Raw genomic sequence first — 57,025 nt, 5'->3', positions numbered from 1 at the left:
GACATGCGCTGGTCCTGGTTCCAGTTGGCTGAATTGTTCGGTAAGGTCCCATTTGGCTGTTAATTCCAAGGTATTGTATTCATTGATAAAATAGGAATTGAAAAACGCCAGCTGCTCACCACCCAGCTTTCCGGCAGTGTAGTCGAAATGCACGGCAACTTGCTTGTTGACCGACCGGCCCAGACTGATACCGGCCATTCCCTGCATATCCTGGTCATTCAATTCTCCAAAAAACTGAGTGAGGCCGCCCCGGATATCCACTGAAAAAGGAAGGGGCTGCTTTCGGTTGTAACTTTTTTTCCTGCTGATACCATTGGAAAAAGGTTTGTACCGAAAAGACGACTGACCAAATGATACTCCGATTATGAGGCTGAATGCAGCTGAAAGTAAAAGTTTACGCATGTGAAACCGCGGGTTAGTTCTAAATGTTGTGGTAATAACTATTTAGACGCAAGTTTCTGGTTTTGGTCATCGTACGCAGCCAATTAGATTTGGACGCTCCATGAGATAACCGTAAATATCTGTTAGTTTTGTTTATAGAAGCATTTAGAAAAAGGAAAAATGAATGTAGTACCCTACAAGGATAAGGAAGGAAGCAAAAGAGAGCAGGTAGCGGAAATGTTTGACAATATTTCTCCAAAATACGATCTGCTCAACCACCTTTTGAGCGGTGGCGTTGATATCTATTGGAGAAAACGCGCCATCAAATTATTGAAACAGCAGCAACCGAAGGTCATTCTCGACATTGCCACAGGTACCGGTGATTTCGCCATTGAAGCGCTGACACTTAAACCCGAAAAAATCATAGGGGTTGACATTTCAGAGGGAATGTTGGCCGTAGGACGTCAAAAGATTGCCAAACTGGGCAAGCAGGATATTATCACCCTGCAAAGCGGTGACTCTGAAAGTTTGTCTTTTGCAAACAATTATTTTGATGCGATCATCGTTTCGTTTGGAGTACGTAATTTTCAGAATTTGCTGGTCGGCCTGACTGAGATGAACCGCGTGATGAAGCCGGGCGGAAATTGTGTGGTAGTAGAGTTTTCCAAGCCCCGCAGCTTTCCGTTTAAGCAGTTTTATAATTTTTATTTCAAATACATATTACCATTAATAGGAAACACCGTCTCAAAGGATAGTGCAGCTTATACTTATCTGCCAGAGTCGGTTCAGGCATTTCCGGACGGAGAGGCTTTCCTGGAAATTTTTAAAAAAGCAGGTTTCATAAATACCAAATGCATACCACTTACCTTCGGGATTTGTTCTATTTACATCGGTCAAAAATAATATTTGGCATTCTTGCGCTGTTCATGACGGTTCAGGAAGTGAAGTCGCAAGGCGTTGGATACAGGCGGCGGCATCTCGAATATTATGACGACAAGCCCATTCACTATGGGATCCTGTTTGCCGTTCCGTTTACAAGGTTCAATATCAAGCATAGTAACGAGTTTATCCCCAAAGATTCTGCATTTGTCATCCAATCGCCGACGAATGCTGCATTCCGGTTTGGATTTGTTGTGAATGCATTCCTGACCGAGCATTTTGACATTCGTACGACACCTTCTGTTTCGTTGTACAACCGGAATGTCAAGTTCAGCTATCCGAGCGGCACAGAAAAAACGGAGAGGCGCGAGTCGACGTGGATTGAAGTGCCGATCCTGTTAAAATACAAATCATTAAGACGCGTCAATTCCAGAATGTACATGGTTGCGGGGATGACTTTGGGGATTGAAACCAATGTCAAGCGCAGCCGTGGTAACGGTGCAGGAAGGCTGGATACCAAGTCCAATGACTTGTCCATTGACTACGGTGTTGGTTACGAGCAGTTCTTCGAGTACTTCAAATTTGCACCTGAATTACGCTTTTCTCATGGTATAGCGAACGTATTTCAGCCAACTAAAAATTCTTTGGGAACGGGGATCAGCCGAATGTCGACACATACGGTAACGCTTTATCTAAATTTCGAATAAGTAAATACTGATTATCAGGGAATTGTAAATTTTTTGCAATTTTTTTCTAAAAATATTTGCAGACGTAAATTTAGTCCTACATATTTGCACTCCCAAACGACGGGGAAAAGGGAGTTTAGCTCAGTTGGTTCAGAGCATCTGCCTTACAAGCAGAGGGTCGGGGGTTCGAATCCCTCAACTCCCACGAAAGAAAAAGCACTGAGCAATCGGTGCTTTTTTTGTTTTAAACCTTGATATGACGCATCTGCCCTACAAGCATAGGGTCGGGGACGGTCCGCCGCGCGGTTCGAATCCCTCAAGGATCAAATCAAAAACTTGTGGAGTGCATAGGATTTATCTAGGTTTGTGTTTTAATCAAACCGGTTTGTTTTGGAGAGTTTCTTGCCTATTGTTCAGTTTTTATTACCCGAATTCATTTTAGAAAATTTCAATCTTACTTCCGTAGACAAAGACGGAGATACCTTTCACGTTCGCATTGAAGAAAAGAACGCTGCTGATAACGATCCAGACAGGAAAAATTTACTCTCCAAAGGCTTCTTTCCTACCATTACGGTACAAGACTTTCCGATCCGTGGCCATAAGGTCTTTCTTCACATCAAGCGCCGTCGGTGGCTAAATACAAAGACTGGAAAAGTGGTGTACAGGGACTGGACAGAAGTTGCAGAAGGAACGCGGATGACTAGTGAGTTTTCCGCTTTTTTAAAAGAAATCGGTCGATACCAACCCGAGTAGTGCTTGGACAATTGGACGCTTCTATGGAGTGAGTGGTAAGGATTTACTGCGTCAATTCGGATCGCCGAAGCGACCGTGATTTTCAGAGTGGATTTAAAGATTGGACTCAAAGAGGCCATGCGAAAAAATGGCTTTTATTCCCTCAGAATTTAGGTTCACAACTCTCAATTGATGAAACCAGCTTATCGCGTGGTGAATTATATACTATTCTAACGAACAAAGCTGCCAAAGGTGGAAAAGTCGGACCGCCGATGCGGCAGTATAGTTGCTATTGTAGCCGGCACCAAAGCTGAAACAGTGATGGAGATTCTTCGCAAAATTCCAAGATCTCAGCGTAAGAAAGTTACGGAAATCACACTGGATATGGCTGGGAGCATGGGAATGATAGCCAAACAATGTTTTCCAAGAGCGGTACAAGTGACAGACCGCTTTCATGTTCAGCGGTTAGCTATGGACGCTTTGCAAGAAATCCGAATAAAATATCGCTGGGATGCTCTGGATGAAGAAAACAGTGCTATTGAGCAAGCCAAAGCGACCAGCGCAGTATACGAGCCCGAAATTTTATCCAACGGAGATAGTGTCAAGCAATTACTTGCCCGAAGCAGGTATGCACTCTACAAAAAGCCAAATACCTGGACTGAAAGTCAAAAAGAAAGGGCTGAACTTGCCTTTGAACGCTTCCCTGATTTAAAGAAAGCATACGATTTAACGCTAGAATTGAGCAATATCTTCACAAACACAACCGAAAAGATTTACGGATTAACAAGATTAGCAAAATGGCACGAGAAGGTCAGACAATCAGGCTTCAAGTCATTCAATTCCGTTGCCAGGTCTATCGAGATCCACTACCAAACCATCGTGAATTATTTTGACAACAGAAGTACCAACGCTTCCGCCGAATCTTTCAACGCGAAAATCAAAGCTTTTAGAAGCCAGTTCGGAGGAGTTCGGAATGTAGAATTCTTCTTGTATCGTCTGACTCAGTTATATGCTTAATCCAAGTTGCTCCACAACATTTGGTCTTGATCCTCCGCCGCGCGGTTCGAATCCCTCAACTCCCACAAAAGAAAAAGCACTGAGCAATCGGTGCTTTTTTTGTTTTAAACCTTGATATGACGCATCTGCCCTACAAGCCTCACTCAAACTCATACTTCATCTCTAAATCAACCTTTCCCTCAATCTTCGGTACGACAGACGTGAATGCGAACCATTCGCCACCTTTGCTACTGTCCGATTTTTTACCCGCTACCGTTACCTTTAGCACATACTGACCATCGCTCATCGGAACCAGGCGCTGTTTCATTTTTTTGATATTAACTGGCGTATTGGATTCTGCAAGGGCCGCCTTCATTCCAACTATCAAGGAAAAGTAAGTAAAATTGATGATAGGCAGATCTACGCCAGGCTTGCAGGAGAAAAATGACTTGTAAGTAGTCGCATCATTGATGACCCTTAAAACAATGGGCTCATTCCTGTAAGTCCCACTATACCATTGATCCAGTAAACATTGTATCTGATCAGTTTCAAATGTGGTATTGACCTGATTAAAATAAGGCATTGGCGCGTTTTCCGGGATAGGTGGGTCGGAGCTTTTGCTACAACCTGCCAAACTAGCCAGAATAAATGCTAAAAGGATGAAAGAAATGCTTCTCATGGAGAGGTTTAGTTTGAGTTGCAGGTACCTATTTCTAAACGATTAATGTAATGATTCATTTTTTTGTTGTAAATTTTTTTATTGAAACCACAATTAAGGAGCATTTTTATAGATTGTAAATAGTAGTACTTCTACACATTCGTTACGTCGGACGCATTACTGGTCATTTTTGCAGGGACAGGCTATCAATATTTGAATTGGGCTGAGAGCATCACCATTCTATTATGTATATTGGATGGTTTTTGAGCGTGAGAAAACTCAGTTGATCCGTAAGAACTGATCAATACCGTTCCCCAGAATATGATGAAAAAAATATGGATCCGGAAATTTCCTTATGTGTAACCAGCGCGGATAGTATCCGCATGTGCGGAAGCGGGGCAGCTTTGAATCAATACCAAAAAGCAGATCTATCAGAACAGATTACCGGATTTTTTGAAGGGATATTTAGTACAAAAAACTGGCCTGCAAGATGGTATTGTGGCGAATGGACCGACTTTCACGGATGGCTCTACATCCTGTCTGACGTGATGATATGGAGCGCCTATTTCCTGATACCGGTGTTTCTAATCAGAGTGGTGACTCAGCGACGCGATATTCCTTTTCCGCATACGATATGGTTGTTCGTCGCATTTATCCTGTTATGCGGAACCACACATTTTATTGATGCACTGATATTCTGGATCCCGGTGTATCGCCTGAGTGCCCTCGTTCGGTTTTTGACCGGGGTGGTTTCCATTACGACGGTCTATTACCTGTATAAAATATTTCCGAGCATATTGCTGGTCAGGTCGGTCAATGATTTGCAGAAGGAGATCGATGAACGAAACATTGTTGAGGAAAAATTAGCAGCCAGCGAATACCTCCTGACCGCTGCGGGTGAAGTAGGCCAGCTGGCAGGATGGGAATACGACCTTTCGACCAAGGAATTTAACTGGACGAAAACGGCGTCGGAAATTTTCGAAGCGGATAGCGAACAGATCATCGATCAGCAGGACTTGTTTGAGTTTTTTAATGAGCAGGATCAAATGATCATTAGACTGGCGTTGCTCAATACGCCTGAGACGAAAGTTTCATGGGATCATGAGTTTCAGATGACCACTTATGATAATGTAAAATGGGTCAGGTTCTTTGGAAATCCAGTATTTGACAAAGAAAATGAGGTATTTAAAATCCGGGGTATCATCATGGATATCAGCAGGTACAAAACATCCGAACTGAATCTGATCCGGTCCATTAACCAGATGGTGCAACAGAATAGCCAGTTGAAAAATTTTACCCACATTCTCTCCCACAATCTTCGTAACCATTCCAGTAACATTTCACTGCTGACCAGCTTCGTCGATGAAACTGCGCTGGATGATGGTAATCTCGATGTATTCAGAAAGGTCAAAAAGGTTTCCGGCCACCTCAACAGCACCCTGGACGATCTTTCTCAAATCATTAAAATACGGGAAAACAGATTGGAAAGCGAGGAGTTGGATATGGAAACGGTCACGCAAAAAGTGCTTGCTGTGATGGACGAAAGCCTCAGGGAGAGCAATACCACTGTCGAAATAAAATATGATCTGAAGACAGTCATGTTCCCGCAAGTATATCTCGAAAGTATTCTGATGAACCTGATTTCGAATGGTATTAAGTATCGAAAAGAGGGGCAGCCGGCTCACATTACATTGAAATTTTATCTCAATGGCTCAGGGGTGAAGGAGCTGAAATATGTAGATAAAGGCAGGGGAATTGATCTCGATTTACACGGTGATAAGGTATTTGGCTTGTATAAAACTTTTCATAAGCACAAGGATGCGCACGGCGTTGGCCTCTTTTTAATTAAAAATCAAATCGAAACGCAAGGAGGCAAAATTCAGGTTTTTAGTAAAGTAGACCATGGGACGACTTTTAAAATAACATTCGATGAATACGCTTGAACGACTTTGTGTAATAGACGACGATCTGGTTTTTACGTTTCTTCTCAAAAAGATGATCGAAAAGGCCCAGGTAATTCAGGAGGCTCTATTTTTTGAAAATGGTCAGGACGCCATTGACCACCTAATAGGATGTAATAACCAGCCAGAAAAGCTTCCGCAACTTATACTGCTGGATATTAACATGCCTATTCTGGATGGTTGGCAGTTTATCGATGAATACGCCAAACTCCAACCCTCATTGTCCAAATGTATCTCGATATTCATGGTAAGCTCCTCAACGGATACCGAGGATTATGATCGCGCCATGTCCACCGGCTACATTACAGATTACATCCAGAAACCCATCTACGCTTCGGAATTACAGGAAATAGTGAACAAGGTATTGACCTCGAATTGATCAGAGGCTTACCTGTTGTTTCGTTTCGGCAGCAAGAAGGCCTGCTTCCAGTACCTGAATGATTTTCAGGCCGTCGGCGAAATCCGGTTTAATGGCGGTATTCTCTTCAATCGCCTTAACAAAATCCACAACGGCGTGAACGAATGCGTGTTCGTAACCGATAATGTGCCCCGCAGGCCACCAGTGGCTCGCGTATGGATGGACCGCTTCCGTAGCCAGAATAGTACGAAATCCCTGTTCCCCGTCATGATCCTCCCGCGAGAAGTATTGTAGCTCGTTCATTCTTTCAAGGTCAAAAACCAGGCTGCCCTTGCTACCGTAGATCTCAAAGGTCAGACGGTTTTTTCTGCCGCTGGCAAACCGTGTAGCCTCGAATGAGCCTATGGCGCCATTTTTAAAATTAACGAGCATCAAAGCAGCGTCTTCCACAGTCACTTCGCCCATTTCGCTGCCCAGCGATACAGCCGAAAGACTTCCCGACGCGGCTTCGTCCGCTATCGGCCGTTCCTTGACAAAGTTGGTGGTGAGCGCAGATACAGTCGCAATGTCACCGATCAGGAAATGCGCCAGATCCACGGCATGTGAATTAAGGTCCCATTGAGGGCCAGCCTGGGCTGTTTCCTTTTTCAATTGCCATGTTAATGGAAAGGTAGGGTCTACGATCCAGTCCTGCTGGTAGGCGCATCGCCAGTGGAAAATGCGACCGATTTTCCCGTCTTCGATCATCTTTTTGGCAAAAGCTACCGCCGGGGTTCGTCGATAATTATGGTTCAGGTAATGTTTGATATTGTTTTCTTCACACACTTTCAGCATTTCTTCGGCTTGCTTACTGTTCATAGCCAGCGGTTTTTCGCAGAAAATGTGCTTCCCAGCTCTGGCAGCAGCTATTGCTACCTCATAATGCAGGTGCTGAGGCAGTGCAATGTCGATAATGTCAATGTCGGGACGTGCGATGAGTTTCTTCCAGTCCGTTTCAGTTTCTTCCCAGCCCCAATTTTGAGCAAATTCAGTAAGCGATTGCTGATGTCTTCCGCAAGCGACTTTCAAAACCGGAATGGCGGGGGTATCAAAAAATAACGGTGCTTTTTTCCAGGCATTGCTGTGCGCCCGACCCATAAACTTGTAACCAACGATACCTACATTAAGCTGTTTTTCCATTCTTATCTGATGGGTTTTTGCCTTTATTCCAAAAAAATAATAAACGTCAAAAATATTAAAACTTTGTGATTGCAGATAATCTTGTAAATTTCTGCCCAGGAAGATTTTTACTCACAACACACTATATTTTAATGAAACAACTTGCGCAAAATCTGCGGACGGGTAAAACCGTGTTGCTCGAAGTACCCTCACCTCTTGTGAAACAGGGCTATTTGTTGATCAAAACACATAAAAGCCTCGTCTCTACCGGTACCGAAAAAATGCTGGTCCAGTTCGGAAAAGCAGGCTTACTTAAAAAAGCCCGGCTCCACTCTGACAAAATTGAGCCTTTATTAAATAAAATGCGATCCGATGGCTTTACAGCTACCGCCCGTTCCTTGATGCAGCGACTCGATCAGCTGCTTCCGCTGGGGTATTGCAATGCTGGCGAAGTTATTGCGGTGGGGAAAGGAGTGAATCACTTCAAAAAGGGAGACCGGGTTGTCAGTAACGGGCCGCATGCGGAGGTGGTCTGTGTACCTGTGAATCTTGTGGCCAAAATCCCGGAGTGTGTCACGTTTGAGGAGGCCGCATTCACCGTAATTGCGTCTGTGGGTTTGCAAGGTATCCGTTTGTTATCGCCGGGGATAGGCGAAACGGTTGTGGTAATTGGTCTGGGTTTGACGGGCTTGCTCACGGCGGAAATGCTGAAATTGAACGGCTGTCGAGTCATTGGGATCGAACCTGACGAAGGGAAGCGTCTAATAGCAGCTGAGAAGGGTATTATTACATTGCATCCGCAACATTCGGATCCCGAAAAACTTGTTGCAAACCTCACTGATGGGTTAGGTGCTGATGGAGTTATGATTACTGCATCGTCCAACTCCGATAACCTGCTATCACTCGCTGCGAAGCTGGCAAGGAAGAGAGGTAAAGTTATTTTGATCGGCTCGATCGGGATGAACCTGCGTCGCGACGATTTTTACAAAAAGGAACTGACATTCCAGGTTTCCTGCTCGTATGGGCCCGGCCGTTACGACAATGCTTATGAAGAAAAGGGAATGGATTACCCGATTGCTTTTGTACGATGGACGGAAAATAGAAATTTTGAAACGGTACTAAGCATGCTGGCGACGGGATCGCTGAATGTAAAACCATTGATCACAGAAACCATTCCGCTGGCTGATTTCGGAAAAGTGTACGATCAGATCATGAAGTCGAACACCATTGCCTGTCTTTTCGATTATCCGGACACGACTTGTTATAAGAACACAATCCTTTTTCAGGAAGTACCGTTAAGAAAAGCAAATACAGTCGCGGGGATCGTTGGAGCGGGCAACTTCGTTCGTGTAACGATGTTGCCTTTGCTGAGGGGGTTTTCTATCAAATACATAGCCAGCGAAAACGGCTTTTCCGCCGCGGGGCTCGGTGCTAAATATCGGATACCGTTTATTACAACCAATTTTGTCGACATTTTGAATGACGATGAGGTAAACCTCGTCATGATCGCAACGAGACATGACAAACATGCCTCAATGGTAATCAGTGCATTGAATGCAGAAAAGCATGTTTTTGTCGAGAAACCGCTTGCTATATCTCCGGAGGAATTGGAGGAAGTCATCCGGATTTGGGAAATCAGGAAGCATTGTGCATCGCTGAATGTGGGCTTCAATCGCCGCTTCTCTTCACACGCATTGAAAATGAATGAGCTACTGGGCAATGAATTAATGAATGTGGTCGTGACAGTCAATGCAGGCTACATTCCACCCGATTCATGGGTTCATGATCCTGCTGTCGGAGGCGGGAGGATCGTAGGAGAAGGTTGTCATTTTGTAGATCTCATCACCTTTCTTACAGGTAGCAAAGTGACGGCGGTGTGTATGAACGTCATGGACCTTGGGGATAGCCGCATGCGAGACAATGCTAATATTTTACTGCGCTACCAAAATGGCTCAACGGGCGTGATCAATTATTTTTCCAATGGTCACGCCTCTTATTCCAAAGAGCGGGTGGAGATTTATTCACTCGGCCGGACGCTGGTTTTGGACAATTTTATCACATTAACCGGCTACGGATTTAAAGGTTTTACGAGATACAGATCCGGTCAGGATAAGGGGCATGACACGCAATTTCGCCGGTTGAAGGAAATGGTCAGCAACGGCGGATCATCCCTTATTCCGTTTGGTGAAATTATCAATACTACCCGGGCCACATTCGCAGCGATAGCAAGTTTGAAGAACAATTGCTGGATCTCGGTCGAATGAAAAATCTACATGATTACTACCAGCTATTTTTTCATTTGTTCCAATATATGGGACCGCGCTATGTGGTTTTCCGTTTGTGGTACGAAATGCAGCGCAGTACCGGTTTGCTGCGGCTCAGATTTCCAATGAAAAGCAGAGCCAGACATTTTGCCACATTGGCAGACTGGCAGCGCTTACCTGTAAAATTCTTCTTTGACCCTCGAAATTTAAACATTGAAAAGAATAGCTCCCTTTACGATTTGAAAGAGCGCGCTGAGAAAATCGGACAAAATCAGTTTCTCTTTTTCAGTTCGGAGTGGTACGCGGTAAAAGACTGGCATACTAACCCGAAAAGCGGTTTTACTTACGAAATAAACCAGCATTGGGCGAAGATTCCCGACTTTTCGAAAGAGGCAGGTGACATTAAATATGTTTGGGAGAAGTCCAGGTTTACATTCCTTTATGACCTGATCCGTTATGATTTTCATTTCGAGAAAGATCAGTCACAACCGGTTTTTTCATTGATATGCGATTGGATTGACAAGAATCCGGTGAACTGCGGGCCAGACTGGAAATGTGGTCAGGAAATCTCGCTGAGGGTCTTGAACTGGGTTTTTGCGTTACATTACTACCGCAAATCAGTTACCCTGACACAGGAAATCCTCAATCAGATCTTGGGTAGTATCTATGATCAAATGAATCATGTGGAGAAAAATATCAGTTTTTCGCTGATAGCAGTGCGCAACAATCACGCATTGACGGAAACATTGACGCTATATCTGGTAGGACTGCTCTTCCCCTGTTATCCTGACAGCAAACGTTGGAAGGAAAAAGGTAAAAAATGGTTTGAAACAGAAATCGCCTACCAGATTAATGAAGAGGGGACTTTCCTGCAATTTTCTATGAACTACCACCGCATTGTGGTTCAGTTGTTATCCTGGGCGCTAAAACTTGCGGAACTGAATGGTGAAGGGTGGTCGCATACCTTACACGAGCGTGCGAGGAAATCCGTAGCATTTTTACATGCCTGTCAGGATGGTATCAGCGGCTGGCTACCTAACTATGGTCATAATGATGGCGCTTTATTTTTTTCGCTTACCGAATGTCATTTTCGCGACTTCCGACCGCAGTTAACAGTGTTAAGCAGGCTTTTAAACATGGATCTGGGCTTTGGAAATGGACCGTGGAATGAAGAATCTGCCTGGCTGGGAGTGGAGGAGAGGCCTAACATGATATTGGTTCGGAAGGCAAGTTCAACCTACCCAAAAAGTGGCTACTACATATTACACGATGAATGCTCCACTACATTCCTACGTTGTGGAGCATATCAAAACCGGCCATTTCAGGCTGATAATTTGCATTTGGACATCTGGGTTAATGGCGTGAACATCCTTCGAGACGCAGGTAGCCATTCCTATTACACCGACGAGCCATGTGCCGGATATTTCACGAGTACTATCGCCCACAATACAGTTGTGCCAGGGGATTATGGGCAAATGTCAAAGCAATCGCGATTTATATGGTTTCATTGGGTAAAAAAAGCCAGCGGAGTTATTCGCGATGAAGAAGGATTTCAGATTTTGGAGGCGGAATTCGAAGGTTTCAAACATCTTGGACGAGGAATAATTCACAGACGAGAAGTAAAGAAGGCAAAAAACAAATTTCATTGGGAAATTGAAGATAGGCTGGTAAATGTGCCTGCCCATTTACCTATGAACCAAATCTGGCATCCCGGTGAAAACTTTTCAGAACATTATCAAATGCAGTCCTGGGATGAAAATGGCTCTGAAATGCTCAAAGAAGTTGTTTCTGGTTGGTATTCTGAACTTTATGGTCAAAAAGTCAGCAGTCCGCAATGGGTTTTTTCTACTTCCGGCAGATACCTCAGAACCGTATTGACTGAAATTAAATAACCAGCTCTATGCACATACTATTGATTCACCAGTATTTTCTGGAAGATAATGGCGGCGGAGGGTCGCGATGGAATGAGATAAGCAGAATGTGGCTCGCCGAGGAGCACCAGGTCACGGTTCTAGCGGGGACGGGTCATTACATGAGGCAAGAAAATAACAAGAACGACAGGTTTTTTGATCGGAATGTCAATTCTAACAGTGTTAAGGTCATCCGCTGTTATGTTTCCCGACGCTATCACGCTGGTTTTGCGGGAAGGTTGTGGGCTTACTTTTCCTTTACATTTTCAGCGACATTAGGCGGGATCTTCTACGCCAGGGATCCATACGATCTGGTGGTGGTAACGTCTCCTCCTTTACTTGCAGGCATTTCGGGACTAGTAATTTCGTGGTGCAAAAGGATACCGTTGGTTCTGGAAATCAGGGACTTGTGGCCTGAATCCGCCATTGATACGGGAGTTCTGCAAAACACGTTTTTAATCCGAATGTCTTATTGGCTTGAAAATCAATTATATAGAAAAGCGAATTTTATCAATGTCCTGACACCGGCATTCAGAGAGGTTTTGATTAATCAAAAGAAAATACAACATTCAAAAATCATCGTGGTGCCGAATGCTGCTGATTTTAGTCTATCGGAGCATTTGCTTCAACATTTTGATCGGGAGGCTTTCAGGCGTAAGCTGAATTTAGAAAATAAGTTTGTCGTCATTTATGTAGGAGCTCATGGGGTGGCTAATCATCTGATCCAAATTCTTGAAACGGCTGATTTATTGAGAGATACCCATGTTGTTTTTCTGCTGGTAGGAGACGGCAGGCAGAAGAAACAACTGATGGAGGAGGCGGACAAACGGCAACTTAACAATGTTAGATTTCAAGATCCGGTAAGCAAGAGCGAAGTTTTTAAATACATTCTGGCGGCAGATATAGGAGCATCCGTTTTGAAAAAGGCGGACACATTCAAAACCATTTATAGCAACAAGACCTTTGACTATTTCTCGTGTAAAAAACCAGTGTTAATGGCCATTGATGGAATTTCAAGGCAGCTTATTGAAGATGCGGCTGCCGGCGTTTTTGTTGAACCTGAGAATCCGGCAGACTTTGCATGCAAGATCCGGGAATATATGAATGATCCCGTGCGGTGCAGTAACGAAGGGGAAAATGGTTATCATTTCGCCAGAACACATTTTGACCGCGAGGTTTTGGCAAAAAAATACCTGGAACACCTCCTCGCTCTTTGCAAAGAATAGTTCTTTTTATGCACTTTACTTTATCTTTGCCGTAGGGTAGATTTGGAATTATATAGATCGGATTTGTCAACCTATTTTAAAAATATATCGGAAGGGATCAGTACCACTATTACAGGTATGCGTCTTACGTTACGTCATTTGTGGAGTGCGCGTAACCGACGCAAGCCGGGTGATATCCGCTCCGGAAATTTCTACGACCAGCAGGAAGGGATCGTCACGATTCAGTATCCGCTGGAAACGATTCCCATCCCAGATAACGGTCGTTACCGTCTTCACAATGAAATGGATGACTGCATTGTTTGTGACAAATGCGTTAAAGTCTGTCCCGTCGACTGCATTGAAATAGAACCCATCCGTGCCATTGAAGAAGTAGGAAAAGCGTCTGACGGTTCTCCGATCAGGCTTTACGCTGCGAAGTTTGACATTGACATGGCAAAATGCTGCTACTGCGGCCTTTGCACAACGGTATGCCCGACGGAATGCCTGACCATGACCAAGACATTCGATTATAGCGAGCTGGATGTGCGTGATATGGTGTACAGCTATGCTAACCTGTCGCCGGAAGAGGCGGATGAAAAACGACGGTTATTAGACCAATTCCAAAAAGAAAAAGAAGCACTAAAAGCTGTTAATAAACCTGTTACGGCTTCTGAACCTACGCCATCGGCACCAGCCCGGCCAGTGTTTAAGCCTACTATCAAGCCCAAAGTTGTGGCTGACGAAAATGTCACCAAGCTGGAAGTAGAAGCACCTTCTGAAGACATTCCTTCGCAACCAGCGGCAAAGCCAGCATTTCGCCCCACTTTGAAACCAAAAGTGGTATCGGAAGACGCTACTGAAAAACCAATTTCAGAAGCATTCGCTGAGGAAACGCCAAAACCTGTTGCTGCAAAGCCACCGTTTCGTCCTACGATGAAGCCAAAAGTGGTGTCCGAGGATCATGTTGAAAAACCAGTTGCAGAAACACCAATTGAGAATGAACCGAAACCAGTTGCAACGAAACCGGCGTTTCGTCCAACGATGAAGCCAAAAGTTGTTTCGGAGGATCATGCTGAAAAACCAGTTGCAGAAACACCAATTGAGGATGAACCGAAACCAGTTGTAACGAAACCGGCGTTTCGTCCAACGATGAAGCCAAAAGTGGTGTCGGAGGATCATGTTGAAAAATCAGTTTCGGAAACACCTGTTGAGGAGGAACCAAAACCTGTTGCACCTAAACCAGCATTTCGTCCGACCATGAAACCGAAAACGGAAGTCAAAGCCGAGGTGAAGTCTGAGGAAAGTGCCGAGCCGGAGCAACCTGAGCAGAAGGAAGAAGTGAAGCCCAAACCAGCGTTTCGTCCTACTATGAAACCCAAACCTCCCAAAGAGTAGGGACTACCTGAAAAAATAAAGTAGCAGTATTAATCATTGTTTTATGGAAGCAGCGGCATTTTATGGATTTTCGATACTGGCGATCTTGTCTGCGCTTTTCATTTTATTTACAAAAAACCTCATTTACGCCGCGTTTGCATTGTTTTTAGCATTTCTTGGCGTCGCTGCATTATATGTTTTAGCTGGCGCCGACTTTCTTGGCGTAGCCCAGGTGATGATCTACGTAGGGGGAGTTCTGGTGCTATTAATTTTCGGTATCATGCTCACTCAAAAGGGCGACAAGAGTCCTGACCCTTCAAAACCAAATAGCATTGAAGTGCTCATTAAGCGGGAGATCTGGGGATTTTTGCTGGGGATTGGCTTTTTTTTGTTTCTGTTAAAAGTTATTTTTATCTCTGATTTCAGAATGACGGGCGACTCGATTAGCAGCAAGTCAACCATTAAAACCATAGGCGTGGAACTGATGACCAGTCATTTGTTACCATTCGAAATTGCTGCTATTTTGCTGCTGGTTGCATTAATTGGCGCAGCCTACCTCGCTACGAACCGTAATCCCACGTCATGACAGCCATTCCGGTACAACATTATTTGATAGTAGCGGCGGCCCTGTTCAGTATCGGGCTTGCTATCTCGGTTACTAAGCGACATTTTATTGGAATTTTACTCGGTATCGAACTGATGCTGAATGCTGTAAATATTAACCTTGTAGCTTTCAGCCGTCATGATCCGGAAAGGCTTGGGGGGCAACTTTTTGCTCTTTTCGTAATTGTGGTTGCAGCCGCGGAAGTGACCGTCGCGCTGGCGATTATTTTGCGCGTTTATGGCCGTTTCAAAACGGTAGATCCCGATAAGGTGAGTGAATTGAAGAAATAAAACCATCCTACAAATTACATGAACTGGCTTTTCTTATTTTTGGCATTTCTGATCGGGATTAGTAATGCAGTTCAGTCCGGCGTGAATACCCAGCTTCGCGAGTCCATTAATAACCCCATTCTGGCGGCAATGACCTCGTTCTTTGTAGGATTGGTGGTTTTATCCATAGCCTTTGCTTGTTTCAATCAAAACCCTATTCCTGCGCTCAGTGATTTTCGGCAGGTTTCCTGGACACGCTTCATGGGTGGGGTACTTGGTGCATTTTATGTGATCACGGTGATTTTTATTGTTCGGGACATTGGCCCTGCCAACATGATCTGCCTGGTAGTGGCTGGCCAGATGATCGCGACCATGACCATTGATCACTATGGTTTGCAAGGATTTGCGGTACATCAGATCACGTTACCGAGAATCGCCGGAACGGTTCTGCTGGTAGCAGGAGTGTATCTGATCCTGAAAAATTAAGATAAAAAAGCAGCAACTCTTGATCAGAACTGCTGCCCGTATTTCACTCAAATCCATTCGCCTAAGGAATGCGATTGAAAACAAAGAGGTCAATAAAAACCCATTTGTTGTCTTCCAGTTTACCTCTCTGGATCACCAGCTGGTTCTGCGAACGTCTTTCGTAAATGATCCTTACAGAAATATCATCCTTTTCGAATAATGCCTGGTTTTTCTTGGCTTCAATAAAATTGTAGCGATCCGACACTGCTTTTTCTTCCAGCGCAATGAGGCCCGGTTTGAAGTGTTTTACCAATGCAACAGGCCCTTTTTCAGTTTGTTCAAATGCAAAAACCTCATAAAGTGCAGGTTTGTCATCTTTGATCATTCGGATATATCCCATGATATTATTCCCGGCAGGAGCCGTCCACCCCGCTTCAATCGGCCCTCCGTTGTAAGTGCCCAGCCAATGTCCTTCCAAAAAGCTAATGTCAGCCAGCGTTCCTGTGGTTGTGGTTTGAGCCTGCGAAGACATAGCAAGCAGCCCGAAAGCGAAAAGAAGTGAATAGATTTCTACCAATTGCTTTTTGTTGAATTGCGTCATTTGGATTTAGGTTTATTTAAAAAGGCAAGTTAAGGAAATGACCGTATTCCTGAGAATGAATTTCTTTTGGTCAGGAAATAAAATCCAAATAATTAGAATGGTTGACAATTTGAAAAGTTGCCTCGGGATAGGCGTTTGAAAAAGTGCAGTGTATTGACTGAATTTAGCTAAATACAGTCAATACAATGACGGTATTTTTAATTATGTCAAAAAAATGACCGTCTCAGATGGAGACGGTCATCTATATCTAAAATTATTTTTTGATCAATACGCTCTCTCTAGTTTCCCTTCGTGCGAGTTGGAGAATGCTTTGTTAACTACTTTGTTACCGCCGGGAGTCGGATAATTTCCAGTGAAATACCAGTCTCCCAGATGCTGCGGACAGGCTTTATGTAAATTATCGACAGTTTGGAAAACAACAGAAAGCTCTGCATTGAGATCCTTAGGACGAATAATTTCAGCTATTTTGTCAGAAATTTCCTGATCTGTAAATGGGTCATACAAAGCCTTTACGTAATTGGTAGGATACGGATTTTTAGTCGCGATCGATGTAACGCTTTGTGTGTAAACATCTTCCAGTAAATATTCGAGATCGCGTTCTTCCAGTAATTTCAGAACTGCCCGGAAAGCAACAAAATCCTTCATTCTTGACATATCAATACCGTAGCAATCGGGGAAGCGAATCTGAGGTGCAGACGACGCCACTACTATTTTCTTCGGTTTCAACCGGTCCAGCATCGTAAGAATGCTTTTTTCCAGAGTCGTTCCTCTTACAATGGAGTCATCGATGATCACGACCGTATCTATGTTTTTACGAACTACTTCAAAAGTGGTATCGTACACACTTGAAACCATGTCGTCACGCAATGCATCCGCAGTAATGAAAGTCCGGGACTTCACGTCTTTCGTTACCAATTTTTCGATTCTTGGACGGAAAGACAATACCTTTTCAAGGTCAGCCTCAAAAAGAATCCCTTCCATAATCGCCTGCTTCCGCTTCTTGGCAAGATATTCTTCCAAACCTTCAATCATACCCAGAAACGCCGTTTCGGCCGTATTTGGAATGTAAGAGAAGATTGTATTTTCAAGGTCGTAATTAACCTCTTTCAATATTTGCGGGATCAATAATTTCCCAAGCTGCTTGCGTTCGTTATAAATATCCGGATCAGTTCCGCGTGAGAAATAGATCCTTTCAAAGCTGCAAGAACGTTTTTCGAGACGTGGCAGGATAGGGAATTCGTTGTATTCACCATTTTTATCCACGATCAAAGCAGAGCCCGGCGTAATTTCCTGAATCTGATTGTAATCTACATTGAATGCTGCTTTGATAGCCTGCTTCTCAGATGCTACCACAACCACCTCATCATCAGCATAATAAAATGCAGGGCGAATACCGGCAGGATCGCGAATTACAAATGACGCTCCATAACCAGTAAGACCACACATGGCATATCCGCCGTCGAAGTCACGACAAGAGCGATATAGCAGGCGTTGCAAATCAATGTTCTCTTCGATTACGTCAGAAAGCGTTGGATTTTCGTAAATTCCTTTGAAGCGTTCAAAGACTCTTTGATTTTCTTCATCCAGGAAATGTCCAATTTTTTCCATTACCGTTACGGTATCCACTTTTTCCTTTGGATGCTGTCCAAGAGAAACCAACTTACCGAAAAGCTCATCCACATTGGTCATGTTGAAGTTGCCCGCCATCACCAGGTTACGGCTTCTCCAGTTGCTCTGGCGAAGCATAGGATGGCAGTTTTCGACCTCGTTGGTACCGTGTGTTCCATAGCGAAGGTGACCCAGCCATACCTCACCTGTAAATGCCAGATTCTCCTGTAGCCATTTGCCATCAGTAGCTCGGTCCCTGTTGTTCTTGAGACCTTTCCGGAATTTCTTATGGATTTTTGAAAAAATGTCCGTAAGTGGCTGAGGTTCTACGGATCTGTATCTGCTGATGTATCTTTTCCCGGGCGGGACATCTATCTTAATGTTGGCTACTCCGGCTCCATCCTGTCCCCGGTTTACCTGTTTTTCCATCATTACCGAAAGCTTGTGCACGGCGTATAGCGGTGTGTCGTACTTGTCGATGTAGTATTGATAAGGCTTTCTAAGACGGATAAGTGCTATGCCGCACTCATGCTTAATGGCGTCGCTCATAAGAAGAGTAATGCGTTAGAGATATTTTAGTTTGCTGGTATGCAAAGCGTATTCCCTGAATAATAGCTTAACGAATTTGTAATCTTAATTAGTTCGTTACTTGGTGCAAAGGTACGAATCCTTTAGCTTAAAAAACTTCAAATCTCTCCGATTTTTCGGGAGTCGATTTGCTGGCCGGATCAATGTCCGGAGTTTTTTGCTGCCGATCTGATTTTATAAAAAATTAAACTTCAAATCTTTATAGTTGCGGCCTGGCCTAGCTAACAGAAAGATAATTAAATTTGATCAAAAGGCTTAAATAATTTATATGCTTCATAAGACGCGTGGTATAGGGCTGAGTTATCTCCGCTACCGGGAATCTTCCATTATTACCAAAATTTACACCGAAGCCTTTGGTATTCAGACTTATATAGTGAATGGTGTCAGGAGCAGCAAGTCGAAAAACAACCGTATTGCTTTATTTCAGCCGCTTACTTTGCTGGATATGGTGGTTTATCACAAAAATAAGGAAGATACCGTCCACCGGATTTCGGAGCTGAAATGCTACGCACCCTTTCATTCTATTCCATTTGATGTCATCAAATCGAGCCTGGCGCTTTTTATTACTGAAATTTTAGGGAAAACATTGCGAGAGGAGGAAAGTAATGAGCTGCTTTTCCGGTTCATTGAAGAATCGATACTGTACCTTGACGATGCGGAAGCGAATTTTGAAAATTTTCATATTCAGTTTTTGATGCAGCTGGCTTCGTACCTCGGTTTTGGAATTGAGACCGTCGATGACCTGGAACGCGAGTTAAAAAGCAACCATTACCCCCAGCTCCCGGATTTTGTTGAACATCAGAACATTGAGCAATTATTATTTAGCGACTACGGATTAAGCATTCCGCTCGATCGGACCCGGCGAATCCGCATTCTGGAAAAACTGATTTTCTTTTATAAAATCCACATGGAGACACTGGGAGAAATCAGGTCCATGGAAGTGTTGATAGAAGTTTTACGCTGAGTACGTCTAATGTTGCTTATTTGGCACAATTTTGATAACGTATATTGGAACTCTAAAAAACAGATTAGCAATGAAGCACATACTTACAACCACCCTCTTATTTTTCTCGCTGTATGCTTTTGGTCAGGAACGACTGCCGCAGGTTCCAAAAGGTGCATGGAAATCGCAGGAACCAACCGGAAGCGCATCTACATTGATTGTTGCGGATAATTACCTTGTCATTGCGTCCTATAGTGTAGGTAACAAATATTTCGAGCGCAGTGAAGGCGGGCCTTTCACGATGAGCGGCGACCAAATGACCTATACCCCGGAATTTAACTCGGCCGATACTGCTAAAATTGGTACCCCGATCGTTTTCACGGTGATTGTGAAGGACGATATACTGACGCTCCGATACGAGGAGGCGATGGTTTGGATGCGGGTAGATGACGCCACTTCGGTACCCATGGCCGGTGCATGGCACATCACGGAACGGGCTGCGGCAGGACAAGGTGAATTAGTACAGGTACATCAGGAGGGTACCAGAAAAACATTGAAGCTTTTATCGAAAACCAGATTTCAGTGGGTTGCGATCGATCCTGCCGTTAAGGGCTTTTATGCAACCGGAGGCGGTACTTACACTGCTCAAAATGGGAAGTATACGGAAAAAATTCAGTTTTTTTCCAAAGACAACAACCGGGTAGGATCGTCATTGAAATTTGACTATAAACTGGAAAACGGCAGATGGGACCATAGCGGAAAAAGCAGCGATGGGAAACCGCTGCACGAAATCTGGGAAAAAATAAAGTGACCTGAAATGTATATGCGATTTGAATAGTCAATGATCGACCAATTATTTAGATCTATTCAAAATAATTTTAGGCGATAGCTTGAATGATTCTAAATAGCTGTTATCTTTGGCTTATTAATAACAGTAACCTGGATGAGCGCTTTTACATTGAATGAACCGGATACATGTTCCGACCAGAGTATTTCCTGGATGAAATCCTGTAACGAGAATATGGAATGTGTATTTAAGAAGTGTTGTGAAAAGTACAAGAAGAAAGGAAAGCACTGCAAAAAGTGCCCCAAAAAATAATAGGCTCTGTTAACTTACATATATAGTAATACAGTTCATGGTGAATAATTGTAAGAGAGGGAGTGCCTGCGAGCAGTCCCTTTTCTATGTTGGAGTGCTTTTGAATTAATTACACCTTTCTTTTGAGTTCAAAATTCTGGCCCAGGTACACACGTCTCACCACTTCATCTTCTGCCAATTCTTCCGCAGTACCTTGCTTCAAAATTTTCCCTTCAAATAGCAGATAAGCACGATCGGTAATGGACAACGTTTCATTCACATTGTGATCGGTGATGAGGATACCAATGTTCTTGTGCTTTAATTTCGCAACAATGCTCTGAATATCCTCCACTGCGATGGGATCGACGCCGGCGAAAGGCTCATCCAGCAAAATAAACTTGGGATCAACTGCCAGTGATCGTGCGATTTCGGTCCTGCGGCGTTCTCCTCCTGATAACACCATACCCTTGCTTTTGCGGACGTGGGTCAAATGGAATTCTTCCAGGAGTTCTTCTACTTTCTGTTTTTGGTCGGCTCTCGACATATCGGTCATTTCGAGTACGGCCCTAATGTTTTCTTCCACCGTCAATGACCGGAAAACCGAAGCTTCCTGCGCCAGGTAGCCCAGGCCCAGCCGGGCGCGCTTGTACATAGGAAGGCTGGTAATGTCTTTGTCGTCGAGGTACACCTTTCCACTGTTGGGCTTTACCAGCCCCACTGCCATGTAAAAGGAAGTCGTTTTTCCGGCTCCGTTAGGACCAAGTAATCCTACGATTTCGCCCTGTTCAACCTGATAACTAACATTATTATTAACAAGACGAACCCCGTATTTCTTTACAAGGTTTTCGGTTCTAAGTATCATTGTTCGTTTAGTAATTCAACTTCCCTGGCCAGGCTCAGTGAAGTTTGATGTCTTTCAAAGACAGTTGTAACGTTTTTTTATCACGAAAGTTATTTTCTTCCAATGCATAGCATATTGAAAACGGGCGTCCGTTGGCGAGATCAGGATAATAATGTCCCAAACCAAAGCCAACGGCGGTATAAACGGCCGAGTTATTTTGTTTCACATCAAACTTAATGTGCTTCTCTTTCAGTAACGAAGGTCTGCCGGAAAGGGTAACATTCCTGGATTCAAAAACGGGCGTCATGTTGCCTGGGCCGAATGGGCCCATTTGCCGGAGAATGTTGTAGAATTTCGGAGTGATGATATCCAGTTCAAGCAACATATCTATATTAATCATCGGGACGAGCTGATCCGGCAAAATCCGGCTGCTTACAATATCATTGAAACGGGTTTTAAATGCTTCAATATTATCTAATGGCAAAGTCAGTCCCGCCGCGAAAGTGTGACCGCCATATTGTTCCAGCAGATCGGCACATTCTTCAATCGCTTCGTATACATCAAAACCAGGAACTGAGCGAGCGGAACCCGCTGCTTTGCCGTGCGACTGGGTCAGGATAATGGTAGGCCGGTGATATTTTTCAATGCATCGGCTGGCTACAATACCGATCACCCCCTTGTGCCAGTCTTCCTTATATAGTACAGTACTTTTCGCACCTGCAAACCATTCATCGTTCTCGATCATGAAAAGCGCCTGCTCGGTAATGCTGGTATCAAAAGTTCGGCGTTCGCTATTATGCTTGTTAATTTCCTGAGCAAACTCGAAAGCCTCATCTTCCACCTCTGAAAGCAGTAATCGCACTGCCTCCTTTGCATGTTTGATCCTGCCAGCCGCATTAATCCGCGGGCTCAGGCCGAATACTACATTGGTGATGTCGAGCGAGCCGGTGATCCCGGCTATTTGTATCAATGCCTTTATTCCGGTTCTGGGTGCAGCATTAATTCGTTTTAAACCATAGAAAGCCAATATTCTGTTTTCTCCGGTAATCGGAACAATGTCCGCCGCAATGCTGACGACCAGCAAGTCCAGATTGTCGAATAGGGCTTGCTGGTCCATTTTTTGGTTGATACAAAATGCCTGCAGCAATTTGAAACCTACTCCGCAACCGGTCAGCTCTTTATAAGGATAAGGACAATCGTCGCGTTTCGGATCGAGTACTGCTATGGCCGGTGGAAGTTCGTCGCCGGGCCGGTGGTGGTCGCAAATGATGAAATCAATGCCTCTTTCCAAAGCAGCGGTAACTTTATCTACGGATTTTACGCCACAGTCCAGCGTGACAATTAATGTAAAGCCATTTTCATGGGCCCAATCGATGCTCTGCCAGGAAACGCCGTAGCCTTCCTCATAGCGGTCGGGAATATAGTAGTCGAGGTTAGGATATATTTTCTTGAGAAATCCGTAGAATAATGTGACCGAAGTGGTACCGTCTACATCATAATCGCCGTAAACTAGGATCTTTTCACCTGATGCTATTGCTTTGACCAGCCGGTCCACCGCAAGATCCATATCCTTCATTAAAAATGGATCATGCAACAAGGTAAGATCAGGGCGAAAGAACTGTTTAGATTGCTCAAAATCCAGGATACCGCGCTGTACCAAAAGTGCTGCTAACGAAGGGCTCACATTCAGGGAATCTGTGAGTTCGCTGACAACTTGTTGTTGATCAGGATTAAATTCAGGGTAGTGTATCCAGCGCTTTTCAATCATGAAGCAAAGATAATCGGATTATGTCATGCGCCCATCAAAATCTATTATCAGCCCACGCAATCAGGAAAAGCTAATTGAAAGGTCTTATCTTTGCAAATTATTAACATACTTTAAGATAAATGCCACGTCTTCTGGCGATTGATTACGGAGCCAAACGCACTGGAATTGCAGTTACTGATCCATTGCAGATCATTGCCACGGCGCTGGAAACGGTACGGAGCCACGACTTGCTGGATTTCCTGAAAAAGTACGCTGTTCGTGAGGAAATTGAAGCATTTATAGTCGGTATGCCCAAGAAACTGGACAATACAGAAAGTGAGAATGCAGCAAGGGTCACGGCATTTATCAAGCAACTGAAAAAAGGATTCCCGGACATTCCCGTCCATACCCATGACGAAAGATTTACATCGTCGATGGCGCTGCAATCCATGATCGCGGCTGGCTCAAAAAAGAGCGACCGGAGAGAAAAAGGCAATATCGATAAGATCAGCGCTACCATTATTCTGCAGTCTTATATGGAAAGTAAAAGGTAGCCTGACTGGAAGTTAATTATCAAAACGAATCAATAAAGTTTTATTACAATGATTTATCCCATAGTAGCATACGGCGACCCCATTCTTAGAAAAACGACCAGATTTATCGAAAAAGGTGAACTGGATCTTAAAAAGCTTTCTGAGGATATGTTCGAAACCATGCATTCGGCAAACGGCGTTGGTCTGGCTGCCCCGCAGATTGGAATGAACATAAGGGTTTTTGTAGTGGATGGTACACCTTTCAGCGAAAAAGACGAGGATGACGACGACGATGAGCCGGACCTTTCCCTTGTGGATTTTAAAAAGACATTTATTAACCCGGAGATCCTGGAAGAAAGCGGAGAAGAGTGGGCGTTTGAAGAAGGTTGCCTGAGCATTCCCGGAATCAGAGGGGATGTGTACCGTCCAGAGAAGCTGAAAATCCGCTACCGCGATATAGAATGGAATGAGTATGTAGAAGAATACTCCGGAATGGCAGCCAGGATCATTCAGCACGAATATGACCATTTGCTGGGCAAGCTGTTTGTTGACTATTTACCAACATTGAAAAAACAGTTTATCAAGAAAAAACTGACTGATATATCGAAGGGGAATGTGGATGCTGACTACCGTATGCGTTTTCCAAACCGCAGATAGGTACATTATATAGAGACAACAATTTATCCATTCTTCAAGATGCCGGAAGAGCAATTAGAAACATTGTCGGTTGCATTGATCCAGACTGATCTTTATTGGGAAGATACCACGGCCAATTTATCTTCCCTCGAAGAAAAAATAGCTGCATTGCCGGAGAATGCTGACGTCATCGTGTTGCCGGAAATGTTTCCCACAGGGTTCACCATGAATACCAAAATGGCTGAGCCGATGAACCTCACTACTACCAAATGGATGAAGCAAATGGCGGCTCAAACGTCATCCTTATTCATTGGTAGTTTTGCGGTGAAGGAGGGCGGCAGGTTTTACAACCGGCTGCTTTGCGTCAAACCGGATGGTACGTATTCCTTTTATGATAAAAGGCATCTTTTCACAATGGGGCAGGAGCACCTGTCCTACACAGGTGGCGAATCCAAGTTAATATGCTCCTGGAAAGGCTGGAAAATTTCACCATTGGTATGTTATGATCTTCGCTTTCCGGTATGGAGCCGGAATGCCGTTTCCGATCCTTACGATCTTCTTATCTATGTTGCGAACTGGCCTGCCCGGCGTGCTCACGCGTGGAAGACATTGCTGATGGCCCGGGCCATTGAAAACCAGAGTTTTGTAGTAGGGGTTAACAGGGTAGGGGCAGATGGTAATGGATTGGCCTACCAGGGAGATTCCGTAGCATTGGATTACCTGGGTGAGCCGGTGGCGATGTTAGCTGCCGTTGAAACTGAGAAAATCGTCAGGTTTTCGAAGGATGAATTGAACAAATACCGCCAAAGCTTCCCCGCGCTATCCGATTCCGACTCTTTTGAAATCAATTGATGACCGACTGGACAATGTGTCCTAAACTTACTCAATCACTTTAGGTACCATAATATAGGAGTCATTTTTCGAAGGTGCATTGTGCAATGCATCTTTTCTGTCGAGGCTATTGACCGCCACGTCCTCACGCCAGTTATTCACTTCATCCATAATGTGGGTGAGCGGTTCGACGCCTTCCGTATCAATTTCATTGAGCTGGTCCATCCAGGTCAGTACCGAATCCATGCTCTTCAACAAGGCCGTCTCCTCCTCCGGTTTGATTTCCAGACGGGCCAGGTGGGCGATTTTTTTGAGAGAGTCATGATCGATTTTCATGGTATTATGAATTTGTTAAGTTAGCTCCTGGGTGTAAATGAAATTCAAAATTACCTGATTTTTGCGATTCTGTTTTCAGGCGCCTTGTAAATTGTAGGTATGTTACCAAATTTCTCCGCGGGCCGACAAAGTTTCAGGAAGCGATTTTGTCAAATTATGGTTGGCAATGTAAATTTTGCGTACCCGAAATTTAAAATTGTTGTTTAGACACATAGTAGGAGAAAAATAATATTTGCTTTTCTAAGGTAATCTTGAAATATTTTGAAATACAATGGGGAGGTTTAAAAAACATGTTAACAGGGATTCGCATAAAGAGTACAATTATATATAACCTTGTTGAAGATGCATATTCGCTTACTAATGAGCATTAAACTTGGATTTTGCACAAAAACAGGTAGTACGGCTTTCTTTAAAATATGCAATTTGTAATTGTTCAGGCAAAAAATCGGAGAAAAAAACTGAGGAAATGCTTGCTTTTTTTTAAAAGGAAAACTCATACTTTTGTAGAAGTCGATAAATCAAAAAGCAATCGAAATTTTATTTTACCAAAACCAGTTTTAACCAAAAGTTTTATTTAATTCACAACCAAAATCTCAATTTAACCTTTAAAAGTAAGTCTGATGGAAAAGAAAGCTACAAGTCCGGCACCAGCTCCAAAGCCTGCTGCGGCAGCAACAAAAGGCAAAGGCGGTTTGAACCCGGCATTGGTAATCCCTCTACTATTCGCGATTGCATTAGTTGTTTACATTTTCGTTCTGGGAGCTCCCGAACACTTTAAGGATGGCGATCACGCAAAAGGCCCTATCGATGGTGATTACTACGGTATCGTTTACAAAGGAGGCCCTATCGTACCAATTTTGATGACCTGTTTCCTGATTGTGTTAACTTTCACAATCGAGCGTTTGATCACTTTGAACAAAGCAAGCGGCTCAGGAAGCATCGATTCTTTCGTACGTAAATTGAGAAGCCTTCTTGACAAAAACCAAATCGATGAAGCTATCAAAGAATGCGATAGACAAAAAGGATCTGTTGGTAATGTAGTAAAGGCAGGCCTTTTGAAATATAAGCAGTTAACTACTGAAACTGCGCTTGACAAAGAACAAAAACTGGCGGCTCTTCAGAAAGAAATCGAAGAAGCTACTACGCTTGAACTTCCGATGCTTCAGAAAAACCTTACCATTATCGCTACATTGGCGGGTGCATCTACTCTTCTTGCACTTCTTGGAACGGTAATCGGTATGATCAAAGCGTTTGCGGCACTTGGTACATCAGGTTCTCCTGACTCAGCTGCTCTTGCGACTGGTATCTCTGAGGCCCTTATCAATACCGCTCTTGGTATCGGTACTTCGGCTATCGCGACTATCTCATACGCTTACCTGAACAGCCGTGTTGACGATCTTACTTACAGCATTGACGAAATTGGCATGAGCCTTCAGTCTAACTTTGCTGCTCATTATTAATAGTTCTTTGAACTAATTAATATGAAAGTTTCGTTAATATAAAAAAAACTTATATATTTGCTATGGGAAAGGTAAGACCTAAGAAGCACGCGCCGCATACGGATATGACAGCGATGACTGACGTAGCGTTCTTACTACTGACGTTCTTTATCATGACGGCCACGTTCAAGTCGAATGAAGCGGAGATTACAACGCCCTCTTCTATTTCGCAGATCAAGGTTCCTGATGATGATATTATGATCATTAGTATAGACAAAGCGGGCAAGGTATTCTTTGGAGTGGATGCAAAACCAGTTAGAGCAGCGATGCTTGAAAACATTGGACAGGCGAAAGGGATTACTTTTACTGACACTGAAAAAGCAAAATTTGCGTTGCAAAGCAGTTTTGGATTTCCTTTGAATCAGTTGAAGCCCTGGTTGAATATGTCCAAAGAACAAATGCCACAGGTTAAGCAGCCTGGTATCCCGGTGGATTCGACCGGAGCCAGCGAATTAGCTGACTGGGTTTATGCAGCACGTAAGGCCAACAACCAGTTACGGATCGCTTTAAAAGGAGATAACCTTTCTAAGTTTCCCGTCTTCAAGGATGTCCTGGCTAATTTGCAGTCGCAGAACATTAACAAGTTCAACCTGATCACAGGAAGTGAGCAAGCCCCTGCCGGCTATACAAATGATTAGTAACATTAGTAAGATATCATTTAATTAAAGAGAAAAAATGGCAGCAATTGAAGAATCGGGTGGTGGGCATGGCAAAGGCGACGGTAAGGTTCGGGCCAAGAAGATGTCTACCCGTGTGGACATGACTCCCATGGTGGATCTAGGCTTTTTGCTCATTACCTTTTTTATGCTTGCGACAACCATGTCAAAGCCAACATCCATGACGTTGGCCGTGCCTGATAAGACTGATGAAGAAGATCAGGAAAAAACAGAACCGTTAAAAGCATCCAAAGTTTTGACCCTGTTTATGGGTTCGAATGATGATGTGTATTATCTGGACGGAATAGCAGCGGATGATGATAAAGCAGCGGCATCTTTGAAAACAACCCGCTACGGGTTTGATTTGAGAAGCGTGATTTTTGCTTCTGCTAAAAGAATCAATGCAGCGAATCCAAAAGATGAGAAAGGGAATGAGCCTTTTGTGGTCGTGATTAAGCCAACAGCAGTTTCTACCTATAAGAACATGGTGGACGTATTGGATGAAATGGCCATTACCAAATCAAAACGATATGCACTCGTGGAGACTCTTACTGATTCAGAAAAGAAACTCTTAGGGGACAAAGTCGAAGTTAAAAATTAATTTTTAATCAAATCTAATTCAAAGCGCCATGGCAGAAATAGGCCCGAATGCAACACTGGATGATATAGTGTTTGCGGATCGTAATAAGGCGTACGGAGCATTTTCACTTCGTCAGGGCTATCGTGCTGATGTGACGAAGGCTACTTTAATCGGAGCTGTTCTCTTTGTTCTTGCAATGTTTACACCGTCAATTATCAATAAACTGACGGCGGGCAAAGAAGAAGAAGCTGCAATGGTTGAAGTGGATTTAATGAAAATACCACCGCCGCCAATTGACCCGGCAGAACCACCACCGCCACCACCACCGCCGGTAGAACAACCTAAGGTGAACACGGTGAAGTTCTTACCTCCGGAAGTTAAGAAAGATGAAGAAGTTCCTGAAGAGGTTCCACCACCAACAGTAGAAGAAATTAAGGAAGCTGTTGTTGCGGATAAAACAATTGAAGGTGATCCAAACGCGAATGAGATCATTGTTGCCCCCGAAGCTGTAGCGGCGCCTAGCAAAGGTACAGTGGTAGAAGCGGCTCCCGAACCTGAAAAGGTTTTTACAGTCGTAGAGCAGCAACCGGAATTTCCGGGTGGTACTGCGGAAATGTACAAATACTTAGGTAAAAATATCAAGTATCCAAGTGCAGCATCCCGTGCCAACGTTTCAGGAAGGGTTTTCATGTCATTTGTTGTGAACGTTGACGGAAGTATCCAGGATGTGGCTGTTTTGAAAGGGTTGGGTTTTGGTTGCGATGAAGAAGCAATACGTGTTGTGAAAGCAATGCCGAAGTGGAAACCAGGTAAGCAATCGGGACGTGCGGTTCGTGTTAAATACAACCTGCCAATCAATTTCCAACTGGAGTAACTCATGAGGGAAAAACCATTGCATGAGAAGATCGGTGATCTAACCTCTGTGTTAATGGCTCTGACATACATAGGAGGAGGGGTCTTTTTGATCCTCTCCTCCTTGTCTTTTAAAATGTTACCTATTGGCAGTTGGCCCAGACAAGCCTTTGCTGGCACACTTATTTTGTATGGGGCATACAGAGGCTATAGGGTTTGGAAAAGAAGAAATCAGGAAGAGTCATGAAACGTAGTATAGCCGGATTATTTGTAGCATCGCTGGTATTGTTTAACCTGGTGGGGTGCACATCTTCAAATGGGGAACTGGATAATCCTAGACAAGGCACTATTACCATCGCGTCTGATGAATCTTTTAAACCTTTGGTGAATGCATTAACAAATGCATATGAAGGGATTTATCCGAACGCGCATTTTAAAGTTGATTACAAGCCAGAGCAGGAGGCGATACGTCAGCTTCTTCAGGATAGTGCCCGGGTGATATTTTCTACCAGGCAGTTGAATGAAAAAGAACTTGAAATCATCAAGCAGCAGAAAGGATCACAGAAGTTTCAGCATATTGCAACAGACGGCCTGGCATTGGTAGTAAGTAAAGCCAATACCGACAGCCTGATTACAATGCCAGAAATAAAGGCGATCCTGGAAGGCAAGATTACCGACTGGTCACAACTAAAAGGAGGTAATCAAAAAGGGTTGATTACATTGGTTTTTGATAATGCAAATGCAAGTAATCTCAATTTCATATTAAAGAAGTTTGAGATAAAAGATATTCAACGTTTGCGTATAATTTCATCGGGTTCCAATGAAAAAGTGATTGAAGATGTCAGAGCGAATCCATTACACCTTGGTTTTATAGGTGTCAACTGGATCAGCGATGGCCATTCACTCGCATCTGAGGAGCTTTCGAAAGGTATTTTTGTCATGGGTGTGGCAACTAAGGCTACCCCTGACTCATTGTCAGAGTACATTCAGCCGTTTCAGGGGGGGCTGGAATTTAAAAGATATCCTTTACATAGAGATCTTTATATTATTAGCCGGGAAGGCTATTCCGGACTGGGTGGTGGACTAATGACCTATATTGCAAGGGATGTAGGAGGTTTGATTATTCAGAAAATGGGTTTGTTGCCTACGGTACCTTACCCGCGTGAGCTGGAAATAACCACGGGGAAGAACTTTTAGTGAAACGTAAACAATTTAATAGATTTGGGACTTGTTATTGAAAAGCCAAATTTTTTATCATTATTTTAACCGGGTAAAAAATGAACAGAAACATGAGAATGAAATTAGTAGTACTGGTATTTGGTTTATTAGCGTTTGTTAACTTACACGCACAAACGACGCAGGACGGACTTGCATTGATCCATGGAGAACGTTACAATGAAGCAGGTCAATTATTTAAAAAACTTGCAGAAACTACTCCCTCTGCGGATAACCAATACTATCTTGGTTATTACTATATAAAAACCAACAATCTGGATGAGGCTCAAAAAGCTTTTGAAAAAGGAGTTCAGCTTGACGAAAAATCATATCTGAATCAGGTTGGTTTGGGTACCATTGCGCTTGCAAAAGGCGATCGCGCAAAAGCGAAAGAACTGTTTGATACAGCTGAAAAGAAAAAAGGCAAGGATGCTGAGGTTTTGTACAGAATAGGAGAGGCTTATACCCTTTTCGAAAAACAAAATGATCCCGCAGAAGCCATTCGTCTTTTGGATGCAGCTGTAAAGAGAGATAAAAACCTGGCTGACGCTTACCTCGCAAAAGGGGATGCATTGATGCTTCGTAACGAAGGTGGTAATGCTGTGACTGCGTATGAGTATGCATTGACAGCAAAACCAAACTACGCAGTAGCGCACAATAGCATCGGACAGATTTATCTGAGAGGCAAAAACTATAACCTTGCTCTTGAAAACTACAAAAAGGCGATTGAAGCAGATGCTAACTTTGCTCCTGCTTACAAAGACCTTGCAGAGCTTTACTTCCTTGCTCAGAAATACAAACAAGCAGCTGAGAATTTTGACCTTTACATTCAGAAAAGCGGTACTACCGATCCTGAAATGAAATTGCGCGCTGCCCAGTTTGCATTCACTGCTGATGATTACGCTAAATCGCTGCAATTGCTGGAAGATATCAAAGGTAAAATCAACAACCCGATTACACTTCGTATGTATGGTTGGTCGTATTTCAAAACCAATGAGCCTGACAAAGCGATTGAGAATCTGAATGAGTTCATCAAAGTGGCTCCTGACAAAGTAATTGGCGACGACTATAAATATTTAGGTCGTGCCTACAATGCGAAGGCTACAAGTGGCAAAGGGTATGATTCAACTGGTGTTCTTTATATTTTGAAGGGTGCTGATATGGATACGAGCAAAGCAGAGGCTGCGACGACTTACAAAGAAGTTGCTACGCTTTATTACACTGCCAAAGACTATCCTAACGCAGCTGCCGCTTTTGAAAAAGGTATTGCCCTTGACACTGCGAAAGCAACAGCCAACGACTATTACTACAAAGGATTGGCGAACTTCCAGATGGCAACAGCTAACGTATTGCCAACTGCCGCGGATTCCAATTATGCCGATAGTGCCAAAATTGCCGGTATGAGAAGGGCATTGTTCTTGAAGTCAGATTCCATCTTCGCTACAGTAACTCAGAAGTTGCCTGATTGGCCTTACGGATACTATTGGAGAGCTAGTACGCTTTATAACGCCTACGACAGACAGGAAAACATTGACAAAGGGATTTCTGCTCCATATTACCTTAAATTGACTGAGCTGGCTGAAAAAGATCCTGATCCTTCTAAATACAAGTCTTATTTGAAATTGGCTTATGGTTACCTGGCCTTTTACAATCAGACTACTTTGAAAGATCCAGCCAAGGCTAAGGAATATTGGGAGAAACTATTGAAAGTAGATCCCGACAATGCCTCGGCAAAAGAAGCACTGGGTCTGGCGGTAGCACCTGCGGCACAGCCAGCAGCGACTCCGGGTAAACCGAAACCTGCCGCACCGAAGAAAAAATAAGGCAAGTGAGCTATAAATAAATAAGCCGCCCGGATTATCTGGGCGGCTTATTTATTTATATAAAAAATGAAAAATCTCTTCTAATCGAGGGAAGACAAGCGGGTGAAACAAGTATTCAAAACTGGTAAATGAACAGTAGCATAGTGATCATAGCACCATTGTCTTAAACGTTTTACCTCAGCTGGCATCAACATACGAATCGCTTTTCTCAATTCTTTTTCAAACAATCTGCGGTCGAAGCTAACTTTTTGCAGAATAATTTTTATGTATTCAAGCATCGAGGCCATAGTATTATGTAGTTTTGTGGTTTAGGGACGTATTAAAATAAGATACAGGAATCAGCAGAAGCTTCGGTTTATAGCAATTCCTAATAAAGTTAACGAAAATAATTCATGAAATTATATGCGTTATTAAATATTATTTTGTGTTTTTCTGGTACACTTTGTGCGCAAGTGATCAATGATGCCGCAACCATTGAGTTTGGCTCTAAAAACCTTTCTCTGGACCAGCCATTGCTAATTTCCGTTGTGTTAAGGGACGCAGAAACCCGCCCTGCCGTTATATTTCCGGAAATAAAAGACTTAGAAAAGAGGAGTAAATCTGCTACCAGTTCGATCAGTACCGTGGACGGTAAGAAAGTAGTAATACAAACCATCGCACAAGAATATTACGCTGCAAAGCCGGGAAATTATCTGATACCCGAATTTACAATGACCATCAACGGGGTCAGGCTGCGGTCGGAGGAGACCATGGCTGTATTTTCACAAGGGGCGGTTGCAGAAACCAGTACGGAGCCAGCTGGCAATACTGCTTTGGAACAAGATTTTGGTGACAATGCGCAGGACATCTTCCTCTCGGTTCAGACGGACAAAAAAGGGGTTTACATTCGTGAAGGCTTTGCGTTGAGAATTTCACTATACATTGCGGAAAATGCACCGGTGGAAATGGAGTTTTACCGGTTTAATGAGCAGCTTCAGTCTATCCTCAAGAAGCTGAGACCCGTCAATTGCTGGGAAGAGAATGTAGGTATTGAGGAGATCATTAAGCGGCGGGTTACCATTCGTAAAAGGCGGTACACAGAATACAATATGTACCAAGCCAGGCTATTTCCGATCACGTCCGAGGATATTGTGTTTCCATCCATTACATTGAACATGCTGGTCACTGATAATAATGCTGCTGTGAATGTGGACCGGAAAGTGGTCAAGGCTTTTATGTCGCGCGCAACACGCATCGCTGTAAAGCAGCTTCCCGATCATCCGCTAAGGGATCAGGTGGCGGTTGGCCAGTATAGTTTAAGGGAAAATTTATCAAGCAAGCTGGTTTACCCTGGGGAAAGTATCCGCTACATGTTTAAAGTGGAGGGTATGGGGAACATTGCTGCCATTCCGGCTCCTGTTACCCAGGCAAATTCTTCTTTTGACATTTATCCGCCGGAAGTGAGCCAGGTAATTAAAAGAAGCTATCAAAGTGTGATCGGCGAGAAAACTTTTGATTACTTTGTTGTACCAAGAAAGGATGGGACATTTGCACTGGGGAGATACTTTCAATGGGTTTATTTTAACTCGGCCAAAGAGAAATACGACACATTGCGGTCATCCCGGACCCTTGAAGTAAAAGGAGAAGATTACCGATTAGCAAATCTGTCATTAAGCGGCTCGGCGGGTTTATATGATAATCTGGAAAGCCTCGACAGCAGTAATGAAAGCATCAATTATAAAAAAATCTTAAAAGACGCAACCAATGCTATTGTGGTCATTTTATTGATCACCATGATTTGGGTGTTCAGAAAGTAACATTGGATGGGAAGTACATACGGAAAAATATTTAAGATCGCGACGTTTGGGGAGTCTCATGGCGTAGGGATAGGTGTAGTGATTGAAGGCTGTCCGGCCGGCGTAACATTTGACCCGGATTTTATTCAAAGTGAATTAACCAGGCGTAAACCCGGGCAATCCAGGATTACCACCCAGCGAAAAGAAGCGGATGAATTCGAGGTACTCTCGGGTGTGTTTGAAGGAAAAACAACCGGTACACCCATTGCATTGATCATTAGAAATGAAGATCAGCGTAGTAAGGACTATTCGCACATTGCTGCGCAATTCAGGCCTTCACATGCGGACTATACTTACCAGGCCAAATATGGTGTGAGGGATTACCGCGGCGGTGGCAGAAGTTCAGCGCGCGAAACCGCTGCGAGAGTGGCCGCAGGAGCGCTCGCAAAGCTCTTATTGGCCGACCTTGGGGTTAACATTCAGGCATACGTATCACAAGTAGGTGCTATGAAGCTCGAAAAGTCATACGATGAACTGGATTTGACGGAAGCTGAAAACAATGCTGTGCGCTGCCCTGACCCGGAAATGGCCCGGCAAATGTTCGATTACATCGATAGCGTACGAAAATTAGGTGATTCAGTAGGTGGCGTAGTGAATTGTGTGATTAAAGGCGCACCAGTAGGGTGGGGAGAGCCGGTCTTCGACAAACTACACGCAGAACTTGGAAAGGCAATGCTTAGTATCAATGCGGTAAAAGGGTTCGAGTATGGAAGCGGATTTGAAGGCGTTACATTGTTGGGATCGCAGCATAATGACGCCTTTTATATGGATGACAATGAAAAAGTACATACCCGTACCAACCATTCAGGTGGGATACAGGGTGGTATTTCGAATGGGGAAGACATTTATTTCAAAGTAGCATTCAAGCCCGTAGCGACCATTATGCAGGATCAGGAAAGTATAGATCAGCATGGTGATGTGGCGATCGTTCAGGGTAAAGGAAGACATGATCCCTGCGTGGTGCCTCGTGCCGTACCTATCGTGGAGGCGATGGCAGCCTTGGTACTGGCTGACTTCTATCTGCGCAACAAATCGAGCCGTGTTTAAAACTTCTGTTTCTTGCGTCTTTGATTGAGACTGAGGACGAGCCAAATAGTACCCAGGAATTCAACTACCAGGCCGCTTAATATGATGGGGTTGCTCAATTGGGTTCGGGTAGAGTTTAAAAACGAACCTGTGGCCAGTAAGAGCATACCAGCCAGGAGTAAAAGCGCAGCATTTCGTAAACTTAGTTTCACTAACTATATAGTTCGTTCCACAATATATCGTTATGCAAGTTCTGTTACCGAATATATAAATTCCCTTGAAAGAATGCTATTCGCGTAAACAAAAAATGGCTCAGTATGAGCCATTTTTTGTTTATAACATCAAATTTTATATCACCTGTGTCTTTCCTGGAACAGCCACTGGATACAACCCGTCTGGTCCTGGAAGGATCTTTGGAGAAGCATCCCAAGCTAGCTTATCAGGGAAAAGATTGATGTCTGACTTCAAAGCTTCATCCCAGGCTATCATTTTTCCTGAATAAGTTGCCATACGGCCCATAATGGCGGTCATTGTACTTTTTGCTCCGTTTTCAGCATCTGCGAATTTGTATTCACCTTTGGCTACTGCAGCAAACAGTTCATCATGTTCAACCTGATATGGGTTTCTGTCACCTTTGTCATCGTGCTGATAAATCACTCCTCCTTTGTAATCTTTCAGGATCGTCTTTTTGCCATCGAAGCTATCGATACGTCCTTTTGTTCCTACAAATGCTTCATCCACACGGTTCCAGGTGCCTTCAAACTGGCGGCATTGGCTTGAAATAACCGTTCCGTCAGCATAGACAAGGTCTAACGTGTGGTGATCGAAGATCTCACCGTACGCTTTGCCGGTACGCACTTCGCGACCGCCTGTTCCTTGAATTTGAACCGGATAGCCTTTTTTTACCCAGTTGGCAACGTCGATATTGTGAACGTGCTGTTCTGAAATGTGGTCACCGCAAAGCCAGTTAAAGTAGTACCAGTTTCTCATTTGGTATTCCATTTCAGTCTGGTTTGGCTGGCGTTCCTTCATCCATGGGCTGCTTCCAACCCAGTAAATTTGTCCGCCAACGATATCACCAATGGCTCCGTCGTGAATTCTTTTGATAGCCTCGCGATAGTTAGCCTGATAGTGGCGTTGCAAACCAACGACCACATTCAATTTCTTCTTTTTCGCTTCTTCGGCGAGTTCCAGCACTTTGCGGATACCGGGAGCATCCGTAGCAACCGGTTTTTCCATAAATATGTGCTTGTCGTTTTTAACCGCTTCTTCAAAATGAGAAGGACGGAAGCCCGGAGGTGTCGCCAGGATCACAACATCAACATCTTTCAGCGCAATAGCCTTTTTGAATGCATCGAAGCCCACAAATTTACGATCGTCAGGAACATCGATTTTCGTCTTGGTATCCACCAGCGCGCCGGCAGCATTTTTGTATTTTTTAGCAGTCAGGTTTTTATAGGCATCGTCCAGACGGTCCTTAAAAGCGTCCGCCATCGCTACGATCTGTACGTTTTGAGTAGTGCTCAACGCCTGCGCGGCAGCACCGGTCCCTCTTCCACCACAGCCAATCAGAGCCACCTTAATGGTCTCTCCCACAGCGCTATTCGAGCCGTATCCTGACATTGGTTTCAGTATAGCACCTCCCGCAATCAGGCCTGATGCTTTCAAAAAATTACGTCTATTTTGTTCCATTTTTTAAGAATTAAGAGTTTAATATGATCAGTAATCTTCAATCAATTTTGGGCTGTAGTAAGCTTTTATTTCCTCAGCAGAAGGCGTTTTCAAAGGTCTTACCACTCTAAAACCTACAAATGAGGCGCTGGTCATCCACCATTCGCTTTTCGGCAATTGTGGATCGAGAATTTTCCATTCAGCTTTGGAGGCCGTACGTGCTGCACTGCGCAAATCCGCTGGCTCATCGTCCCATGAACCTCCACGAACTGCCGTCGGATAAAGCTCGGTTACCGGTGCGTAAGCCTCACCCTTAGGTTGCTTGGCATAGTAGTCAGGAATATATTGGTCTAATGTCCATTCCATCACGTTTCCGTGCATGTCGTGAAGTCCAAATGCATTGGGTTTTTTCAAACCAATCTTCTTGTAAGCAGCGTCACTATTTTTGCGGTACCAGGCAAATTCATCGATCTTTGATTCGTCTCCGAAAGAATAAGCCGTTTTTGATCCTGCGCGGCAAGCATATTCCCATTCAGCTTCGGTAGGCAGGCGGTAAAAAATACCTGTTTTTTCGTAAAGCCATTTGCAGAAATGGATAGCAGCATATTGCGTCATATTGATCGCCGGGTATCCTGATCTTCCCATTCCAAAGGACATATCTACGTAAGGCGGGCTGGGGCGTGTGCTGGCGTCAGTTTTTTGAATGCTTTTTTCAGGATCCGGGTGGCGGGCTGCCATTTCCTTTTCCATGTTTTTGAAAGCGTAAAGGTCATAAATGTCCCATATCACTTCTGTTTTTCCCATCCAAAAAGGCTCAATCTTAACCTTATGCTGAGGGCCTTCATCTACTCTGCGTCCCTTCTCTGCGGCTGGGCTTCCCATGGTAAACTCTCCTCCGGGGATTGCTACCATATCATAAACTTGCGGGCTGCCTCCAATTTTTTGTGTATAACTCTTAAAATTATTGTCTTGCGCAATGGCATTCAAACAAATAAAAACGGCTGGGATTAGGTAAAGGAATTTTTTGGACATAATAAAAAACGTGTTCTATGGAACCATCTAACTGAATATAAGCGGCAATATTAGCCTATTTACCCAATGAAAACGAATTTTTTCTGCGTTGTTTAATATCTGTTCTAACTTTGCAGATATTGAATTTTACAATTTATCATGAATTACCTTTCAGCAGAAAATATAGCAAAGTCATTTGGTGATCAATGGCTTTTTAAAAATATCAATTTCGGGATCAGCAGGGGAGACAAAGTGGCGCTTATCGGAACTAACGGTACTGGAAAAACGACCTTCCTGAATATATTGACCGGGAAAATTCCAACGGATGAAGGCGAGGTAAGTGTTCGCAAGGACATTCGCGTGGGTTACTTGGATCAAAGCCCGTCATTTGACGAAAGTCTTCCAATACTGGAAGTCATTTTCTCTTCCAATAATCCCGTTGCACAGGTTGTAAAACGTTACGAGCACGCCATTGAAACCGACAACCACGACGAGCTCGCGGAGGTGATGGAAGATATGGACAAGTTCAATGCGTGGGACTTTGAATACCGTACTAAGGAGATCTTAGGCCGGCTTGGTATTCATCATACCGACAGTCTTTTTGGAACATTATCAGGCGGTCAGCGGAAAAGGGTAGCGTTGGCGAAAGTGTTGCTGGAAGATCCGGACCTACTGATTTTGGATGAACCTACCAACCATTTAGACCTGGATACAGTGGAATGGCTGGAAAATTACCTCAATACTTCCAATACGACACTTCTGGTTGTGACCCACGACAGGTACTTTCTGGACACTGTTTGTAACCAAATGCTGGAACTGGCATTTGGATCAGCGTATTCTTACAAAGGAAATTATACTTATTTCCTCGAAAAAAAGGCGGAAAGAGAGGAAATGGAAGCTGCTGGCATTGATAAGGCCCGCAACCTGATGCGCAAGGAGCTTGACTGGATCCGCAGACAGCCCAAAGCCCGCGGTACCAAAGCCAAATATCGCGTAGATGCATTTGAAGAACTGAAAGAAAAGGCCAGCCAGAAGAAATTCGATACGCAAATGGAGCTGAATGTCCGGACTTCACGACTGGGCAGCAAGATCATCGAACTGGAAAATGTAAGTAAAGGATTTGACGACCGTCAGCTGATCAAGAATTTTGAATACACGTTCAGACGCGGCGACCGGATCGGGATTGTGGGCCAGAATGGGATGGGCAAATCCACATTGCTGAACATGATCACTGGCGAACTGCTGCCTGATAAAGGACAGATCGTGAAAGGAGAAACGGTTCAATTTGGCTATTACCGCCAATCCGATCTCGTTTTTAATGAAAATCAAAGAGTCATTGATATTGTAAAGGATGTTGCAGAAGTCGTGCAGCTGGGAACGGGAGAAACTGTGACGGTAGGTCATTTATTGCAGGCGTTTTTGTTCTCTCCTTCCAAACAATATGATTTTATATCGAAGCTTAGCGGAGGAGAAAAGCGCCGCTTGCAGCTTCTTCTAATTCTGATCAAGCAGCCTAATTTCCTGATCCTCGATGAGCCAACGAATGATCTGGACATTGCCAGCTTGAATGTATTGGAAGAGTTCCTTCTTAATTTTCCGGGCTGTCTTGTCATCGTATCCCACGACAGGTACTTTCTGGACAGACTGGTACAACATATATTTGTTTTTGAAGGAGAGGGTAAGATCAGCGATTTCCCTGGGAATTACACCGAGTTAAGGGATTATCAGGATGAGCAGGAAATTGAGAAAAAGGCCGGAGCCAGTACCAAGAATGTACTCGCTCCTCCTCCGCCAACTGTGAAGGAAGTTGCACCAGTTGCAGTTGCTTCGAAGCGGAAACTTAGTTTCAAGGAGCAAAAGGAAATGGAGCAGCTTGAAACTGACATTGCTGACATGGAAAAGAAGAAAAATCAGTTGGTAGAAAATCTGAACAAAGGAGGTTCTCATGCCGAACTTGCACAATGGTCCAAACAGATCGAAGAACTTACCGATAGTCAGGCCAATAAAGAGATGCGCTGGCTTGAACTGTCGGAAAATGCCTAATTTTAGCAATGGTCATTTGGGATTGGGGTTGCCTCAATCCCGCTAATGCTTTCGTATGAATTCAATTGTCGAGTTTTTTCAGTACATACTTAATTCAGAGGAGCTGATCCGTACGGGAGGGCTGCTGGTGATCACATTCATTGTTTTTGCCGAGAACGGGTTGTTTTTTGCTTTCTTCCTACCAGGCGATTACCTCGTTTTTCTGGCCGGGGTGTTCTGCGGCACCGGAATTCTCGACGTTCCGATTGGGATTCTGCTATTATGCATGTTTACTGCGGCCGTTCTGGGCTCGCTGGTAGGATACATTTTCGGCAAATATTTTGGAGATATGTTCGAAAATAGGCCGGATTCGCTCTTTTTTAAGAAAAAGCATATCGAAACTACCCGTAAATATTTTGAAAAATATGGAAGCCGTACCTTGATTATTAGTCGGTTTTTGCCCGTGGTACGAACTTTCGCGCCCATATTGGCAGGCCTGGTAAAAATGACTTTCCCTTCTTTTTTAATTAATAATGTAGTGGGCGGCGCAATTTGGATCGGGGCATTGACCGGTGGCGGTTTCCTTTTCGGAGAACGTTTCCCGTGGATCGTCGACTACGTGCAATACATCATCCTCTTTTTCCTGGCCATTACTACTTTCACGGTCATCAAAGGATACCTTAATGCTCGTAAAGAAATGGGCTGATTAGGCCTGCTCCTCTTCCTTAAACCAACCCGAGTAAGTAATGTAGTTATTCGCAGTTCTGTCGATGGCCGCATTCAATTCAGGAGAAACGTCTTTCAAATATTTTGCCGGGTTACCGGCGTATATGGTACCGGGAGGGATTTTAGTGCCCTGCGTTACAATGGCGCCAGCGGCGACGATTGATCCTTCTCCTACTACGGCCCCATCCATGACAATAGCACCCATTCCGATTAGCACGTGATCCTCGATGGTACAGCCGTGCACAATTGCATTGTGCGCTACCGACACATAACTCCCTATGGTTGTGGCGAAACGCTGGTAGGTACAATGTATAACGGCCCCGTCCTGTACATTGGAATAATCACCGATGCGAATGCTGTTTACATCCCCGCGGATCACTGCATTGAACCAAACTGTGCAATTTCCCCCCATTACCACATCTCCTACGATTGTTGCGTTCTCTGCAAACCAGCAGCTATCGCCGAAAGAAGGATGGTGTCCACGAACAGATTTTATAAGTGCCATAATCTTATTTTTATTATATTTTCGTCAATATCCGGTTTTATGCTCGGAAAATAATAAATGCAAACTTCCTTTTGATCATTGCCACCAAAATGTTGAAGAAAAATAAATATATTTCGTTTATGAATTAATGTTATCTGTCATCAGCTATGAAAGTTTCAAAAGGAAGTCTCTTAATTGCCAAGCCATTTCTTGGCGATCCGAATTTCGAACGGGGCGTCATTCTGATGTGTGAACACAACGAGCAGGGGAGCTTCGGCTTCGTCCTCAATCAAACGACAGACCTGTTTTTGGGAGACGTACTGGACGACACAATTTATCAGGACATTACGCTGCATTTGGGCGGTCCGGTGGAGAAAAACACATTACATTTTATTCACAGACGGCCCGATTTGATAACCGGTGGAGCAGAGATCATGAAAAATGTATTCTGGGGTGGGGATTTTACTGGCGTGAAAATACTTTTAAACCTGAACACCTTGAAACAGGACGATGTCAGGTTTTTTATAGGTTATTCGGGATGGAGTGGAGGGCAACTGGATGACGAGATCAGCCAGGATTCCTGGATTATTTCGAGTACCAACTCAGATTTTTTATTTACCACACCACCTGATAATTTCTGGCGTGAAATCCTTCGGAATATGGGCGGAGAATATCGTTCCATCGCACATTATCCGATAGATCCCCGCTTAAACTAACTGATGCAAGATTGACTAGCAGTTAGTTAGGTTGGTCGAAACCATTCACAGACTCGTAGTTTGACTTGATACGCCCCACTTCCTTGGTCAGAAAATGTTGTAATTCTTCATTGAAAATCTTTTGATCTTCTTCGGTTAAGGATGCATACAGATCCTTCAATTCCTGATTGATTTGCGCCCTTTCTTGATCCGTACCAGCATTCATAGAGCGGATATGGAATCTTTTGAAATCATAGGTTGGCATAAAGTATTGTTTTAAAATAATTTCAAATTTACCAAAAACCGCTTAGCTGTTAAAATTTGCCTTCAAAAGCTTTAAAAAACCCATTGCTGTACAATGTTTCACAATCTGTTTGCCGTACCGAACGAGAAAACGATGCGCAATGTTTGAAATCAATATGATAATTATCGTTTAAAATGAACAGAACCTTTGTCTTTATATTCTTAACATTCATTCTCATTGCAATTGACTGGTACGTTTGGCAGGGCCTCCGTTTAGCTATTCGTAACCTGTCGCCCCTCACTCAGCGTTGGATTGGTGGGGCCTACTGGGGACTAACCCTCGCCACCCTTATTGCTTACGTAGGAATGCAGCTTTTACCGCCCGATTATTTTAAAAGTAGCACCCGTACCTTCATTGTAGCATTCATCGCCATTCCTTATTTGTCCAAACTGTTTGCGGTATTGATTTTGCTGGTGGATGATATTCGCAGGCTTTTACAATGGATAGTCAGTTTTGTTTTCCCTTCCGCTGCGCCGGTATCTTCCGAAACGGGCGAGTCGACCATTCCGAGATCGCAGTTTTTGGCAACAACCGCGGTGGTAGCAGGCGCTGGTTTGATGGGAACATTTGCATTCGGAATATTATCGGGAGCGCATGATTACCGTATTAGAAGGGTGAAGGTGCCGCTGAAAAACCTTCCCAAAGCGTTCCACGGAATGAAAATCGCTCAGCTATCAGATATTCACTCGGGAAGTTTCTTTAATAAAACTGCTGTAAAAGGTGGTGTGGAAATGTTGCTCAAAGAGAAACCTGATATTGCATTTTTTACAGGCGACCTCGTTAATGACCGTGCGGTAGAGGTAAGGGATTACATGAACATCTTCGATAAGGTAAAAGCGCCGCTGGGAGTGCACTCAATCTTGGGAAATCATGACTATGGAGATTACTTTCAATGGTCCGATGCTAATGCGAAGACCCGTAATCTGGCTGATTTGAAAAAAGCACATGAATCGTTAGGTTGGAATCTGATGTTGGACGAAAATAGGGCAATTAAAGTAGATGGTGAAGAAATCGGGCTCATCGGTATCCAGAACTGGGGTGCAGGTAATTTTGCCAAATACGGAAATCTTGAAAAAGCTTATCAGCACACAGATCAGTATCCTGTCAAAATATTACTTTCACACGACCCTAGCCATTGGGAAGCGCAGGTTTTACCGAAATATAAGGACATTGACCTTGCACTGGCGGGCCACACGCACGGAATGCAGTTTGGTGTGGAGATAGGCAAATTGAAATGGAGCCCGGTACAATACCGCTACAAGCAGTGGGCAGGTTTATATGAGGAAAATGACCAATATTTGTATGTCAACAGAGGATTTGGCTACCTCGGCTACCCGGGACGTGTAGGTATCTTGCCGGAAATAACAATATTAGAATTAGTAAAAGCGTGAAATTTTGGAGAAATTAATGCGTTCAATATGAAGTAGGTAACTTGCGACCGTATGATGATAAGAAAAATTACTCCCTGGCTTTTGGTATTCGCATTGATCTGCGGAGTATCGGGTGTGGAAACCCTGAGCGCGAAACCGGCAACTGCCAAAATGGAGTTGTTTGGAAAGAAAAAGAAATACAAAGGTTACAAGAAGCCAAAATCCAAAAAATTCCTCGGGATCTTCAAACGCAAAACAGATTGCGGCTGCCCTAATCATTAGGAACTTCCTGCATCAAGATTTTGTACATATTCAAGAGTAAGCATTGCCATCATTCTCTAAAAGATTTGGTTGGATTTGCTTACTTTTGTATTTTAAAACCACCTATTAACGGCACTCTCAGCCCAAGTTGAATGAAAGTCAATCTTCGAAACCAGGATAAATTTGAAAACCGTCACCACGGTAAAGATGCTCAGGAGTTGCAGGAAATGTTGGAGACCATAGGAGCGGCATCACTTGACGAATTAATAGATCAGACGCTTCCTTCGGCGATCCGTTTGCCAAAACCACTGAATTTGCCAAGACCGAAATCCGAGCAGGAATTTTTGCAGGGGATTAAAAAGATAGCCGGTAAAAATGCTGTTCTGAAATCCTACATTGGAACGGGTTACTACGATACGATAACGCCTAATGTGATTCTCAGGAATATTCTTGAAAACCCGGCCTGGTACACCGCTTATACACCTTATCAGGCGGAAATAGCACAGGGAAGACTTGAAATGCTACTTAATTTCCAGACGGTGGTTACTGACCTGACCGGGATGGAAATCGCCAATGCTTCTTTGCTAGACGAAGCTACCGCGGCTGCTGAGGCGATGACAATGCTTTACAGCCTTCGTCCTGCTGCCAGAAAAAAAGCAAATACATTCTTTGTTTCAGAACTCTGTCATCCACAGACGATCGACCTCATCTACACACGCGCTAAGCCTGTCGGGATTGATGTAGTTGTAGGTAACCATGCTACCGTGGATCTGGCCGACGAGACTTTGTACGGAGTGTTGGTGCAATATCCTGCTACTAATGGAGAAGTTATCGATTATACCGATTTTATTGCTGCTGCACACGAGCTGAATTTGTCAGTAGCCGTGGCCGCTGATTTGCTGGCGTTGACATTGCTGAAATCACCGGGTGAAATGGGTGCGGATGTGGTGGTTGGAACATCGCAGCGTTTCGGTGTCCCTATGGGTTACGGCGGCCCGCACGCAGCTTATTTTGCAACAAAAGATACTTTCAAGCGCCACATTCCGGGCCGCATCATCGGGGTTTCGGTGGATGCTGAGGGGAACAGGGCTTTGAGAATGGCTTTGCAAACTCGTGAGCAGCACATCCGCCGCGAAAAAGCGACTTCCAACATCTGTACTGCGCAGGTATTGCTTGCCGTGATCGCAGGCGCATACGCTGTATACCACGGACCTGAGGGCATTAAGACCATTGCGTCACGTGTACATGGGCTTACAAGGCTTTTTGTTGACACGATCAGGAAGTTTAATTACGAAGTCATTACTGAAAATTATTTCGATACCGTTACCATTCAGACTAACCTTACCAGGAAACTGAGGGAGACGTCGGTGAAATGGGGTATCAATTTGAAATATAATAAAGAGGAAAGTGTAACGGTTTCATTTGATGAAGCAAAGACATTTGAAGATGTCATTTCGATTCTGAATGTGTTTGCAGAGGTTTCAGGATTCCAGGGAGAAATGGTAATTGAGGAAGAACTGGAATTCTCATTTCCTGAAAACCTGACCCGCCAGTCCGACTACCTGACACATCCTGTGTTCAATACGCATCATACAGAACATGAAATGCTGCGTTATCTGAAATCTTTGGAGAATAAGGACCTTTCACTGGTTCATTCTATGATTTCATTGGGTAGCTGTACCATGAAATTGAATGCTACGGCAGAAATGATCCCCCTTACCTGGCCGGAATTTGGAGCAATACATCCATTTGCGCCAACCAATCAGGTAGGAGGTTATGCGCAGTTGGTAAGCGAATTGAATATCTGGCTTTGCGAGATTACTGGTTTTGCGGCCATGTCTTTCCAGCCTAATTCAGGCGCTCAGGGAGAGTATGCTGGTTTAATGGCGATCCGTGCATACCACGAAAGCCGCGGCGATCACCATCGGAATGTAGCACTGATTCCTCAGTCCGCCCACGGAACAAACCCTGCATCCGCTGTAATGGCCGGAATGAAAGTGGTTGTTACCAAAACGGACGATCGGGGAAATATCGATGTAGCTGATTTGAAGGCGAAGGCTGAGCAGTATGCAAATGATCTGTCCTGTCTGATGGTAACGTATCCTTCAACGCATGGAGTGTATGAAGAAAGCATCATAGATATTTGTGAAATGATCCATTCGCACGGAGGCCAGGTATATATGGATGGTGCCAATATGAATGCACAAGTAGGCTTAACAAGCCCTGCTACTATTGGCGCTGATGTTTGCCATTTGAATTTGCATAAAACATTCTGTATCCCTCACGGAGGCGGTGGGCCAGGCGTAGGGCCTATAGGTGTGGCTGAACATTTGATGCCATTCTTGCCAGGACACGTTAATTTCAATGCTCAACCAGAGCATTTGCCTGCTGGTGAAGCGGGTGCAGTATCTGCGGCGCCTTATGGAAGCGCGAGTATCCTGACGATTTCTTATGCCTACATTGCCATGATGGGTAGTGAAGGGCTTACCAATGCCACGAAATACGCTATCCTGAATGCTAATTACATCAAAGAGCGTTTAAGTGGTCATTATGATGTTCTGTATACAGGTACCAACGGGCGTTGCGCGCACGAGATGATCCTGGACTGCCGCTCGTTTAAAGCTGCGGGTGTAGAGGCAGAAGATCTTGCGAAGCGGTTAATGGATTATGGTTTTCATGCACCAACTCTATCATTCCCGGTTGCAGGAACATTAATGATCGAACCTACGGAATCTGAATCGAAAGCGGAGCTGGACAGGTTCTGTGATACTATGATCGCGATACGTAACGAGATTCGTGAGGTAGAAGAAGGTACTGCTGATCGTACGGATAATGTGCTTAAAAACGCACCGCATACTTCCCGGACATTGTTGGCAAACGATTGGAACAGGTCGTATAGCCGTGAAAAGGCTGCATTCCCGCTTCCTCATTTACGTTTCAACAAGTTTTGGCCGAGCGTAAGCCGTGTAGATAGCGCCTACGGAGATCGTAACCTGATTTGCTCTTGCATTCCTGTTGAAGCTTATACAGAAGTAGAAGCGAGTTAACAGGATTCCATATAATAGAAAGGGGAGAAGCTCGCATTTGAGCTTCTCCCCTTATTTTTTGTAAAATATCTTAGCGACTGATTTTATGAGTCCTAGAAATGTCTTTCTCCAATCTCTCTTTTTCCTAACATGACCGCACCGACCATTGCTACTAAAAGCAAAATAGAAACGAGTTCAAACGGCAGCAAATAATCACGGAAAAGCAAATGTCCCAGATTTTCAATCATCCCGATCTGTGAGTCAAACTGGTCCGGATTGTAGGATGGAATGATGCTTTTGCGATATGCGCCGAAAAGGATAACGAATACCGTTCCGCCCACAATGGTAGCGGCTACTTTGGTCAAATTCGTCTTTGATTCCTCGTGGTCCTGCTTCATGTTGAGGAACATGATCACAAAAAGAAATAGTACCATGATCGCCCCCGCGTAGACAATGATATTGACAGCAGCCAAAAACTGCGCATTCAGCAATATATAATGCCCCGACAACGTGAAGAATGTGAGGATCAGATATAAGACGCTGTGAATCGGGTTACGCGAAACCACCACCATTACTGCGCTGAGAATGGTTAGGAATGATAGGAAGTAAAAAAAAGATATTGTTGAATTCATAGTATTATTGCTGCTGACAGTCTGGGTTAATCCGTTCAGGGAATAGCTCTTGGAACCACATTAGTAACTTCTCCGCTTGCTCTTTTCAAGTCAAGCGCGAGCGCTTCTTCTTTGGTCCAGGCTTCACGGGTGTAGCGATTGGTCATGTCTTCCACCAAAAGATCTTTCCCCCAGATCACCTGGTCACGCTCTGTGAAAACAGGAATAAATTCGTCGTGACGTAAATAAACCGCTTGTTTTGGGCAGGCTTCTTCACATAGGCCACAGAAAATACACCTGAGCATGTTCACTTCATAAACAGCCGCGTATTTCTCTTCGCGATACAATGTTTCCTCACCTTTCTCACGTTCGGCTGCAACCATTGAAATGGCTTCTGCCGGACATGCTACTGCGCAAAGACCGCAGGCCGTACAACGTTCACGGCCATCTTCGTCTCTCTTTAAAATATGTCTTCCCCTGAAAACCGGCCCCAAATATCTTTTGACCTCCGGATATTCAATGGTTACTTTCTTAGCGAAAAAATGCTTGATCGTTATCGCCAAACCGGTTGCAATAGCCGGCAGGTAGGCGCGTTCCATCAGCGTCATTTCTTTATTGCTTACTTGCTTGGAGCGATTTGTCAATTGCATGGCAATACGATTCGATTTTGAAATTAATTCAACCACGCGGTAATGACAGGCTTCAAGAAAAGCACAGCAGCACCAGTGATAATAATATTAAAAATAGCAAGCGGGATCAGTTTTTTCCAACCCAGGTTCATCAATTGGTCGTAACGGAAACGAGGAATAGTCCAGCGAACCCACATATAAAAGAAGATAAAGAACAATGCTTTACCAAAAAATACTGCCGTTCCAATCAATGTAGCAATGTTATGGCCTGTCTCAGTTCCCAAAGCGCCAGTCAGCTGGTTGTATACCCAATCCATTCCAGGATAGTTATATCCGCCAAAGTATAGAACAGAAATGATCGCAGAAGAAACGAACATGTTAATGTATTCCGCGAACAGGTAAAAACCCAGTTTCATACTACCATACTCCGTGTGATAACCTCCTACCAATTCAGTTTCACATTCAGGAAGATCGAAAGGAACGCGGTTACATTCAGCAAATGAGCAGGTTATGAAAATGATAAAACCCAACGGTTGGTAAAAAATATTCCAGTTACCGCCATGCTGCTGTGATACGATCTCACCCAATGAAAGTGAGCTGCTCATCATTAAAATCGCAATGAGCGACAGACCCATAGCAACTTCATAACTAATGTTTTGAGAAGCGGCACGAATAGCGCCAAGCAGTGAAAACTTGTTATTGGAAGCCCAGCCTCCTACCATGATTCCGTAAACTCCCAGGGCAACTACACCGAAAACATACAAGATGCCAATGTTGGATTCAACGCCTTGCAGCGCAATTTCATGCCCATTGATACGGAATGTGCTTCCAAATGGAATAACTGCACTCGCTAATAAGGCGGTAAGCATTGCCAAACTTGGGCCCGCGATAAAAAGCCATTTGTTTGCCAGCGCCGGAATAAAGTCTTCTTTGAAAAACATTTTACCAGCATCTGCAAGTGGCTGCAAAAGTCCGCCCCAGCCAGCCCTGTTAGGCCCCATCCGGTCCTGAATAAAACCGGCCACTTTGCGTTCTGCCCAGGTTGAGTACATGGCGATGACCAGTGTCAGGACAAAAACAGCGAATATGACTGCGGTTTTAGTGAGAAACTCCGTTAAATCCATTTTGTAAGCAAGGTTAAATTAGTCTCTATCAACTAATTATTAATTATTTTTAGCCAGCAACGAACGATGGTTCGCCTTGTCATTATTTTCTATACTCTGATGACGAATCGTTTCTTCGTCAGTTGTGTAAGGACGAGAATCATCAATGGGCTTGAATTGTGTCGAAGCCAGTTTCAATGCAAAATCAGGTTTTTTAACCAGATCAGCACGGTATTTGTTGGCAGAGATCACAGAGCTGCGTTTCACTTTGGAAGGTCCTTCCAGTACCCAGTCACTCGTTTTTTTCTTTTCAAAACGGCAAGTGTTGCAGATGAAGTCATTGACCTCGCCCCAGGTATTTTTGCGGGCAGTCACACGGATCACTTCGTCTCCACGGTACCAAAGCGTTGTTTTGCCACAGCATTTATCGCAATCGCGGTGGGCGTCTTCCGGCTTGGTAAACCAAACGCGGTTTTTGAAACGGAATGTCTTATCGGTCAATGCACCTACCGGGCACACATCGATCACGTTACCTGAAAAGTCATTATCGATGGCTTTTTCAATGTAAGTACTGATCTCGGAAGCATCCCCGCGGTTCATCACACCATGCACACGCTTGTTGGTAATCTGATCGGCCGTGTACACGCAGCGATAGCACAAAATACAGCGCGTCATGTGCAGCTGTACGTGCGGACCAATGTCAATTTTGTCAAAAGTCCTTCTGTCTTCCTCGTATCGGGTTTTTGCTGAACCGTGCTCAAATGCAAAATCCTGCAAATGGCATTCACCAGCCTGATCGCAGATAGGGCAGTCTAGCGGGTGGTTGATCAATAAAAATTCAACAATGCTTTTGCGCGTATCCAGTACATTCTGATTGGTCGTATTTTCAACAACCATTCCTTCCTGAACCTGCGTAATGCAGGACGGAACCAGTTTTGGCATCGGTCGCGGATCTTTTGCAGAGCCTTGCGCTACGCGTACCAGACAGGCCCGGCATTTTCCTCCGGAAGCCGAGAGGGGTTTATAGAAACACATTGCAGGCGGTACGAGGGCACCCTGGCTTTCATCTGCTTCTGCAATTTTACGTGCAGCCTGCATAATGGTCGTGCCAGGTTCTACCTCGACTTCAATTCCGTCGAATGTAATTTTTATCAATTGAGGTTTAATTTCTTCCATGCCAAATCAGGTACATTATTCTTCGTTGATTTGCTTACACCAGTGCCATTTCGCCCTGATATACCGCTCCCGGTTGCGACGCTTCCTGAGGGTTTGTGATATGCCACATAAATTCATCCCGGAAATGGCGTATAGCACTGGCAACTGGCCAGGCCGCCGCATCTCCCAACGGACAAATGGTATTACCTTCTATTTTTTTGGAAATATCAACCAAAAGATCAATATCATGCATGCTGCCGTGACCATGTTCGATCCGGTGCAGCACTTTTTCCATCCAACCCGTTCCTTCGCGACAGGGACTGCATTGTCCGCAAGATTCGTGGTGATAAAAGCGCGAAAAATTCCAGGTGTTTCTGACAATGCAGGCTGTTTCATCAAAAACAATGAATCCACCTGAACCCAGCATAGTGCCTGTCGCAAATCCGCCGTCTGACAATGATTCATAGGACATCAGGCGATCCTCACCATTTGCCGTTTTCATGATCAGGTTTGCAGGCAGAATGGGAACAGAAGAACCTCCTGCTACCAATGCTTTCAAATGATGTCCTTTTCTGATACCACCGCAGTACTCGTCAGAATTAAGAAACTCTTCGACACTCACACCCAGCTCAATTTCGTAAACGCCAGGCTTCTGAATGTGCCCTGATGCTGAAATGAGTTTGGTACCGGTACTGCGTCCTATTCCGATGGTTGCATAAGCATCCCCACCATTGTTTATAATCCAAGCCATGTTAGCGATGGATTCCACGTTATTAACAACGGTAGGACTTTGGTAAAGACCTTTTACAGCCGGAAAAGGCGGTTTATTTCTTGGGTTACCTCTTTTTCCTTCCAGAGATTCCAGTAATGCAGTTTCTTCGCCGCATATATAGGCACCTCCGCCTGGCTGTACAACCAGTTCCAGATCGTAGCCGGAGCCTAATATATTTTTACCCAAAAAACCCTTTGCTTTTGCTTCCTCAATCGCTTTTTCCAATATACGGATCACGTACATCAGCTCACCACGCACATATATGAAGGATTTGTTGGCACCCAATGCAAAACTTGAAATGATCATTCCCTCAATAAGCAAATGAGGAATTGACTTCATCAGATGGTGATCTTTGAAGGTACCCGGCTCGGATTCGTCCGCATTGCAGACCAAATAACGGGGAACGCCTTCCGGTTTGGCCAGAAAGCCCCATTTCATGCCCATCGGGAAACCAGCACCACCACGTCCACGCACACCGGATTTTTTTGCTTCTTCCACAACTTCTTCCGGAGTCATGGTTTTTATAGCTTTTTCAACGGCAGTATAGCCTCCTTGCTTACGATAAACGTCGAAGGTTTCAATACCAGGGACATTAATATGCTCCGTTAATATTTTTCTAGCCATTTGAGGATAATATTTTCAGCCAGTGGCTTATTTACTTAACTCTTCTATGATTTCATCCACCTTGTCGTTCGTCAGGTTCATGTAGAATTGCTCACGAATCTGAAAAACAGGGCCCCAGCCACAAGCTGCAAGACATTCCACTTCTTTCAATGTGAAAAGTCCATCGGTCGTAGTCTGGCCGGCGTCGATGCCTAATTTCCTTTTAAGGTGTCCGTACACATCTTCACCGCCCATGAGGCAGCAAGGTCCCGTACGGCAATATTCAATCACATGTTTGCCGACAGGATCGAGATGGTACATGGTGTAAAAAGTAGCTACTTCATACACTTCCACAGGCTCGATACTCAAAATGCCCGCTACATAATCCATTACTTCGCTGCTCAGCCATCCCCATTGTTCCTGGGCTACGTGCAAAACAGGTAAAAGAGCCGATTTTTGGCGGCCCTCAGGATAACGTGCTATGATCTCTTTTACTTTGTCAAGTCGTTCCGGCGTGAACGCAACGAAATTTGGTGTTTCGGTCATTTCTAAATAGGGTCTTTAAACAAACTCTAAGCGTCCAGCTCTCCTGCAATCACATTCAGGCTACTCATTGTCAGGATCGCGTCCGATAATGTACTGCCTTTACACATTTCAGGGAAAGCCTGATAATAAATAAAGCTTGGTCTGCGGAAATGGAGACGATATGGGGCTCTTCCGCCATCGCTGATCATGTAAAAGCCCAGCTCACCATTTCCTCCTTCCACTGCGTGATAAACTTCACCAGCAGGAGCGTCGATTTCTCCCATTACAATTTTGAAATGGTAGATAAGTGCCTCCATATTGCTGTAAACCTCTTTTTTCGGAGGAAGATAATATTCAGGTGCATCAGCATAATAAGGGCCTTCCGGCAGATTGTTGATCGCTTGTTCAACAATTTTCAGACTTTGCCACATTTCTTCATTCCGCACCATATAGCGGTCATAGGTATCACCATTCTGACCAACTGGGATGTCAAACTCAAAATCCTCATAAGAAGAATATGGGTTCATGGCCCTCACATCATAGTCCAGTCCTGCTGCACGAAGATTGGGGCCCGTAAAACCGTAAGACAACGCTCTTTCCAGCGATATTGAACCCACATTGATAGTACGATCCATAAAGATCCGGTTACGGTTCAAAAGCTTTTCAAACTCGCGCAACACGGGTGGGAAGGACTTAATAAATTCTTTGATTTTGCGGATAGCAGTACTGGAAAGATCCCGCTCCATGCCACCCAAACGTCCCATATTGGTAGTAAGACGCGCGCCGCAAACTTCTTCATAGATTTCGTAGACCTCTTCGCGTTTCTGCATGACATACAAAAAACCGGTAAAAGCGCCGGTATCAACACCGAGAATACTGTTACAGATCAGATGGTCGGTGATTCTGGCAAGTTCCATCATGATCACGCGGATATATTGCGCTCTTTTTGGAACCTCTACGGCCAGAAACTTCTCCATCGTCATGTGCCATCCCAGATTGTTGATCGGGGACGAGCAGTAGTTCATGCGGTCGGTAAGCGTGGTGATTTGATAAAACGGCCTTCTTTCAGCTATTTTTTCAAATGCGCGGTGTATATATCCAATGGTCTGCTCACCTGAAATGATCTTTTCGCCATCCATTTTAAGGATGTTTTGAAAAATTCCGTGGGTTGCAGGGTGCGTCGGGCCGAGGTTGAGGGTGGTCAGTTCTTCAACCAGTTCAGGTAACTCGGTTTTAGAAGGAACGTTATGCGGTAATAATTCAATATCTGCCATATCTTATTCAGTATAGGGTCATCGGCCAAAAAGGGCATCTATTTTATCTTCGCGTGTAGCATCTTCGAGCGGATACTCTTTTCGCATCGGGAAATAGTCCATTTCATCGATATTCAGGATGCGCGTCAGGTTCGGATGTCCGTCAAACAAGATACCAAAAAAGTCGTATGTTTCTCTTTCCATCCAGTTGGCGCCGGCAAATAACCCGGTTGCAGTAGGAATGTGAATGTCAGCCTCAGGAATCGATACTTTGATCCTAATCCGGAAGTTATGCACAAAGCTGTGCAAGTGGTAAACTACCATAAATTCTTTCCCGGTATTGTCGGGATACTGCACGCCCGTCAGGTCTGTTAAGAAAATGACCTGATAAGTTTTATGATCGCGCAAATATTCAAGAATCGGAAGGATCTCTTCACGGGTTGTTGACAATGTCAGAAGTCCATACGGTTCTTCAAAGTCAAAAACCTGATCACCAAATTTTTCCAAAAGCGCTTCGGCTACCTCCTGGTTACTTAGCATAGGGGGTTATTGAATATTATATGATGCTAATAATTCCTGATATTCATCGGTGTTCCTGCGACGCAGTTTCTCGTTTTGAGCAAGATGTTGAATGTGCATCAAACCGTCAATGATCTGTTCAGGTCTGGGAGGGCATCCGGGTACGTATACATCCACAGGAATAATTCTGTCAATACCCTGCAAAACGCTGTAAGTATCGAAGATGCCGCCACTGGATGCACATGCACCTACCGCCATTACCCAGCGAGGCTCGGCCATTTGCAGATACACCTGCTTTACAACTGGTGCCATTTTCTTCGCTATCGTCCCCATTACCATCAGCAAATCAGCCTGGCGAGGGGAAAAACTGGGTCTTTCAGAACCGAAACGTGATATATCGTAATGTGCTCCCATGGTAGCCATGAATTCGATTCCACAGCAGGAAGTTGCAAAAGGCAATGGCCACAGCGAATAACTACGGGCCAGACCTATCGCTTCATCAAATGAAGTTGCAAAAAAACCGGATCCGCTATGTCCTTGCGGAGCCTCCACAATCGTTACTTCTTTCATAATTTTTCCGTATTTCAATGTTTGAAGCTTATTCTTCCCAGTTAAGTACGCCCTTGCGGATCACGTAGTAAAACCCGGACAGAAGCAGAGCCATAAACAGTAACATTTCAACGAAACCAAACATTCCAAGATCCTTAAAGTTAACGGCCCATGGATACATAAATATCACCTCGACGTCAAAAAGGACAAACAGAATAGCAACCAAAAAGTATTTTACAGATATCGGTGTCCGGGCGTCTCCTACTGATTCGATACCACATTCAAAAGGGTCGTCTTTCAGTTTACTTTTACGGCTGGGGCCGATCAGGTGAGTTACGATCATAGTACCGCCAATGAATCCTGCTGCCAGCAAAAATTGGACTAAAATGGGTAGATAATCGGAAGGAAGATAAGTATTTTTCATTGATGTATGATCCAATTATAATCTGCTAGGTCTGCTTTCAATAGTTGTAAACGGTTACTTTCTTCCCGTTTCTCAAAATTAGCCTTTGCAAATTTATCAATCAAATTCTTTAGTTTTTCTTTTGCCTAATTAGTATCATACTAAATAAGCCCCGGGTGTCCGGGGCTTATTTAGTAAAAAACAAAGAACGAATGCTTACCGGATTACAATCTGCTTGGTAAGGCTCTGCCCCTGGCCGGTTACACGGAGGATATATTTGCCTGTTGGAAGGTTCCCAACTTCAATTTGTAAACGACTGTTCAGCAACCGGGGAGTTGTAGTTTTGATCACTCTCCCGTAAATATCAAAAAGGGTAACTATTGCATCCTTGATATTATCTCTTGATTCAATGTACACAAAGCTTCCCTGACTTGGATTTGGATAGATCACTACCTCATTCTGTTCATTCGTTTTGAATTCCTGAGAGGTTGTATCGGAATAGCAGGTAAGTTTATTGCTGTCGCCAATGGTGAAAACAACTTTTGCCTTTGTAGAATAAGTGCCTGTTTTCAAGATTTTGACAATCGCTGCGGTCGTGTCAGTTTCTGAACCCGGTCTTCTCCACAAAAACTGCTCATTCAAGCCAGGTTCCGAAATGCTTGCGGTAATGCTGAAGGGCCCCGAAGCTTCGATAACCGGTTTTGAAATTTTTGGCCTGATAACCAGAGAGGAGACGGTTGAATTTTCAGAAATACAACCGAAAATGTTCTGAGCCTTCACAAAATAATTGCCAGTCTGACTGATCTTCGCGGTGTTGCCCGTTGCCAGTACAGTGGTGGTACCCTCTTTGTACCAGCTGTAAATATCGTTACCATCTGCTACTGCAAACTGAAATGACGAATCTGCACAAGCCTGTTGCTGCCCCTGTTGCAAAATACTTGGCTGCGCTGGCTTTGCATCATTGTCGAGCACAACCACGGAGGTAAGGATAGAGTTACCTGCATCGTCCCGCACTGTTGCGCGGTATGTTCCTGCTTTTGAAACTTTGATAGTTCTTGTTGTCTCCTTCGTACTCCATTCGTAGGAAGCGTAGCCCGTTGGAAGAGATATTGAAACTGCATTATTTTCTGCCACGCAGGTTGCCGTAATCGCAGGAGTTGGTGCTGGGCCAGCAGGAGGAACGGTAGAGAAGAAATTGGCGTCAAGGCTTTCATTCCATGCATTCGCAAGAATCGCTAGCTCTTCTGCACCTTCAAAGTGTAATCCGTCCTTCCGGTTAATGACGAGACCGTCTGTTTCTGGACCGGGGTATGTAGGATTAAATTGTGTATCGAGTACCGCATTCTGAGCAGCAATGATATTAGGGTAGGTCTTAGATGGGACATTTGGATTGTTTGTGGATCTACTTGTCCGTGCAATAACCCACGTTATCCTTTTTTGAGTATCAGATGTAAGTTGATTAATAATCTTTTGAAGATTGGTTTTATAGAATGAGGCAGTGGTTCCGAAGAAGCCATCTGTTTCTCCCTGCATCCACAATATTGCCCGCAGTCCATACTGATTACCATAATTGCGCGCGGAAATCCTCAAATTGCCATAAGGCATTCCAGGGGAATATTGGTAACCGTATAAGCTGGTTGTGCTACTACCAGCTGAACTTTCAGCCCAGTTTTTAATGGCTGTTCCTTCCCAGGCGGCGTTTATGAAGAGGACCGGGACATTTAATTTCGCGACGAGAAGGTCGCCTAATAGACCCCAGCACCAGGCAGTTTGCCCTCTAGGCGCCATAGTTTTGATGTCACTTGTAATTTTTGCGAAGGTTGGAGGCACTGGATCTGTTAGTAAATCCGGGTACTGCCCTAATAAGTCGTTTTCATAATTATTAATATAAAGTACCCTGTCATCCGTGGCACCGGTTCCTGCGGTAGGTTTTCCTTTTAATCCTTGCGCATTGGATTGTCCTGCAATAATGAAGATTTCTCCGACACCCATTCTTGCAAGAACGTCCCTTCCTACAATTTTCCCGCTAGAAACAGCTCTTACCTCCAATGTATACCATCCTCCCAAAAGCTTGATATTTCCTGAAAATACGCCTCCTTTTGGAGCAACCTGCAAATCTTGCCACGGCATTTCGAAGCCCTGACCCTGCGCTACAGGTACTGCCCTGATTTCTACCTTGTCCATTGGTGTTGTAAAGGTACCGCT

General features: G+C 44.2%; 56 protein-coding genes and 1 tRNA gene (2 of these 57 only partly in view). 33 read left to right on the top strand and 24 right to left on the bottom strand.

The window, feature by feature from the left end; genetic code table 11:
* A protein-coding gene (locus ABIO93_RS05085; RefSeq protein WP_348065105.1) for a hypothetical protein crosses the window boundary here: on the bottom strand, positions 1-402 show its 5' portion. It extends 390 nt beyond the left edge of the window; only the first 402 of its 792 coding nucleotides appear in the window; it begins with the start codon at positions 400-402; the stop codon falls past the left edge of the window.
* A 159-nt stretch (positions 403-561) separates the two neighbouring features.
* On the opposite strand from ABIO93_RS05085, the gene ubiE reads away from it, so the two are divergent.
* The 5 genes from ubiE to ABIO93_RS05060 all read left to right on the top strand — a co-directional run bounded on the left by ubiE (position 562) and on the right by ABIO93_RS05060 (position 3,695).
* A complete protein-coding gene (ubiE, locus tag ABIO93_RS05080; RefSeq protein ID WP_348065103.1) occupies positions 562-1,284 on the top strand; it encodes a bifunctional demethylmenaquinone methyltransferase/2-methoxy-6-polyprenyl-1,4-benzoquinol methylase UbiE in 723 nt (240 codons plus the stop codon).
* Complete coding sequence (locus ABIO93_RS05075) at positions 1,233-1,967, top strand: porin family protein (RefSeq protein WP_348065101.1); 735 nt, start codon at positions 1,233-1,235, stop codon at positions 1,965-1,967. The genes ubiE and ABIO93_RS05075 overlap by 52 nt, the downstream gene beginning before the upstream one ends.
* A 109-nt stretch (positions 1,968-2,076) precedes the next feature.
* A tRNA-Val gene (locus ABIO93_RS05070) sits at positions 2,077-2,151 on the top strand.
* A 185-nt stretch (positions 2,152-2,336) separates the two neighbouring features.
* Entirely contained in the window at positions 2,337-2,699 is a 363-nt protein-coding gene (locus ABIO93_RS05065; protein ID WP_348065099.1) for a transposase, read from the top strand.
* Between the two features lie 300 nt (positions 2,700-2,999).
* Complete coding sequence (locus ABIO93_RS05060) at positions 3,000-3,695, top strand: transposase (RefSeq protein WP_348065097.1); 696 nt, start codon at positions 3,000-3,002, stop codon at positions 3,693-3,695.
* Positions 3,696-3,834: 139 nt separating this feature from the next.
* Here ABIO93_RS05060 and ABIO93_RS05055 read toward each other — a convergent pair whose 3' ends face one another.
* Positions 3,835-4,353 carry a hypothetical protein gene (locus ABIO93_RS05055; protein ID WP_348065095.1) on the bottom strand — a complete coding sequence of 173 codons (519 nt, stop codon included), beginning with the start codon at positions 4,351-4,353 and terminating at the stop codon, positions 3,835-3,837.
* A gap of 314 nt (positions 4,354-4,667) precedes the next feature.
* Here ABIO93_RS05055 and ABIO93_RS05050 point away from each other — a divergent pair, with 314 nt between their 5' ends.
* Together ABIO93_RS05050 and ABIO93_RS05045 are read left to right on the top strand one after the other, a co-directional pair.
* Positions 4,668-6,275 (top strand): ATP-binding protein, encoded by a 1,608-nt coding sequence (locus ABIO93_RS05050; RefSeq protein ID WP_348065093.1) that lies wholly within the window; start codon positions 4,668-4,670, stop codon positions 6,273-6,275.
* Complete coding sequence (locus ABIO93_RS05045; RefSeq protein WP_348065091.1) at positions 6,262-6,672, top strand: response regulator; 411 nt, start codon at positions 6,262-6,264, stop codon at positions 6,670-6,672. Before ABIO93_RS05050 ends, ABIO93_RS05045 begins: the two co-directional genes overlap by 14 nt.
* Here ABIO93_RS05045 and ABIO93_RS05040 read toward each other — a convergent pair whose 3' ends face one another.
* A complete protein-coding gene (locus ABIO93_RS05040) occupies positions 6,673-7,830 on the bottom strand; it encodes a Gfo/Idh/MocA family oxidoreductase (protein ID WP_348065089.1) in 1,158 nt (385 codons plus the stop codon). It abuts the gene before it with no gap.
* Between the two features lie 131 nt (positions 7,831-7,961).
* Here ABIO93_RS05040 and ABIO93_RS05035 point away from each other — a divergent pair, with 131 nt between their 5' ends.
* From ABIO93_RS05035 to ABIO93_RS05005, 7 genes are read left to right on the top strand one after another with little or no spacing between them, the layout of a single operon-like run.
* Positions 7,962-10,073, top strand: a complete 2,112-nt coding sequence (locus ABIO93_RS05035) for a bi-domain-containing oxidoreductase (protein ID WP_348065087.1) — start codon at positions 7,962-7,964, stop codon at positions 10,071-10,073.
* Entirely contained in the window at positions 10,070-11,965 is a 1,896-nt protein-coding gene (locus ABIO93_RS05030; protein ID WP_348065085.1) for a heparinase II/III family protein, read from the top strand. The genes ABIO93_RS05035 and ABIO93_RS05030 overlap by 4 nt, the downstream gene beginning before the upstream one ends.
* Before the next feature lie 8 nt (positions 11,966-11,973).
* A complete protein-coding gene (locus ABIO93_RS05025; RefSeq protein WP_348065083.1) occupies positions 11,974-13,209 on the top strand; it encodes a glycosyltransferase family 4 protein in 1,236 nt (411 codons plus the stop codon).
* Between the two features lie 42 nt (positions 13,210-13,251).
* Positions 13,252-14,583: a 4Fe-4S binding protein gene (locus ABIO93_RS05020; RefSeq protein WP_348065081.1), complete on the top strand. Its 1,332-nt coding sequence runs from the start codon at positions 13,252-13,254 to the stop codon at positions 14,581-14,583.
* A 43-nt stretch (positions 14,584-14,626) separates the two neighbouring features.
* On the top strand, positions 14,627-15,148 hold the full coding sequence (locus ABIO93_RS05015; RefSeq protein WP_348065079.1) for an NADH-quinone oxidoreductase subunit J: 522 nt from the start codon (positions 14,627-14,629) through the stop codon (positions 15,146-15,148).
* Positions 15,145-15,456 (top strand): NADH-quinone oxidoreductase subunit NuoK, encoded by a 312-nt coding sequence (gene nuoK, locus ABIO93_RS05010; protein ID WP_348065077.1) that lies wholly within the window; start codon positions 15,145-15,147, stop codon positions 15,454-15,456. The genes ABIO93_RS05015 and nuoK overlap by 4 nt, the downstream gene beginning before the upstream one ends.
* An 18-nt stretch (positions 15,457-15,474) precedes the next feature.
* Entirely contained in the window at positions 15,475-15,921 is a 447-nt protein-coding gene (locus tag ABIO93_RS05005; RefSeq protein ID WP_348065075.1) for a DMT family transporter, read from the top strand.
* Positions 15,922-15,982: 61 nt separating this feature from the next.
* Here the strand turns inward: ABIO93_RS05005 and ABIO93_RS05000 are convergent, their stop codons facing one another.
* Together ABIO93_RS05000 and ABIO93_RS04995 are read right to left on the bottom strand one after the other, a co-directional pair.
* Positions 15,983-16,432 carry a DUF6265 family protein gene (locus ABIO93_RS05000; RefSeq protein ID WP_348065168.1) on the bottom strand — a complete coding sequence of 150 codons (450 nt, stop codon included), beginning with the start codon at positions 16,430-16,432 and terminating at the stop codon, positions 15,983-15,985.
* 333 nt (positions 16,433-16,765) lie between these two features.
* A complete protein-coding gene (locus ABIO93_RS04995; protein WP_348065073.1) occupies positions 16,766-18,658 on the bottom strand; it encodes an amidophosphoribosyltransferase in 1,893 nt (630 codons plus the stop codon).
* A 307-nt stretch (positions 18,659-18,965) separates the two neighbouring features.
* Here ABIO93_RS04995 and recO point away from each other — a divergent pair, with 307 nt between their 5' ends.
* Both recO and ABIO93_RS04985 read left to right on the top strand, forming a co-directional pair.
* Positions 18,966-19,661: a DNA repair protein RecO gene (gene recO, locus ABIO93_RS04990; protein WP_348065071.1), complete on the top strand. Its 696-nt coding sequence runs from the start codon at positions 18,966-18,968 to the stop codon at positions 19,659-19,661.
* A gap of 70 nt (positions 19,662-19,731) precedes the next feature.
* Positions 19,732-20,451: a hypothetical protein gene (locus ABIO93_RS04985; RefSeq protein WP_348065069.1), complete on the top strand. Its 720-nt coding sequence runs from the start codon at positions 19,732-19,734 to the stop codon at positions 20,449-20,451.
* Positions 20,452-20,848: 397 nt separating this feature from the next.
* Here ABIO93_RS04985 and lptB read toward each other — a convergent pair whose 3' ends face one another.
* The gene (gene lptB / locus ABIO93_RS04980) at positions 20,849-21,580 is read right to left on the bottom strand and encodes an LPS export ABC transporter ATP-binding protein (protein WP_348065067.1); all 732 of its coding nucleotides are present in this window, start codon (positions 21,578-21,580) and stop codon (positions 20,849-20,851) included.
* Between the two features lie 34 nt (positions 21,581-21,614).
* The gene (gene recJ, locus ABIO93_RS04975) at positions 21,615-23,327 is read right to left on the bottom strand and encodes a single-stranded-DNA-specific exonuclease RecJ (RefSeq protein ID WP_348065065.1); all 1,713 of its coding nucleotides are present in this window, start codon (positions 23,325-23,327) and stop codon (positions 21,615-21,617) included.
* Positions 23,328-23,446: 119 nt separating this feature from the next.
* On the opposite strand from recJ, the gene ruvX reads away from it, so the two are divergent.
* Genes ruvX through ABIO93_RS04960 form a run of 3 tightly spaced genes read left to right on the top strand, consistent with a single transcriptional unit; the run spans position 23,447 to position 25,327 of the window.
* Positions 23,447-23,860 carry a Holliday junction resolvase RuvX gene (gene ruvX, locus ABIO93_RS04970; RefSeq protein ID WP_348065063.1) on the top strand — a complete coding sequence of 138 codons (414 nt, stop codon included), beginning with the start codon at positions 23,447-23,449 and terminating at the stop codon, positions 23,858-23,860.
* Between the two features lie 48 nt (positions 23,861-23,908).
* Positions 23,909-24,496 carry a peptide deformylase gene (gene def, locus ABIO93_RS04965; RefSeq protein WP_348065061.1) on the top strand — a complete coding sequence of 196 codons (588 nt, stop codon included), beginning with the start codon at positions 23,909-23,911 and terminating at the stop codon, positions 24,494-24,496.
* A 39-nt stretch (positions 24,497-24,535) separates the two neighbouring features.
* Positions 24,536-25,327 carry an amidohydrolase gene (locus ABIO93_RS04960; RefSeq protein WP_348065059.1) on the top strand — a complete coding sequence of 264 codons (792 nt, stop codon included), beginning with the start codon at positions 24,536-24,538 and terminating at the stop codon, positions 25,325-25,327.
* 27 nt (positions 25,328-25,354) lie between these two features.
* On the opposite strand, the gene gatC is transcribed toward ABIO93_RS04960, so the two are convergent.
* On the bottom strand, positions 25,355-25,642 hold the full coding sequence (gene gatC, locus ABIO93_RS04955) for an Asp-tRNA(Asn)/Glu-tRNA(Gln) amidotransferase subunit GatC (RefSeq protein WP_348065057.1): 288 nt from the start codon (positions 25,640-25,642) through the stop codon (positions 25,355-25,357).
* 620 nt (positions 25,643-26,262) lie between these two features.
* On the opposite strand from gatC, the gene ABIO93_RS04950 reads away from it, so the two are divergent.
* The 6 genes from ABIO93_RS04950 (at position 26,263) to ABIO93_RS04925 (ending at position 32,267) form a co-directional block, all read left to right on the top strand.
* Complete coding sequence (locus tag ABIO93_RS04950) at positions 26,263-27,102, top strand: MotA/TolQ/ExbB proton channel family protein (RefSeq protein WP_348065055.1); 840 nt, start codon at positions 26,263-26,265, stop codon at positions 27,100-27,102.
* Positions 27,103-27,164: 62 nt separating this feature from the next.
* On the top strand, positions 27,165-27,779 hold the full coding sequence (locus tag ABIO93_RS04945) for a biopolymer transporter ExbD (RefSeq protein WP_348065053.1): 615 nt from the start codon (positions 27,165-27,167) through the stop codon (positions 27,777-27,779).
* A gap of 37 nt (positions 27,780-27,816) precedes the next feature.
* The gene (locus ABIO93_RS04940) at positions 27,817-28,398 is read left to right on the top strand and encodes a biopolymer transporter ExbD (protein WP_348065051.1); all 582 of its coding nucleotides are present in this window, start codon (positions 27,817-27,819) and stop codon (positions 28,396-28,398) included.
* Positions 28,399-28,426: 28 nt separating this feature from the next.
* Positions 28,427-29,251, top strand: coding sequence for a TonB family protein (locus ABIO93_RS04935; protein ID WP_348065049.1), 825 nt, complete (start codon positions 28,427-28,429; stop codon positions 29,249-29,251).
* Positions 29,252-29,472: 221 nt separating this feature from the next.
* Positions 29,473-30,426, top strand: a complete 954-nt coding sequence (locus ABIO93_RS04930; RefSeq protein WP_348065047.1) for a substrate-binding domain-containing protein — start codon at positions 29,473-29,475, stop codon at positions 30,424-30,426.
* Positions 30,427-30,506: 80 nt separating this feature from the next.
* The gene (locus tag ABIO93_RS04925; RefSeq protein ID WP_348065045.1) at positions 30,507-32,267 is read left to right on the top strand and encodes a tetratricopeptide repeat protein; all 1,761 of its coding nucleotides are present in this window, start codon (positions 30,507-30,509) and stop codon (positions 32,265-32,267) included.
* 80 nt (positions 32,268-32,347) lie between these two features.
* On the opposite strand, the gene ABIO93_RS04920 is transcribed toward ABIO93_RS04925, so the two are convergent.
* Positions 32,348-32,554, bottom strand: coding sequence for a hypothetical protein (locus tag ABIO93_RS04920; RefSeq protein ID WP_348065044.1), 207 nt, complete (start codon positions 32,552-32,554; stop codon positions 32,348-32,350).
* Positions 32,555-32,659: 105 nt separating this feature from the next.
* Between ABIO93_RS04920 and ABIO93_RS04915 the strand changes: the two genes are divergently transcribed.
* Together ABIO93_RS04915 and aroC are read left to right on the top strand one after the other, a co-directional pair.
* The gene (locus ABIO93_RS04915) at positions 32,660-34,063 is read left to right on the top strand and encodes a BatD family protein (protein WP_348065042.1); all 1,404 of its coding nucleotides are present in this window, start codon (positions 32,660-32,662) and stop codon (positions 34,061-34,063) included.
* A gap of 6 nt (positions 34,064-34,069) precedes the next feature.
* Positions 34,070-35,149: a chorismate synthase gene (aroC, locus tag ABIO93_RS04910; RefSeq protein WP_348065040.1), complete on the top strand. Its 1,080-nt coding sequence runs from the start codon at positions 34,070-34,072 to the stop codon at positions 35,147-35,149.
* 327 nt (positions 35,150-35,476) lie between these two features.
* Here aroC and ABIO93_RS04905 read toward each other — a convergent pair whose 3' ends face one another.
* Together ABIO93_RS04905 and ABIO93_RS04900 are read right to left on the bottom strand one after the other, a co-directional pair.
* Positions 35,477-36,820 carry a Gfo/Idh/MocA family oxidoreductase gene (locus ABIO93_RS04905; RefSeq protein WP_348065038.1) on the bottom strand — a complete coding sequence of 448 codons (1,344 nt, stop codon included), beginning with the start codon at positions 36,818-36,820 and terminating at the stop codon, positions 35,477-35,479.
* 27 nt (positions 36,821-36,847) lie between these two features.
* Entirely contained in the window at positions 36,848-37,831 is a 984-nt protein-coding gene (locus ABIO93_RS04900; RefSeq protein WP_348065036.1) for an SUMF1/EgtB/PvdO family nonheme iron enzyme, read from the bottom strand.
* A 138-nt stretch (positions 37,832-37,969) separates the two neighbouring features.
* On the opposite strand from ABIO93_RS04900, the gene ABIO93_RS04895 reads away from it, so the two are divergent.
* Complete coding sequence (locus ABIO93_RS04895) at positions 37,970-39,853, top strand: ABC-F family ATP-binding cassette domain-containing protein (protein WP_348065034.1); 1,884 nt, start codon at positions 37,970-37,972, stop codon at positions 39,851-39,853.
* Between the two features lie 55 nt (positions 39,854-39,908).
* Positions 39,909-40,538: a DedA family protein gene (locus tag ABIO93_RS04890; protein WP_348065032.1), complete on the top strand. Its 630-nt coding sequence runs from the start codon at positions 39,909-39,911 to the stop codon at positions 40,536-40,538.
* Here ABIO93_RS04890 and ABIO93_RS04885 read toward each other — a convergent pair whose 3' ends face one another.
* Positions 40,539-41,063, bottom strand: a complete 525-nt coding sequence (locus tag ABIO93_RS04885; RefSeq protein ID WP_244821224.1) for a gamma carbonic anhydrase family protein — start codon at positions 41,061-41,063, stop codon at positions 40,539-40,541.
* A gap of 146 nt (positions 41,064-41,209) precedes the next feature.
* Between ABIO93_RS04885 and ABIO93_RS04880 the strand changes: the two genes are divergently transcribed.
* The gene (locus ABIO93_RS04880; protein ID WP_348065029.1) at positions 41,210-41,758 is read left to right on the top strand and encodes a YqgE/AlgH family protein; all 549 of its coding nucleotides are present in this window, start codon (positions 41,210-41,212) and stop codon (positions 41,756-41,758) included.
* 22 nt (positions 41,759-41,780) lie between these two features.
* Here the strand turns inward: ABIO93_RS04880 and ABIO93_RS04875 are convergent, their stop codons facing one another.
* Positions 41,781-42,002, bottom strand: coding sequence for a hypothetical protein (locus ABIO93_RS04875; RefSeq protein ID WP_348065027.1), 222 nt, complete (start codon positions 42,000-42,002; stop codon positions 41,781-41,783).
* Between the two features lie 173 nt (positions 42,003-42,175).
* Here ABIO93_RS04875 and ABIO93_RS04870 point away from each other — a divergent pair, with 173 nt between their 5' ends.
* The 3 genes from ABIO93_RS04870 to gcvP all read left to right on the top strand — a co-directional run bounded on the left by ABIO93_RS04870 (position 42,176) and on the right by gcvP (position 46,719).
* Positions 42,176-43,432 (top strand): metallophosphoesterase, encoded by a 1,257-nt coding sequence (locus tag ABIO93_RS04870; protein WP_348065025.1) that lies wholly within the window; start codon positions 42,176-42,178, stop codon positions 43,430-43,432.
* Between the two features lie 51 nt (positions 43,433-43,483).
* Positions 43,484-43,693, top strand: a complete 210-nt coding sequence (locus tag ABIO93_RS04865; protein ID WP_348065023.1) for a hypothetical protein — start codon at positions 43,484-43,486, stop codon at positions 43,691-43,693.
* 131 nt (positions 43,694-43,824) lie between these two features.
* On the top strand, positions 43,825-46,719 hold the full coding sequence (gcvP, locus tag ABIO93_RS04860; protein WP_348065021.1) for an aminomethyl-transferring glycine dehydrogenase: 2,895 nt from the start codon (positions 43,825-43,827) through the stop codon (positions 46,717-46,719).
* 92 nt (positions 46,720-46,811) lie between these two features.
* Here the strand turns inward: gcvP and ABIO93_RS04855 are convergent, their stop codons facing one another.
* The 11 genes from ABIO93_RS04855 to ABIO93_RS04805 form a co-directional block, all read right to left on the bottom strand.
* Positions 46,812-47,330, bottom strand: a complete 519-nt coding sequence (locus ABIO93_RS04855; protein ID WP_348065019.1) for an NADH-quinone oxidoreductase subunit J — start codon at positions 47,328-47,330, stop codon at positions 46,812-46,814.
* 35 nt (positions 47,331-47,365) lie between these two features.
* A complete protein-coding gene (locus ABIO93_RS04850) occupies positions 47,366-47,959 on the bottom strand; it encodes an NADH-quinone oxidoreductase subunit I (RefSeq protein ID WP_348065017.1) in 594 nt (197 codons plus the stop codon).
* A gap of 23 nt (positions 47,960-47,982) precedes the next feature.
* Positions 47,983-49,062 carry an NADH-quinone oxidoreductase subunit NuoH gene (gene nuoH, locus ABIO93_RS04845; protein WP_348065015.1) on the bottom strand — a complete coding sequence of 360 codons (1,080 nt, stop codon included), beginning with the start codon at positions 49,060-49,062 and terminating at the stop codon, positions 47,983-47,985.
* Positions 49,063-49,101: 39 nt separating this feature from the next.
* Positions 49,102-50,217: a 2Fe-2S iron-sulfur cluster-binding protein gene (locus ABIO93_RS04840; protein ID WP_348065013.1), complete on the bottom strand. Its 1,116-nt coding sequence runs from the start codon at positions 50,215-50,217 to the stop codon at positions 49,102-49,104.
* Positions 50,218-50,251: 34 nt separating this feature from the next.
* On the bottom strand, positions 50,252-51,592 hold the full coding sequence (gene nuoF, locus ABIO93_RS04835) for an NADH-quinone oxidoreductase subunit NuoF (protein ID WP_348065011.1): 1,341 nt from the start codon (positions 51,590-51,592) through the stop codon (positions 50,252-50,254).
* A gap of 27 nt (positions 51,593-51,619) precedes the next feature.
* Positions 51,620-52,117 carry an NAD(P)H-dependent oxidoreductase subunit E gene (locus ABIO93_RS04830; protein ID WP_348065009.1) on the bottom strand — a complete coding sequence of 166 codons (498 nt, stop codon included), beginning with the start codon at positions 52,115-52,117 and terminating at the stop codon, positions 51,620-51,622.
* A gap of 26 nt (positions 52,118-52,143) precedes the next feature.
* Positions 52,144-53,370: an NADH dehydrogenase (quinone) subunit D gene (gene nuoD / locus ABIO93_RS04825; RefSeq protein WP_348065007.1), complete on the bottom strand. Its 1,227-nt coding sequence runs from the start codon at positions 53,368-53,370 to the stop codon at positions 52,144-52,146.
* Positions 53,371-53,388: 18 nt separating this feature from the next.
* The gene (locus ABIO93_RS04820) at positions 53,389-53,889 is read right to left on the bottom strand and encodes an NADH-quinone oxidoreductase subunit C (protein ID WP_348065005.1); all 501 of its coding nucleotides are present in this window, start codon (positions 53,887-53,889) and stop codon (positions 53,389-53,391) included.
* A 6-nt stretch (positions 53,890-53,895) separates the two neighbouring features.
* The gene (locus tag ABIO93_RS04815) at positions 53,896-54,438 is read right to left on the bottom strand and encodes an NADH-quinone oxidoreductase subunit B (protein WP_082217317.1); all 543 of its coding nucleotides are present in this window, start codon (positions 54,436-54,438) and stop codon (positions 53,896-53,898) included.
* A gap of 28 nt (positions 54,439-54,466) precedes the next feature.
* Positions 54,467-54,841 (bottom strand): NADH-quinone oxidoreductase subunit A, encoded by a 375-nt coding sequence (locus tag ABIO93_RS04810; RefSeq protein WP_348065003.1) that lies wholly within the window; start codon positions 54,839-54,841, stop codon positions 54,467-54,469.
* Positions 54,842-55,036: 195 nt separating this feature from the next.
* Positions 55,037-57,025, bottom strand: the 3' portion of a protein-coding gene (locus ABIO93_RS04805; protein WP_348065001.1) for a sialate O-acetylesterase. Its footprint extends 153 nt past the window's final position; only the last 1,989 of its 2,142 coding nucleotides appear in the window; the start codon falls outside the window, past its right edge; the stop codon is at positions 55,037-55,039.

It is taken from the genome of Dyadobacter sp. (assembly GCF_039919315.1).
In the GTDB taxonomy this organism is placed as follows: domain Bacteria; phylum Bacteroidota; class Bacteroidia; order Cytophagales; family Spirosomataceae; genus Dyadobacter.
The sequence above is the reverse complement of the archived record's forward strand: the minus strand, read 5'-3'. Positions and strand labels throughout refer to the sequence as shown.

What these genes read in the sequence shown, in the direction of transcription:
- ABIO93_RS04865 (WP_348065023.1), top strand. Translation starts at nt 43,484, where the DNA reads ATGATGATAAGAAAAATTACTCCCTGGCTTTTGGTATTCGCATTGATC.
- ABIO93_RS04995 (WP_348065073.1), bottom strand. Translation starts at nt 18,658, where the DNA reads ATGAGCGACGCCATTAAGCATGAGTGCGGCATAGCACTTATCCGTCTT.
- ABIO93_RS05075 (WP_348065101.1), top strand. Translation starts at nt 1,233, where the DNA reads ATGCATACCACTTACCTTCGGGATTTGTTCTATTTACATCGGTCAAAA.
- ABIO93_RS05015 (WP_348065079.1), top strand. Translation starts at nt 14,627, where the DNA reads ATGGAAGCAGCGGCATTTTATGGATTTTCGATACTGGCGATCTTGTCT.
- ABIO93_RS04875 (WP_348065027.1), bottom strand. Translation starts at nt 42,002, where the DNA reads ATGCCAACCTATGATTTCAAAAGATTCCATATCCGCTCTATGAATGCT.
- ABIO93_RS05045 (WP_348065091.1), top strand. Translation starts at nt 6,262, where the DNA reads ATGAATACGCTTGAACGACTTTGTGTAATAGACGACGATCTGGTTTTT.
- aroC (WP_348065040.1), top strand. Translation starts at nt 34,070, where the DNA reads ATGGGAAGTACATACGGAAAAATATTTAAGATCGCGACGTTTGGGGAG.
- ABIO93_RS04940 (WP_348065051.1), top strand. Translation starts at nt 27,817, where the DNA reads ATGGCAGCAATTGAAGAATCGGGTGGTGGGCATGGCAAAGGCGACGGT.
- nuoK (WP_348065077.1), top strand. Translation starts at nt 15,145, where the DNA reads ATGACAGCCATTCCGGTACAACATTATTTGATAGTAGCGGCGGCCCTG.
- ABIO93_RS05025 (WP_348065083.1), top strand. Translation starts at nt 11,974, where the DNA reads ATGCACATACTATTGATTCACCAGTATTTTCTGGAAGATAATGGCGGC.
- ABIO93_RS04915 (WP_348065042.1), top strand. Translation starts at nt 32,660, where the DNA reads ATGAAATTATATGCGTTATTAAATATTATTTTGTGTTTTTCTGGTACA.
- ABIO93_RS05040 (WP_348065089.1), bottom strand. Translation starts at nt 7,830, where the DNA reads ATGGAAAAACAGCTTAATGTAGGTATCGTTGGTTACAAGTTTATGGGT.
- ABIO93_RS04830 (WP_348065009.1), bottom strand. Translation starts at nt 52,117, where the DNA reads ATGACCGAAACACCAAATTTCGTTGCGTTCACGCCGGAACGACTTGAC.
- ABIO93_RS04890 (WP_348065032.1), top strand. Translation starts at nt 39,909, where the DNA reads ATGAATTCAATTGTCGAGTTTTTTCAGTACATACTTAATTCAGAGGAG.
- ABIO93_RS05060 (WP_348065097.1), top strand. Translation starts at nt 3,000, where the DNA reads ATGGAGATTCTTCGCAAAATTCCAAGATCTCAGCGTAAGAAAGTTACG.
- ABIO93_RS04840 (WP_348065013.1), bottom strand. Translation starts at nt 50,217, where the DNA reads ATGGAAGAAATTAAACCTCAATTGATAAAAATTACATTCGACGGAATT.
- ruvX (WP_348065063.1), top strand. Translation starts at nt 23,447, where the DNA reads ATGCCACGTCTTCTGGCGATTGATTACGGAGCCAAACGCACTGGAATT.
- ABIO93_RS04905 (WP_348065038.1), bottom strand. Translation starts at nt 36,820, where the DNA reads ATGGAACAAAATAGACGTAATTTTTTGAAAGCATCAGGCCTGATTGCG.
- ABIO93_RS04900 (WP_348065036.1), bottom strand. Translation starts at nt 37,831, where the DNA reads ATGTCCAAAAAATTCCTTTACCTAATCCCAGCCGTTTTTATTTGTTTG.
- ABIO93_RS05055 (WP_348065095.1), bottom strand. Translation starts at nt 4,353, where the DNA reads ATGAGAAGCATTTCTTTCATCCTTTTAGCATTTATTCTGGCTAGTTTG.
- nuoF (WP_348065011.1), bottom strand. Translation starts at nt 51,592, where the DNA reads ATGGCTAGAAAAATATTAACGGAGCATATTAATGTCCCTGGTATTGAA.
- ABIO93_RS04960 (WP_348065059.1), top strand. Translation starts at nt 24,536, where the DNA reads ATGCCGGAAGAGCAATTAGAAACATTGTCGGTTGCATTGATCCAGACT.
- ABIO93_RS04950 (WP_348065055.1), top strand. Translation starts at nt 26,263, where the DNA reads ATGGAAAAGAAAGCTACAAGTCCGGCACCAGCTCCAAAGCCTGCTGCG.
- ABIO93_RS04870 (WP_348065025.1), top strand. Translation starts at nt 42,176, where the DNA reads ATGAACAGAACCTTTGTCTTTATATTCTTAACATTCATTCTCATTGCA.
- ABIO93_RS04885 (WP_244821224.1), bottom strand. Translation starts at nt 41,063, where the DNA reads ATGGCACTTATAAAATCTGTTCGTGGACACCATCCTTCTTTCGGCGAT.
- ABIO93_RS04920 (WP_348065044.1), bottom strand. Translation starts at nt 32,554, where the DNA reads ATGGCCTCGATGCTTGAATACATAAAAATTATTCTGCAAAAAGTTAGC.
- ABIO93_RS04850 (WP_348065017.1), bottom strand. Translation starts at nt 47,959, where the DNA reads ATGCAATTGACAAATCGCTCCAAGCAAGTAAGCAATAAAGAAATGACG.
- def (WP_348065061.1), top strand. Translation starts at nt 23,909, where the DNA reads ATGATTTATCCCATAGTAGCATACGGCGACCCCATTCTTAGAAAAACG.
- nuoH (WP_348065015.1), bottom strand. Translation starts at nt 49,062, where the DNA reads ATGGATTTAACGGAGTTTCTCACTAAAACCGCAGTCATATTCGCTGTT.
- gcvP (WP_348065021.1), top strand. Translation starts at nt 43,825, where the DNA reads ATGAAAGTCAATCTTCGAAACCAGGATAAATTTGAAAACCGTCACCAC.
- ABIO93_RS04815 (WP_082217317.1), bottom strand. Translation starts at nt 54,438, where the DNA reads ATGAAAGAAGTAACGATTGTGGAGGCTCCGCAAGGACATAGCGGATCC.
- ABIO93_RS04880 (WP_348065029.1), top strand. Translation starts at nt 41,210, where the DNA reads ATGAAAGTTTCAAAAGGAAGTCTCTTAATTGCCAAGCCATTTCTTGGC.
- ABIO93_RS04855 (WP_348065019.1), bottom strand. Translation starts at nt 47,330, where the DNA reads ATGAATTCAACAATATCTTTTTTTTACTTCCTATCATTCCTAACCATT.
- recO (WP_348065071.1), top strand. Translation starts at nt 18,966, where the DNA reads ATGCTTCATAAGACGCGTGGTATAGGGCTGAGTTATCTCCGCTACCGG.
- ABIO93_RS05030 (WP_348065085.1), top strand. Translation starts at nt 10,070, where the DNA reads ATGAAAAATCTACATGATTACTACCAGCTATTTTTTCATTTGTTCCAA.
- lptB (WP_348065067.1), bottom strand. Translation starts at nt 21,580, where the DNA reads ATGATACTTAGAACCGAAAACCTTGTAAAGAAATACGGGGTTCGTCTT.
- ABIO93_RS04810 (WP_348065003.1), bottom strand. Translation starts at nt 54,841, where the DNA reads ATGAAAAATACTTATCTTCCTTCCGATTATCTACCCATTTTAGTCCAA.
- ubiE (WP_348065103.1), top strand. Translation starts at nt 562, where the DNA reads ATGAATGTAGTACCCTACAAGGATAAGGAAGGAAGCAAAAGAGAGCAG.
- recJ (WP_348065065.1), bottom strand. Translation starts at nt 23,327, where the DNA reads ATGATTGAAAAGCGCTGGATACACTACCCTGAATTTAATCCTGATCAA.
- gatC (WP_348065057.1), bottom strand. Translation starts at nt 25,642, where the DNA reads ATGAAAATCGATCATGACTCTCTCAAAAAAATCGCCCACCTGGCCCGT.
- ABIO93_RS05035 (WP_348065087.1), top strand. Translation starts at nt 7,962, where the DNA reads ATGAAACAACTTGCGCAAAATCTGCGGACGGGTAAAACCGTGTTGCTC.
- ABIO93_RS04820 (WP_348065005.1), bottom strand. Translation starts at nt 53,889, where the DNA reads ATGCTAAGTAACCAGGAGGTAGCCGAAGCGCTTTTGGAAAAATTTGGT.
- ABIO93_RS04935 (WP_348065049.1), top strand. Translation starts at nt 28,427, where the DNA reads ATGGCAGAAATAGGCCCGAATGCAACACTGGATGATATAGTGTTTGCG.
- ABIO93_RS05005 (WP_348065075.1), top strand. Translation starts at nt 15,475, where the DNA reads ATGAACTGGCTTTTCTTATTTTTGGCATTTCTGATCGGGATTAGTAAT.
- ABIO93_RS04930 (WP_348065047.1), top strand. Translation starts at nt 29,473, where the DNA reads ATGAAACGTAGTATAGCCGGATTATTTGTAGCATCGCTGGTATTGTTT.
- ABIO93_RS05050 (WP_348065093.1), top strand. Translation starts at nt 4,668, where the DNA reads ATGGATCCGGAAATTTCCTTATGTGTAACCAGCGCGGATAGTATCCGC.
- ABIO93_RS04945 (WP_348065053.1), top strand. Translation starts at nt 27,165, where the DNA reads ATGGGAAAGGTAAGACCTAAGAAGCACGCGCCGCATACGGATATGACA.
- ABIO93_RS04895 (WP_348065034.1), top strand. Translation starts at nt 37,970, where the DNA reads ATGAATTACCTTTCAGCAGAAAATATAGCAAAGTCATTTGGTGATCAA.
- ABIO93_RS04985 (WP_348065069.1), top strand. Translation starts at nt 19,732, where the DNA reads ATGAAGCACATACTTACAACCACCCTCTTATTTTTCTCGCTGTATGCT.
- nuoD (WP_348065007.1), bottom strand. Translation starts at nt 53,370, where the DNA reads ATGGCAGATATTGAATTATTACCGCATAACGTTCCTTCTAAAACCGAG.
- ABIO93_RS05000 (WP_348065168.1), bottom strand. Translation starts at nt 16,432, where the DNA reads ATGTCTTCGCAGGCTCAAACCACAACCACAGGAACGCTGGCTGACATT.
- ABIO93_RS04925 (WP_348065045.1), top strand. Translation starts at nt 30,507, where the DNA reads ATGAACAGAAACATGAGAATGAAATTAGTAGTACTGGTATTTGGTTTA.